General features: G+C 69.3%; 41 protein-coding genes, 2 tRNA genes and 1 riboswitch. Of the genes, 18 read left to right on the forward strand and 25 right to left on the reverse strand.

Annotated features, from left to right (window positions below):
- Positions 1–2090, reverse strand: a 2090-nt coding sequence (locus tag ON21_RS19070; RefSeq protein WP_039799583.1) for a pyruvate carboxylase, incomplete at its 3' end; no start/stop codon positions are given.
- Positions 2091–2628: 538 nt separating this feature from the next.
- Positions 2629–2858, forward strand: a riboswitch (cobalamin riboswitch).
- Positions 2859–3006: 148 nt separating this feature from the next.
- On the opposite strand from ON21_RS19070, the gene metE reads away from it, so the two are divergent.
- Positions 3007–5268 carry a 5-methyltetrahydropteroyltriglutamate--homocysteine S-methyltransferase gene (metE, locus tag ON21_RS19075; protein ID WP_039799618.1) on the forward strand — a complete coding sequence of 754 codons (2262 nt, stop codon included), beginning with the start codon at positions 3007–3009 and terminating at the stop codon, positions 5266–5268.
- A gap of 410 nt (positions 5269–5678) precedes the next feature.
- On the opposite strand, the gene ON21_RS19080 is transcribed toward metE, so the two are convergent.
- Positions 5679–6050, reverse strand: a complete 372-nt coding sequence (locus ON21_RS19080; protein ID WP_039799584.1) for a nuclear transport factor 2 family protein — start codon at positions 6048–6050, stop codon at positions 5679–5681.
- Positions 6051–6450: 400 nt separating this feature from the next.
- Here ON21_RS19080 and ON21_RS19085 point away from each other — a divergent pair, with 400 nt between their 5' ends.
- Positions 6451–7896 (forward strand): short-chain fatty acyl-CoA regulator family protein, encoded by a 1446-nt coding sequence (locus ON21_RS19085; protein WP_039799585.1) that lies wholly within the window; start codon positions 6451–6453, stop codon positions 7894–7896.
- 235 nt (positions 7897–8131) lie between these two features.
- Here ON21_RS19085 and recG read toward each other — a convergent pair whose 3' ends face one another.
- Both recG and fakA read right to left on the reverse strand, forming a co-directional pair.
- The gene (recG, locus tag ON21_RS19090) at positions 8132–10414 is read right to left on the reverse strand and encodes an ATP-dependent DNA helicase RecG (RefSeq protein ID WP_039799586.1); all 2283 of its coding nucleotides are present in this window, start codon (positions 10412–10414) and stop codon (positions 8132–8134) included.
- 3 nt (positions 10415–10417) lie between these two features.
- Entirely contained in the window at positions 10418–12175 is a 1758-nt protein-coding gene (gene fakA, locus ON21_RS19095; RefSeq protein WP_039799619.1) for a DAK2 domain-containing protein, read from the reverse strand.
- A gap of 328 nt (positions 12176–12503) precedes the next feature.
- Here fakA and rpmB point away from each other — a divergent pair, with 328 nt between their 5' ends.
- The 3 genes from rpmB to ON21_RS19110 all read left to right on the forward strand — a co-directional run bounded on the left by rpmB (position 12504) and on the right by ON21_RS19110 (position 14167).
- Positions 12504–12695 carry a 50S ribosomal protein L28 gene (rpmB, locus tag ON21_RS19100; protein ID WP_039799620.1) on the forward strand — a complete coding sequence of 64 codons (192 nt, stop codon included), beginning with the start codon at positions 12504–12506 and terminating at the stop codon, positions 12693–12695.
- A 97-nt stretch (positions 12696–12792) separates the two neighbouring features.
- Positions 12793–13326, forward strand: a complete 534-nt coding sequence (locus tag ON21_RS19105) for a GNAT family N-acetyltransferase (RefSeq protein WP_051020991.1) — start codon at positions 12793–12795, stop codon at positions 13324–13326.
- Positions 13327–13378: 52 nt separating this feature from the next.
- Entirely contained in the window at positions 13379–14167 is a 789-nt protein-coding gene (locus tag ON21_RS19110) for an enoyl-CoA hydratase/isomerase family protein (protein WP_039799623.1), read from the forward strand.
- Here the strand turns inward: ON21_RS19110 and ON21_RS19115 are convergent, their stop codons facing one another.
- From ON21_RS19115 to thiL, 4 genes are read right to left on the reverse strand one after another with little or no spacing between them, the layout of a single operon-like run.
- A complete protein-coding gene (locus ON21_RS19115; protein ID WP_039799587.1) occupies positions 14168–15031 on the reverse strand; it encodes an alpha/beta fold hydrolase in 864 nt (287 codons plus the stop codon). It lies immediately after the preceding gene.
- A gap of 60 nt (positions 15032–15091) precedes the next feature.
- On the reverse strand, positions 15092–15331 hold the full coding sequence (locus ON21_RS19120) for a hypothetical protein (RefSeq protein WP_039799589.1): 240 nt from the start codon (positions 15329–15331) through the stop codon (positions 15092–15094).
- Positions 15332–15381: 50 nt separating this feature from the next.
- On the reverse strand, positions 15382–16065 hold the full coding sequence (locus ON21_RS19125) for a uracil-DNA glycosylase (protein ID WP_039799591.1): 684 nt from the start codon (positions 16063–16065) through the stop codon (positions 15382–15384).
- Positions 16066–16076: 11 nt separating this feature from the next.
- Positions 16077–17150, reverse strand: a complete 1074-nt coding sequence (gene thiL, locus ON21_RS19130) for a thiamine-phosphate kinase (RefSeq protein WP_245562653.1) — start codon at positions 17148–17150, stop codon at positions 16077–16079.
- A 166-nt stretch (positions 17151–17316) separates the two neighbouring features.
- Between thiL and ON21_RS19135 the strand changes: the two genes are divergently transcribed.
- The gene (locus tag ON21_RS19135; protein WP_039799592.1) at positions 17317–18033 is read left to right on the forward strand and encodes a DUF3515 domain-containing protein; all 717 of its coding nucleotides are present in this window, start codon (positions 17317–17319) and stop codon (positions 18031–18033) included.
- Positions 18034–18046: 13 nt separating this feature from the next.
- Here ON21_RS19135 and ON21_RS19140 read toward each other — a convergent pair whose 3' ends face one another.
- Together ON21_RS19140 and ON21_RS19145 are read right to left on the reverse strand one after the other, a co-directional pair.
- A complete protein-coding gene (locus tag ON21_RS19140) occupies positions 18047–19150 on the reverse strand; it encodes a D-alanine--D-alanine ligase family protein (protein WP_039799593.1) in 1104 nt (367 codons plus the stop codon).
- A gap of 76 nt (positions 19151–19226) precedes the next feature.
- The gene (locus ON21_RS19145; protein WP_039799594.1) at positions 19227–20222 is read right to left on the reverse strand and encodes an NAD(P)H-dependent glycerol-3-phosphate dehydrogenase; all 996 of its coding nucleotides are present in this window, start codon (positions 20220–20222) and stop codon (positions 19227–19229) included.
- Positions 20223–20253: 31 nt separating this feature from the next.
- Here ON21_RS19145 and cofC point away from each other — a divergent pair, with 31 nt between their 5' ends.
- The 3 genes from cofC to ON21_RS19160 all read left to right on the forward strand — a co-directional run bounded on the left by cofC (position 20254) and on the right by ON21_RS19160 (position 24142).
- Entirely contained in the window at positions 20254–20937 is a 684-nt protein-coding gene (gene cofC / locus ON21_RS19150; RefSeq protein ID WP_039799595.1) for a 2-phospho-L-lactate guanylyltransferase, read from the forward strand.
- Between the two features lie 71 nt (positions 20938–21008).
- On the forward strand, positions 21009–23180 hold the full coding sequence (locus tag ON21_RS19155) for an RNA degradosome polyphosphate kinase (RefSeq protein ID WP_039799596.1): 2172 nt from the start codon (positions 21009–21011) through the stop codon (positions 23178–23180).
- Positions 23177–24142 carry an NUDIX hydrolase gene (locus tag ON21_RS19160; protein WP_051020983.1) on the forward strand — a complete coding sequence of 322 codons (966 nt, stop codon included), beginning with the start codon at positions 23177–23179 and terminating at the stop codon, positions 24140–24142. Before ON21_RS19155 ends, ON21_RS19160 begins: the two co-directional genes overlap by 4 nt.
- Before the next feature lie 183 nt (positions 24143–24325).
- On the opposite strand, the gene ON21_RS19165 is transcribed toward ON21_RS19160, so the two are convergent.
- The 3 genes from ON21_RS19165 to leuC all read right to left on the reverse strand — a co-directional run bounded on the left by ON21_RS19165 (position 24326) and on the right by leuC (position 27205).
- Entirely contained in the window at positions 24326–24979 is a 654-nt protein-coding gene (locus ON21_RS19165; RefSeq protein ID WP_039799597.1) for an HU family DNA-binding protein, read from the reverse strand.
- Between the two features lie 156 nt (positions 24980–25135).
- Positions 25136–25744, reverse strand: a complete 609-nt coding sequence (leuD, locus tag ON21_RS19170) for a 3-isopropylmalate dehydratase small subunit (RefSeq protein WP_039799598.1) — start codon at positions 25742–25744, stop codon at positions 25136–25138.
- A gap of 39 nt (positions 25745–25783) precedes the next feature.
- On the reverse strand, positions 25784–27205 hold the full coding sequence (gene leuC, locus ON21_RS19175; RefSeq protein WP_039799599.1) for a 3-isopropylmalate dehydratase large subunit: 1422 nt from the start codon (positions 27203–27205) through the stop codon (positions 25784–25786).
- 155 nt (positions 27206–27360) lie between these two features.
- On the opposite strand from leuC, the gene ON21_RS19180 reads away from it, so the two are divergent.
- The 3 genes from ON21_RS19180 (at position 27361) to ON21_RS19190 (ending at position 28923) form a co-directional block, all read left to right on the forward strand.
- Positions 27361–28062 (forward strand): IclR family transcriptional regulator, encoded by a 702-nt coding sequence (locus ON21_RS19180; RefSeq protein ID WP_039799600.1) that lies wholly within the window; start codon positions 27361–27363, stop codon positions 28060–28062.
- A gap of 33 nt (positions 28063–28095) precedes the next feature.
- A complete protein-coding gene (locus ON21_RS19185) occupies positions 28096–28596 on the forward strand; it encodes a pyridoxamine 5'-phosphate oxidase family protein (RefSeq protein ID WP_039799601.1) in 501 nt (166 codons plus the stop codon).
- Between the two features lie 147 nt (positions 28597–28743).
- Positions 28744–28923 (forward strand): DUF5302 domain-containing protein, encoded by a 180-nt coding sequence (locus tag ON21_RS19190; protein ID WP_039799602.1) that lies wholly within the window; start codon positions 28744–28746, stop codon positions 28921–28923.
- 1036 nt (positions 28924–29959) lie between these two features.
- On the opposite strand, the gene ON21_RS19195 is transcribed toward ON21_RS19190, so the two are convergent.
- From ON21_RS19195 to ON21_RS19210, 4 genes are all read right to left on the reverse strand, one after another.
- A tRNA-Glu gene (locus ON21_RS19195) sits at positions 29960–30032 on the reverse strand.
- Positions 30033–30178: 146 nt separating this feature from the next.
- Positions 30179–30250 (reverse strand) — tRNA-Gln (locus tag ON21_RS19200).
- 115 nt (positions 30251–30365) lie between these two features.
- Positions 30366–31853, reverse strand: a complete 1488-nt coding sequence (gene gltX, locus ON21_RS19205) for a glutamate--tRNA ligase (RefSeq protein WP_039799603.1) — start codon at positions 31851–31853, stop codon at positions 30366–30368.
- A gap of 13 nt (positions 31854–31866) precedes the next feature.
- Positions 31867–32640 (reverse strand): fumarylacetoacetate hydrolase family protein, encoded by a 774-nt coding sequence (locus ON21_RS19210; RefSeq protein WP_039799604.1) that lies wholly within the window; start codon positions 32638–32640, stop codon positions 31867–31869.
- 205 nt (positions 32641–32845) lie between these two features.
- On the opposite strand from ON21_RS19210, the gene ON21_RS19215 reads away from it, so the two are divergent.
- On the forward strand, positions 32846–34027 hold the full coding sequence (locus tag ON21_RS19215) for an MFS transporter (RefSeq protein ID WP_039799605.1): 1182 nt from the start codon (positions 32846–32848) through the stop codon (positions 34025–34027).
- Positions 34028–34255: 228 nt separating this feature from the next.
- Here ON21_RS19215 and ON21_RS19220 read toward each other — a convergent pair whose 3' ends face one another.
- Both ON21_RS19220 and serA read right to left on the reverse strand, forming a co-directional pair.
- Entirely contained in the window at positions 34256–35263 is a 1008-nt protein-coding gene (locus ON21_RS19220) for a 3-isopropylmalate dehydrogenase (protein ID WP_039799606.1), read from the reverse strand.
- Positions 35264–35485: 222 nt separating this feature from the next.
- Positions 35486–37084, reverse strand: a complete 1599-nt coding sequence (gene serA / locus ON21_RS19225; RefSeq protein WP_039799607.1) for a phosphoglycerate dehydrogenase — start codon at positions 37082–37084, stop codon at positions 35486–35488.
- A gap of 143 nt (positions 37085–37227) precedes the next feature.
- On the opposite strand from serA, the gene ON21_RS19230 reads away from it, so the two are divergent.
- Both ON21_RS19230 and ON21_RS19235 read left to right on the forward strand, forming a co-directional pair.
- Positions 37228–37782, forward strand: a complete 555-nt coding sequence (locus tag ON21_RS19230; protein ID WP_039799608.1) for a TetR/AcrR family transcriptional regulator — start codon at positions 37228–37230, stop codon at positions 37780–37782.
- A gap of 73 nt (positions 37783–37855) precedes the next feature.
- Positions 37856–39565 carry an alpha/beta fold hydrolase gene (locus tag ON21_RS19235; RefSeq protein WP_039799609.1) on the forward strand — a complete coding sequence of 570 codons (1710 nt, stop codon included), beginning with the start codon at positions 37856–37858 and terminating at the stop codon, positions 39563–39565.
- Positions 39566–40284: 719 nt separating this feature from the next.
- Here ON21_RS19235 and ON21_RS19240 read toward each other — a convergent pair.
- Positions 40285–41226 carry a LysR family transcriptional regulator gene (locus ON21_RS19240; RefSeq protein ID WP_245562654.1) on the reverse strand — a complete coding sequence of 314 codons (942 nt, stop codon included), beginning with the start codon at positions 41224–41226 and terminating at the stop codon, positions 40285–40287.
- Between the two features lie 76 nt (positions 41227–41302).
- On the opposite strand from ON21_RS19240, the gene ON21_RS19245 reads away from it, so the two are divergent.
- The gene (locus ON21_RS19245; protein WP_039799610.1) at positions 41303–42490 is read left to right on the forward strand and encodes an MFS transporter; all 1188 of its coding nucleotides are present in this window, start codon (positions 41303–41305) and stop codon (positions 42488–42490) included.
- 52 nt (positions 42491–42542) lie between these two features.
- On the forward strand, positions 42543–43349 hold the full coding sequence (locus ON21_RS19250; protein ID WP_051020989.1) for a nucleotidyltransferase domain-containing protein: 807 nt from the start codon (positions 42543–42545) through the stop codon (positions 43347–43349).
- A gap of 3 nt (positions 43350–43352) precedes the next feature.
- Here the strand turns inward: ON21_RS19250 and ON21_RS19255 are convergent, their stop codons facing one another.
- Entirely contained in the window at positions 43353–43865 is a 513-nt protein-coding gene (locus ON21_RS19255; RefSeq protein WP_039799611.1) for a winged helix-turn-helix transcriptional regulator, read from the reverse strand.
- A 109-nt stretch (positions 43866–43974) separates the two neighbouring features.
- On the opposite strand from ON21_RS19255, the gene ON21_RS19260 reads away from it, so the two are divergent.
- Entirely contained in the window at positions 43975–44613 is a 639-nt protein-coding gene (locus ON21_RS19260) for a dihydrofolate reductase family protein (protein WP_039799612.1), read from the forward strand.
- 68 nt (positions 44614–44681) lie between these two features.
- On the opposite strand, the gene ON21_RS19265 is transcribed toward ON21_RS19260, so the two are convergent.
- The 4 genes from ON21_RS19265 to ON21_RS19280 all read right to left on the reverse strand — a co-directional run bounded on the left by ON21_RS19265 (position 44682) and on the right by ON21_RS19280 (position 49037).
- A complete protein-coding gene (locus tag ON21_RS19265) occupies positions 44682–44885 on the reverse strand; it encodes a cold-shock protein (protein WP_014987157.1) in 204 nt (67 codons plus the stop codon).
- 475 nt (positions 44886–45360) lie between these two features.
- Positions 45361–47202 carry a 3D-(3,5/4)-trihydroxycyclohexane-1,2-dione acylhydrolase (decyclizing) gene (gene iolD / locus ON21_RS19270; RefSeq protein WP_174372186.1) on the reverse strand — a complete coding sequence of 614 codons (1842 nt, stop codon included), beginning with the start codon at positions 47200–47202 and terminating at the stop codon, positions 45361–45363.
- Positions 47199–48089, reverse strand: coding sequence for a 5-deoxy-glucuronate isomerase (gene iolB / locus ON21_RS19275; protein WP_039799614.1), 891 nt, complete (start codon positions 48087–48089; stop codon positions 47199–47201). Before iolB ends, iolD begins: the two co-directional genes overlap by 4 nt.
- Before the next feature lie 54 nt (positions 48090–48143).
- Positions 48144–49037 carry a Cgl0159 family (beta/alpha)8-fold protein gene (locus ON21_RS19280; protein ID WP_039799616.1) on the reverse strand — a complete coding sequence of 298 codons (894 nt, stop codon included), beginning with the start codon at positions 49035–49037 and terminating at the stop codon, positions 48144–48146.
- Positions 49038–49044 lie beyond the last annotated feature (7 nt).

Here is a 49044-nt window from a genome sequence, read left to right on the forward strand (position 1 = left end):
GCGCCCGCGTCGACGATCTGCTCGGCCAGCTTCAGGTAGTAGTCCAGGGTGTAGAGCGACTCGTCCGGATTCGACAGGTCCCCGGTGTAGCTGATCGCGACCTCCGCGATCGCGGTACCGGTCTCGCGGACCGCGTCGATGGCCGGGCGCATCTGGTCGACGTTGTTGAGCGCGTCGAAGATACGGAAGATGTCGATCCCCGTGGCGGTCGCCTCGGAGACGAACGCGCGGGTCACCGCCTCCGGGTACGGGGTGTAGCCGACGGTGTTGCGGCCGCGCAGCAGCATCTGCAGGCAGATGTTCGGAATCGCCTCCCGCAACGCCGCCAACCGCTCCCACGGGTCCTCGTACAAGAACCGCAACCCCACGTCGTAGGTCGCTCCGCCCCAGCACTCCACCGACAGCAACTCCGGGGTCAACCGCGCCACATGCCCGGCCACCCCCAGCAGGCCGTTGGTGCGCACCCGGGTGGCCAGCAGCGACTGGTGCGCGTCGCGGAAGGTGGTGTCGGTGACGCCGACCGCCTTCTGCTCACGCAACGCCCGCGCGAAACCCTCCGGCCCCAGCCGCAGCAGCCGCTGCCGCGAGCCGTCCGGCGGCGGCGCGCTCAGATCGATCGCGGGCAGTTTGTCGTGCGGATACACCGTGGTGGGCCGCTCACCGTGCGGCTTGTTCACGGTGACATCGGCCAGGTAGTCGAGGATCTTGGTCCCGCGGTCGGCGGACCGGCGCAGGGTCAGCAGCTGCGGACGCTCATCGATGAACGAGGTGGTGACCCGCCCCGCTTTGAAGTCCGGATCGTCCAGCACCGCGAGCAGGAACGGAATGTTCGTCGCCACGCCGCGAATCCGGAACTCCGCCAGCGCCCGGCTCGCCCGCGCCACCGCCGCACCGAAGTCGCGGCCCCGGCAGGTGAGCTTGACCAGCATGGAGTCGAAGTAGGCGCCGATCTCGGCACCCAGGTTCGCGCCGCCGTCCAGGCGGATGCCCGCGCCGCCGGGTGTGCGGTAGGCGGTGATCCGGCCAGTGTCGGGACGGAACCCGTTGGCCGGATCCTCGGTGGTGATCCGGCATTGCAGGGCCGCGCCGCGGATCGTCACGGCGTCCTGGCTCAGACCCAGTTGCTCGAGCGTCTCCCCCGCCGCGATGCGCAGCTGCGACTGCACCAGGTCCACGTCGGTGATCTCCTCGGTCACCGTGTGCTCCACCTGGATGCGCGGGTTCATCTCGATGAAGACGTGGTTGCCCCGCTCGTCCAGCAGGAACTCCACGGTGCCCGCGCACGAGTAGCCGATCTGCCGGGCGAAGGCCACCGCGTCGGCGCAGATCCGTTCCCGCAGTGCGGGGTCGAGATTCGGTGCGGGCGCAAGTTCGATCACCTTCTGATGCCTGCGCTGCACCGAACAGTCCCGCTCGAACAGGTGCATCACATTCCCGTGCTGATCAGCCAGGATCTGCACCTCGATATGGCGGGGGTTCACCACCGCCTGTTCCAGGAACACCGTCGGGTCGCCGAACGCCGACTCCGCCTCCCGGGAGGCCGCCTCGATCGATTCGCGCAGCTGTTCGGGCGCGGCGACCCTGCGCATCCCGCGCCCGCCGCCACCGGCCACCGCCTTGACGAAGATGGGGTATTCCAGCTCCCGCGCCGCGGCGAGCAACTCCTCCACGTCCGACGACGGTGCGCTCGAACGCAACACCGGCAGCCCGGCCGCCTTCGCCGCCTCGATCGCCCGCGCCTTGTTACCCGCCAGTTCGAGCACCTCGGCCGACGGGCCGATGAAGGTGATGCCCTCCCGCGCGCACGCCGCCGCCAGATCCGGGTTCTCCGAGAGGAACCCGTACCCCGGATAGATCGCGTCCGCGCCCGCCGACTTGGCCGCCTCGATGATCGCCTCGATCGACAGGTAGGCCCGCACCGGATGGCCGGGCTCGCCGATCTGGTACGACTCCGCCGCCTTCAGCCGATGGACCGAATTCCGGTCCTCGTAGGGAAACACGGCGACCGTCCCGATGCCGAGTTCGTAGGCCGCGCGGAAGGCGCGGATGGCGATCTCGCCACGGTTGGCAACCAAGACTTTCGAGAACATTGACCTAAGGTACCCGGCCGCGTGAACCGCACCGACACGGAATCCCCCTTCGCAAACCTTTTCACAAGACCGACTAGCACCGTTGCGAAGTTGCGTTCACCGGGCCGACACATGTGCGGTGCGGCAGCAACCGGTGTGCTGCCCGGAGGCCGGGTTCGGTCGAGAAGTCCGGTGGCGGCGACCGCCGAGCAGCTGCCGATGGCCGAGCCCGGCATCGAGCCGTGCTCCGCCGGCGTGGGTCCGCGGCCTCGGACCAGGAGAACCGGCCCATACGACCAGATCGGAAGGCTGATGCGGGGCGGCTCGGTGCCCGATTGCCGGTCGAGAGCCGATCGGAGTCCACCCGAGCGACCCGGCCGATAGCCGGAACGGAAAGCGGGCGCGGGATCGACACGCGACGAGCGCTTCGGGCAAACGCCGGTGTGACATCCCTCGCGGTGTGCTCGCTTCGCCGCGTCCTATGCTGAGTACGCAGCTGGTTCACCGCAGCACGACGAGATGGAGCCCCGACGTCGTGCGGCGGAGTCGAACCCGACCGGGCGGCGACGTCACGGCGGGTGAGAGGGAACCCGGTGGGAATCCGGGACTGTCCCGCAGCGGTATGCAGGAACGACCGCCGTCACCAGGCACTGGGTCCAGCGAGCCGGAAGGCTCCGCGACTTGGGAAGCGACGGCCAGTAGGTCGGCCATCGGGAGCACTCCGGCGTTCGCCGGCCCGCACGGCCGGTGCCCGCGAGTCCGAAGACCTGCCAGCCGTGCCGGGTACGCCGTACCCGGCGGCCACCGCCTCGTGGATTGGGCGCGCGGATCACAAGCTGACGTGTCGGGGCTCCTCGGCCGGGAACATCTCCGGCATGTCACCGGGTTCTCCGCCTGCCCGTATGGCGATGGCTTTCGTCCTCAGCAATGGAGAAACATCGTGACTGTTGCACAGCAAAAGCCGTTCACCGCGACGGTTCTCGGGCTTCCGCGAGTGGGGCCACGGCGCGAACTGAAGCGGGCCACCGAAGCCTATTGGGCGGGCAAGATCGACGCCGACCAGTTGCACGCGGTGGCGCGCGACCTTCGGCAAGCCCAGCTCGCCGAATTACGAGCCGCCGGTCTGGACTCCATCCCGGTCGGCACGTTCTCCTACTACGACCAGATGCTCGACACCGCCGAGTTGCTGGGCGCCCTGCCGCCCCGGGTCGCCGGGATCGCGGATCCGCTGGAACGGTATTTCGCCGCCGCCCGCGGCACCGACACGGTCGAACCCTTGGAGATGACCAAGTGGTTCGACACGAACTACCACTACCTGGTGCCGGAAATCGAGCCGGGGACCGCCTTCTCGCTGCACCCGGAGAAGTTGCTGGCGGAACTGCGGGAAGCGCTCGAGCTGGGGGTGCCCGCGCGACCGGTGGTGATCGGGCCGATCACCTTCCTGAAGCTGGCGAAGGCGACCGGGGGCTCGGCCCTCGCACGGCTGATCGAGCTGCTGCCGCTGTATCGGGAGCTGCTGCGCAGGCTCGCCGTCGCCGGTGCCGAGTGGGTGCAGATCGACGAGCCGGTGCTGGTCACCGACCTCACTGCGGAGGAGATCGACCTGGTGCAGGTCACCTACGAGGAACTCGCCGACGCCGCCGAACGGCCTGCGATTCTCGTCGCGACCTACTTCGGGCAGCCGGATGCCGCTCTGGCGGCGCTGGCGAGCACCGGAATAGAAGGTGTCGCCCTCGACTTCACCGCGGGCGCCGACGTCTCCGCGGTGGCCGCGCTGGCAGGCAAAGTACTCGTCGCGGGGGTCGTGGACGGCCGCAATGTGTGGCGGACCGACCTCGACCGCGCCTTGACCACCCTTGGGACGCTGCTGGAATCCGCTGCGCACGTTGCTGTTTCGACTTCATGCTCGTTGCTACACGTGCCGTACACATTGGCCGCGGAAACCGGGTTGGACGAGCGGCTGCGGTCCTGGCTGGCGTTCGGCGCGGAGAAAGTCGCCGAGGTTCGCCTGCTCGCGACCGGGCTGAGCCAGGGCACGGACGCGATCGCCGCCGAGCTGGCCGAGGTGCGCGCGGCGCTCGCGTCGCGCAGGTCGGATCCGCGGCTGAACAATCCGCGGGTGCGCGCCGCGCTGGCCGCGCTGGGGCCGGAGGCCACCCGTCGGGCGCCTGCCGAACAGCGCCGGGAACTGCAACGGGACAGATTGCGGCTGCCCACGCTGCCGACCACGACGATCGGTTCCTATCCGCAGACCTCGGCCATCCGGTTGGCGCGCGCCGCGTTGCGCAAGGGCGAGATCGATCGAGCGGAGTACGTGCGCCGGATGCGCGCCGAGATCGCGGACGTCATCGCGCTCCAGGAGGAACTGGGGTTGGACGTGCTGGTGCACGGCGAGCCGGAACGCAACGACATGGTGCAGTACTTCGCCGAGCAACTCGACGGGTTCGCGGCGACCGAGCAAGGCTGGGTCCAGTCCTACGGCACGCGCTGCGTGCGGCCGCCGATCCTGTTCGGCGACGTCGCGCGGCGCGAGCCGATGACCGTCGAGTGGATCGGCTACGCGCAGTCGCTCACCGACAAGCCGGTGAAGGGCATGCTGACCGGCCCGGTGACCATCCTGGCGTGGTCGTTCGTGCGCGACGACCAGCCGTTGGGCGAGTCCGCCCGCCAGGTGGCACTGGCGATCCGGGAGGAGACCGTCGACCTGGAATCGGCCGGTACCCGGATCATCCAGGTCGACGAGCCCGCCTTGCGGGAATTGCTTCCGCTGCGCGCGGCCGATCAGCCCGGGTATCTGGAATGGTCGGTGCGGTCGTTCCGGCTCGCCACCTCCGGGGTGTCCGATGCGACGCAGATCCACACACACCTGTGCTACTCGGAGTTCGGCGAGGTGATCGACGCGATCGCCGGGCTGGACGCCGATGTGACGTCCATCGAGGCGGCGCGCTCACGCATGGAGGTGCTCGACGATCTCAACGCGGCGGGATTCGACCTCGGCGTCGGCCCCGGCGTGTACGACATCCACTCGCCGCGGGTGCCGAGCATCGACGAGATCACCACATCGCTGCGTGCGGCGTTGAAAGCCGTTCCGGCCGAACGTCTCTGGGTGAATCCCGACTGCGGGTTGAAGACCAGGGGCCGCGCCGAGGTGGAAGCCTCGCTCCGCAACATGGTCGCCGCGGCGGCAGCCGTGCGGTGACACCGCCCGCCGATAGATGATTCGGTGCCCCCTCGCCCTGCCGAGGGGGCACCGACTCGATCGAGGCCTCAATCGGATTCCGGCTCCGGCCGGGGCGGCTGCCGCCGTCGTAGTGTGTACCGATCACACGGTTCTTCCCGCCGCGTCACCGGCAACTCCCGCGCCCGCGCACGCATCCCCCGCCGCCACGCCGTATGACACCCGGAACAACGCTCCATCGGCTACCCCTCCTCACAAGTCGACTACGACACCGTCTTTCCCCTCTTGCCTACTTTCGACGTGCCCACCCCCGATTCGGTTCCACTCAATTCGACATCACCGAGTGCACCGATCTCGACCGGCTCGAGTCCTGGACGCGCAAGGCCGCTACGGCCGAGTCCGAGAACGATCTGTTCGGCTGAGTCTCGCCCCTACAGTCCGAAGGCGCGGTTGATGGCGGCCATGTCGAAGTAGTCGCGCCAGGTGGCGATCAGGCCGTCGGCGACTTCGAAGAAGCCCATGACCGGGAGCGGAGTCTCGCGTCCTGCGGAGCGGAGGGTGTCGGTGCGCTCGTTCATCACCACGTTGCCGGATGCGATCTGGTGGTGGATGTCGAAATCGATGGCGTCGAAGGTGGTCAGGAAACCCGCGACGAAGTCGCGGATGGCGGTGCGGCCGACGATGGGCTCCATCGGGATGTTGTGATAGACGGCGTTCTCCGCGAAGTACGCGCTGATCCGATCCGGATCGGGGTCGGACCAGCTTCGGCACATCGCACGCACGAGCTCGTCGGAATCAGGCATTCGTCTGCTCACTTCCTGGCGCCGGGGCTGGGGTACCGGAACCCCTCGATTCAACCAAGCAGTTGCTCGGTAGGGAAGGGTGTCACCGGCTTCCGTGTCGCCTTCTCTCCGCCCAGCGGTCGACGGCGAGGTCGCACCGGCGCCCACCGGCTGTTCCGACAACCGATTTCGCTCTCGCACAGAACGATTCCGCGAGCCATGTCGATTCGGATCTCGTAGTCGGTGGCAGGCCCACGGATCGGACTGCGGCCGAAATGTCCGGTGACGGCGGATTCGACGCATTCCCCACAACGCGGCGGCAAACCCCTCTTCGCACGCTACGCAGATCGAATACATTGCTGGACACCTCACAAAAGCATATTCTCGCGAGTAATAACGCGAGTTATTGCGATGATTGCGAATGATCGCAGCTACCATCGTGCACGTGCGCAAGATGTATGCGGGCGCCCGGCTTCGGCGATTGCGTGAAGAGCGGAGGATGACTCAGGCGGCTCTGGCGAAATCGCTGGATCTGTCGCCGAGCTACCTCAATCAGCTCGAGCGAGACCAGCGCCCACTCACCATTCCCGTACTGCTCAAACTGAATTCGACCTTCGACCTGGACGTCCAGTTCTTCGCCGCCGACTCCGACGCGCGGCTCGTATCGGACCTGCACGAAGTGCTGGTCGACGCCGCGGGCGGGCACACCGCGCCGCTGACGGAAGTCGAGGAACTGGCGACCCGCCAACCGGAGGTCGCCAGAATCGTCGTCGCGATGCATCGCCGACTGCGCGCCGCCACCGATCAGCTCGACCTGCTGTCCGCCCGGGTGTCCGCGCCCGCGGGCGCACCCGGGGTACCCATGCCCTACGAGGACGTGCGCGACTTCTTCTACGACCACCACAACCACATTCCGCAACTCGACATCGCCGCCGAGCAGTTGTTCGAGAATTCCGGGCTGACCATCGGCTCGCTGGATCGCCAGCTCGCCCGCATCGCCGAGGAGCGCGCCGGGGTGACCGTTCTGGTGCGCGGCGACGGCGCCGACCCCACCGTCCCCAAACGCCACTACGACCCGGAGACCCGCACGCTCACGCTCGCTCGCCGGTTGCGACCAGGCCAGCGCGCCTTCCAGATCGCGACCACGCTCGGCCTCCTGCTGTACGGGGCCGAACTGGATGCCGTGCTGGCCGAGAGCCCTTCGCTCAGCGGCGAATCCCGCACGCTGGCGCGAATCGGGCTGGCCAATTACTTCGCAGGCGCGCTGGTGCTGCCCTATGGCCGATTCCTGCGCTCGGCCGAGGAGCTGCGCTACGACATCGACCTGCTCGGCCTGCGTTTCGAGGTCGGGTTCGAGACCGTCTGCCATCGGCTCAGCACCCTGCAACGGCAGGGCCAGCGTGGTGTTCCGTTCTTCTTCGTCCGCACCGACCGGGCCGGCAACATCTCCAAACGTCAGTCCGCCACCGCGTTCCACTTCTCCCGGGTCGGCGGCAGTTGCCCGCTGTGGGTGGTGCACGAAGCCTTCTCGAATCCCGGCCGGATCCTGACCCAGGTGGCCGAGATGCCCGACGGCCGCCGGTATCTGTGGATCGCGCGCACCGCCGCGATCGCCCCGCACGGGTTCGGCACCGCGGCGAAGAACTTCGCCATCGGTCTGGGTTGCGATATCGAATACGCCGACCGCTTGGTGTACTCGGCCGGGTTGCAGCTGGACGACCCGGCGACCTCGGTCCCGATCGGCGCGGGCTGCAAAGTGTGCGAGCGCCCCGCGTGCCCGCAGCGGGCCTTCCCGCACATCGGCAGCCCATTGGCGGTCGCCGAACACACCAGCACCGATCTGCCCTACCCGCGGCTCGGGCGCTGACGGCTCCGGTTCCGGCGAGCCGGTCCGGGTCGGAGCGCCCGGTACGCACGGCGAGCGCGAACGGCGCGCCCGCCGAGAAGACCGGTGCGGACGGGAATTCGGGACACCACCGCGTGACCGGCGTCCGGTCACGCGCCGATCGAAGCAACGGACGGCGCATCCGCCACCGAAACAGCGACAATCCGGGGCGATGTGGTCGGGAGCCCGACCTCTCCCGGCCACATCGCCGGTGCGATCAGGACTTGGCCAGATACTCCAGCCGCTCGGCGTCCACCGCCGCGTGCATCATCCCCGCCAGCCCAGGGTGCATACGCAGCCCCGGGTCGGCCGCCACCACCGCTCGGGCGAATTCCTGCGCTGCGGTGATGACCTCGAGATCGTCCAGCAGTGACAGCAGGCGCAGCGATCGGGCCGTGCCGGACTGGGCGGCGCCGAGCACGTCGCCCTCGCGGCGGGTCCGCAGGTCCAGCACCGCGAGTTCGAAGCCGTCGGTAGTGGCGGCCACCGCGTCCAGCCGCGCCATGGCCGACCCGCCCGGCGCGGCGTCCGTGATCAGCAGGCACAACCCGGGGTGCTCGCCCCGGCCGATCCGGCCGCGCAGTTGATGCAATTGGCTGACGCCGAACCGGTCGGCGTCGACGATCACCATCACGGTCGCGTTGGGCACGTCCACGCCGACCTCGACCACCGTGGTGCACACCAGCACGTCCACCGATCCGTCGTTGAACGCCCGCATCACCTGGTCTTTCTCGTCGGCGGGCAGTCTGCCGTGCAGCAGGCCGACCCGCACGCCGGACAGCGGACCCGCGCGCAGCGTCTCGAACACGTCGAGCACGGCCTGGGTGGTCGGGCCGTCCTTCTCGCCGTCGCCGTTCTTCGCGCGCCCGCTGCGAGACTTGCCCGCGGTCTCCTCGTCCTCACCGATGCGCGAGCACACCACGTACGCCTGGCGTCCGGCGGCGACCTCCTCCACGATCCGCTCCCAGGCACGATCCACCCAGTTCGGATGCTGCCTGCGCGGCACCACCTTGGAGACGATCGGCGAGCGGCCTTTCGGCAGCTCGGTCAGTGTGGAGGTCTCCAGATCGCCGAGCGTGGTCATGGCGATGGTGCGCGGGATCGGGGTCGCGGTCATCACCAGCAGATGTGGACTGGTGCCCGCTTTCGCCTTCGCGCGCAGAGCGTCCCGCTGCTCGACGCCGAAGCGGTGCTGCTCGTCGACCACCACCATGCCGAGGTCGAAGAACTCGACGTTGTCCTGGATCAGCGCGTGCGTGCCGATCACGATGCCCGCCTCGCCGGTCACCGCTTCCAGCAGCGCCGCCTTCTTGGCCGCCGCCGACATCGACCCGGTCACCAGCACCACGCGGGTGGCGTGGTCGGCCGCGCCCAGCTCGCCCGCGGCGCCCAGCTCGCCGAGCATGCCGCGCAGCGACCGGTAGTGCTGCGCGGCGAGCACCTCCGTCGGGGCGAGCAGCGCGCACTGCAGTCCCGCGTCCACCACCTGGAGCATGGCGTGCAGAGCGACGATCGTCTTGCCGGAGCCGACCTCGCCTTGCAGCAACCGGTGCATCGGCTGCTCGCGGGCCAGGTCGGCGGAGATCTCGGCCACGACCCGCTGTTGCCCTGCGGTGAGTTCGAAGGGCAAGCGCTGGTCGAACGCCGCGGCGATACCGCCCGCCCGGGGTGCGCAGGCGCGTGCCCGGCGCCCGGACACCTCGTGCCTGCGTTCGGCCAGCACCAACTGCAAGGCCAGCGCCTCGTCGAAGCGTAGCCGGTCCTCGGCCCGATCGATGTCGTCCTTGCGCTCGGGCAGGTGGATCAGGCGCAGCGCGTCGGACAGGTTCGGCAACGCGCGTTCGGCGCGCACGTCTTCCGGCAGCGGATCGTCGAGCGGATCCAGCTGATCGAGCACCTGACGCACGCAGGCGAGCACGTCCCAGCTCTGCACCTTCGCGGTCGCCGGGTAGACCGGGATGAACTCGCGTTCCAGGAACGAGGCGTCCACTCCCCCGTCGCCTTTCGCGCTCTGCGCGAGGCCACGTAGGTCGCCGCCGCCGCGCACCTTGGTCAGCGCGCCGACCGAGTCGTCGTCGCCCTCGGTTTCCGGCAGGATCAAGTAGCCGGGGTGGCTGAGGTTCCACTGGCCGGGACGCCAGTAGTTCACCGTGCCCGACATCATCGCGCGCAGACCTTCGCGCACCACGTACTTCACCTTGTCGCCGTTGAAGAAGGTGACGTCGACGCCGCGACCGGAGCCGGTGTCGAGCACCACCTTCAGCAGCGACCCGCGGCGGTTGCGCATCGGCCGCAGTTCGGCCTTCGTGATCCGTCCGATGACGGTGATGTGCGAACCGTCCTCGGGCGCTTCCTCGGTGAGCGGTTGCCCCTGCGTCGCGTACCGCAGGGGGTAGTGCCGCAGCAGATCCTCGACGGTTTGCATGCCGAAGGCGTCCGCGAGCGAGGCCGCCGCCTTCGCGCCGAGGATGTGGTCGAGCCGATCGCTCAGTGTCGCCATGCCCTATTCCACTCCGATCTGCACCGAATCACCCTGCTGCCCACCGGAATACACGATCACCTCGACACCGGGGAAGTTCTGCGCGATATGAGCCGCCAGTTCGCCGCCGAGTCCGTCCGGCGCCGCCGCGCCCATCAGCAGGGTGACCAGCTCGCCGCCGAAGGCGAGCAGCCGGTCCAGCAACGTCCGCCCGGCGGCGCGCACGTCGCGCTCGATCACCACGACGTCGTGCCCGGCCAGGCCGAGCCCATCGCCCGGTTCACACGTGCCGACCATGGTGAGCGCGCGTCCGGTCGCCGCGCGCAGCGATCCCCAACGTGTGGTCGCGGCCGCCTCCGACATCGCGAAGGCGTCGTCCACCGCGATGCGTCCGCGGTCGTGCACGGCCAAGGCGGCCAGTCCCTGCACCATCGACGCGCTCGGCAACAGCAACACGTCCCGGTGGGCGTCACGGGCGGCGACACCGACGGCGAGGAGTTCGTGTGCCGGCAGCGCGCCGTTGGGCAGCACCAGCACCTCACGGTTCGGCATCCGCCGGATCGCGGCCAGCAACGTGGCCGCGGTCACCGACTCGTCCGCCAGCACCACGGCGCCCGCGTCCTCGAACAGCGTCGCCGCGCCCGCGCCCGCGACCACTGCCAGGATCCCGCGATCGGCCGGAGCTCCCGAGGCAGGCGCGCTGCGGCCGAGCGCGCCGACCACCACCTGAGTCGAATCGGCGGCCGGAAAGGATCCCGCGATGCCTTCGATTCCGGGACGTCCGCTGGGGGCAGCACCATCGAAGACTTCGCCCGGGTCCGCACGCGTGGCGCGATCGCCCGCGCCGGGGCCGTGCGACACGTCGGATACGTCCCGGTGCGACGTGAAGATGACGTTCTCGACGCGGATCCGGCTCAGCGTGCCCGCCGCGATGCCCGCCTCCACCGCCGCACCGGCATCGGCACAGTGGACGTGCGCCGACCAGGATCCGCCCCCGTCGCCGACGACGACGACCGAGTCGCCGAGTTCGCCGAGACGGGCGCGCAGCGCGGCCACTTTCCGCTCATCGGAGTCGGCCAGCAGATACATCACCTCGTACCGCGGTTCCGCCTCGCGGGCGGGCGCCGAATGCGCGGCCGCCGCGGGCCGCGGGTACTCCGGCCGCGTCGGCGCCTCCCCTCTGGTCACGGCGACCAAGCTGTCCAGCAGCACCACCAAACCGCGAGCTCCCGCGTCGACGACACCGGCACGACGCAGCACACCCAATTGGAACGGCGTGTCGCCGAGCGCCTTGGCCGCGCCGTCGGCCGCCGCCAGCGCCACGTCCGCCAGTTCGTGGTCCGGGCATCCCGCGGCCGCCGCGGTCGCGCAGTCCAGCACGGTGAGGATCGTCCCTTCGATCGGCACGCTCAGCGACTCGCGGACCAGTGCGGAAGCCCTGGCCAGCGCAGCGCGCAGGCTGTCGGCCGTGAACGGACCGCCGTGCACCGTGTCCGCGACGCCGCGCAGCACTTGGGACAGGATGATCCCGGAATTGCCGCGGGCGCCGACCGTCGCGCCGTGCGCCATCGCCACGGCGACGGCGCGAGCGGCGCTCGCATCCCTGTTCGCCCGCGCGGCCTCTTCCCCCGCTTCCACCGCGGCGCGCATGGTGGCCAGCAGATTCGTGCCGGTGTCCGCGTCCGGTACCGGAAAGACGTTGAGCGCGTTGATCTCCTCGCGCCGATGCTCCAGGCCGGCGAGACAGGTGTGGCCCCAGCGCAGCAGTGCCGCGCCGTCCATCACATCTCGCGCTCCGGACACCGTCACCTCGCTCCCTTCCGCCACCCGCGCCACCACCGCCCGCCAGGTTAGCGGGCGGTCCCGACAGGCGACCGGCAAGACCGCGCCATTAGGATGGGTATTGCCCGGCGACCGATCCGGCACTCGTTCGCGGGGACCGGTTTGGTGGATCGGAGGCAGCACAGCTACCCTTGCAGGGTTGCCTCGCGCGGCCGTCACCGGTCTGCGCTGGTCGGCTCTCCGCCGACCGGGCACTTGACATTGCACGAGGACGAGTCGCCCCGCGAAGGCGACGGTCCCCACCATTGACATGAAGGAGTTCGCGACTATGGCTGCCGTCTGCGACGTCTGCGCCAAGGGCCCCGGCTTCGGGAAGTCGGTCTCGCACTCGCACCGGCGCACCAACCGTCGTTGGAACCCGAACATCCAAACCGTTCGCGCGCAGGTCGCCCCGGGCAACACCCGCCGCATGAACGTGTGCACCTCCTGCCTGAAGGCGGGCAAGGTCGCCCGCGGCTGATCCGCCTTCCGGCTGACCGGCATCGTCGGCACACGCCCCGGCACCCGCAACGGGTGGTCCGGGGCGTCGTCATGAGTGCGGGCCGAGCATGGCTGCCGTGACCGAGCATCCGTGGCGGGTCCAGCCCCTGACCGCCGAGTATGTCCACAGCCTCGCCGAATGCCACATCGCCTGCTGGCGCGAGGCGTACCGGGGGCTGGTGCCTTCGCACGTGCTCGACGCCTTCGACATCGAGCGGCGAGCCGAGCAGTGGGAGCGTGACCGGGTGCGCTATCCGGGCCGCACGCACGTCGCGATCGTCGAGGACGTGGTGATCGGGTTCTCCAGCGCGGGGCCGCCCGGCGGCGCGGACGCGGTGACTCCGCTCGAGCTGCACGCCCTCTACGTCCGTTCTCCCTGGCACGGCAGCGGGGTCGCCGACGACCTGATCAGCGCCGCGCTCGATCCGGCCGCTCCGTGCTCGCTGTGGGTCTTCGAGCAGAACGCGCGCGCCCAGGCGTTCTACCGGCGGCATGGTTTCGTGCTCGACGGCACACGCAAGGTGGAGGCGTTCACCGCCGCGATGGAGGTGCGCATGGTGCGCACGCCGACGACGTACGCGGGTGAACCCCCCGCGCCCTCGCTCGGTTGATGCGCGGACTACCGGCGGATCGCGTGCGGCCGAGCCCGTTAAGGTGCAGATCATGACCACCAGCGAGCAAGCCGGGTACGTGACGACCGTCGACGGCGTCCTCCAGATCACCATCGCCACTTCCGCCCACGGCACGTCCATGGACTTCGCGGGCATCAACGCGGGCGCCGCCGCACTCGGTTCGCTCGGGTCCGAGGTGGGTGCGGTGCTGCTGCGCGGCACCGGCGCGAACTTCTGCGCGGGAGGCGACGTACGCGGCTTCGGCGCGGCGCAGGACCGCTCCGCGCACATCCACGGCCTGGCAACCGATCTGCACGAGTTCGTCCGCGCGCTGGACGCGACCACGGTGCCGGTGGTGGCCGCGGTGCAGGGCTGGGCGGCGGGCGCGGGCATGAGCCTGGTCTGCCTGGCCGATATCGCCCTCGGCGGCCCCGGCACCAAACTGCGCCCGGCCTACCCCGGCATCGGACTGAGCCCCGACGGGGGCATGTCCTGGACGCTGCCGCGCATCGTGGGGCGCGCGCGGGCGCGCGAGATCCTGCTCACCGACGCCGTCCTCGACGCCGACGAGGCGGTGCGCCTCGGCGTGCTGAGCAGGCTGGTTCCCGACGGCGAGATCGCCGAGGAGGCGCAGCGCCTCGCGCGCGCCCTCGCCACCGGACCGCGGTCGACCCACGCGAGCATCAAATCGCTGTTGCGGCAGTCGGAGTCCGCGACGCTGAGCGATCAGCTCGACAGCGAACGCGACGGGATCGCCGCGGCCGCGGGCTCCGCCGCGGGACGCGAGGGTGTCGACGCGTTCGTCGCGAAGCGCAAACCCGACTACGCCGGGCTCGCCTGATCACTCCCGGGTCGAGAGCACGAATTTCGCCACCGCGTCGGTGAACGAGTCGTTGTCGTCACCGGCCGCGGTGTGCGCGGCGCCACCGATCTCCACCAGCTGGGCGTGTGGCACCAGCCGCTGGAACGCTTCGGCTCCCTCGGCGCTCACCACGTCCGAGCGCATGCCGCGCACCAGCAGCACCGGGATGCGCAGCGCCCGCGCCGCGTCCTCCATCGGCTCGATCATCGCGGACGGATCCTCGACCCGATCGCTGAGCATGTCCGGATCCCAGTGCCAGTACCAGCGACCGTCGCGCTCGCGCAGATTGCGCAGCAGTCCCTCCGGGCTCTTCGGCCGCGGGCGGTGCGGCAGGTATTCGGCGACCGCGTCGGCCGCCTGTTCGAGGCTGTCGAAGCCGTCGCGATGCTTGCCGAGGAAGTCGATCACCCGGGCGACGCCTTCCGGCTCGGGCCGGGTCACGATGTCGACGAGCACCAAGGCGCTGATCGCCTCCCCGCCCGGCCGCGCGGTGGCGAGCAGGCCGGTGATTCCGCCCATGCTGGCCCCGACGACCACCGCGGGCTCGCCCAGCTGTTCGAGCACGAGCAGCAGGTCGTCGACCATGGTCTGGCGCCGATAGTCGCGATCCGGCGCCCACTCGCTGTCCCCGTGGCCGCGAGCGTCGACCGTGACCACTCGCATGCCCGACGCGCCGAGCCGAGCGCCGGTCTTCTTCCACGAGTGGCGGGTTTGCCCGCCACCGTGCAGGAAGACGACGAGCGGGCCGTCGACCGGGCCGAACTGATCGGCGGCCAGCTCGATTCCGCCCGAACCGCGCAGCCGGAGCCTGGACGGTTCGAGAAGATAGTTCGCATTACTCACGATCCGTAGGATCGCACAAACGCCGGGACGCGCTGGCGCGAACCCGGCGTTTCGAGGGTTTCAGCAGGCGAGGTTGCCCGCGAAGAACAGGCACGCGATCTTGGCGTTCACCGACGCGGAGATGGTCGAGGAACCGCTCGAGGTGTATTCCTCGGCGACCGGGGCCGTGGTGGTCTCCGTGGCCGGCTCGAGCCGCAGCGGAGCCGCGCTCGCGACGGCGGCGCCACTGCTGAGAGCGGCGCAGAAGGCCAGGGTCGCGGTGGTACCGCGCAGCGCGCCCCGGACGGTGTTGTTGTGCATGGAACAGCTCCTCACTCGTTAACTCGGTCGATCACACACAGACGCCCAACTCAGGGCAGGCGCCAGTCAACCGGTTCGGCCCCCAGTTCGTCGAGCAATTCGTTCACTCGCGAGAAGGGGCGGGAACCGAAGAACCCGCGGGACGCCGACAGCGGCGACGGATGCGCGGACTCGATGTAGGGCACCTCGGCTTCGGTCAGCAGCGGCTTGAGGGTCGCGGCGTCGCGGCCCCACAGGATAGCGACCAACGGCTCGTCCCTGGCGACCAAAGCGCGGATCGCCTGATCGGTGACCGCCTCCCAACCCTTGCCGCGGTGCGAGGCGGGCTTGCCGGGCGACACGGTGAGCACCCGGTTCAGCATCAGCACACCCCGGTCCGACCACGGGCTCAGATCGCCGCAGGACGGTGTCGGGTGGCCGAGATCCTTGCTGTATTCGGCGAAGATATTGGCCAGGCTGCGCGGGATCGGCGAAACATCGGGCGCCACAGAGAAACTCAGCCCCATCGGGTGGCCGGGCGTCGGGTACGGATCCTGGCCGACGACGAGTACGTGCACCGCGTCGAACGGACGCTGGAAGGCCCGCAAAACGTTCTCACCGGACGGTAGGTAGCCACGGCCCGCGGCGTTCTCGGCGCGAAGGAACTCGCCCATGGCGGTGATCCGATCCGCCACCGGCTCGAGTGCCTTCGCCCATCCCGGATCCATGATTTCCGACAGTGGTTTCGCGCCCATGACCGCACAACTTAGCGTGGCCGGCCGTCGGCTGACGAGTCCGCCCCACGGAACGATTCCCACCCGCCCTCGCCGGTCTGCGCCACGCCGTCGACGGTGACCCCGCGACCGGCGACGACCCGCCCGATCGCGACCCATCCGGGGGGAAGCGCGCGGCCCGGCGCCCAGGCGCCCGCGAAGGCGTGGTCCTCGCCGCCGGTCAGAACCCATTGCGCGGCATCGGCATTCAGCCGGGCGGCAATGGGCTCCAGCGCCGGATCGCGCAGGGCGGCCGAATCCAGGTCGATGGCCACACCCGAGGCCGACGCGATGTGTCCCAGATCGGCGAGCAACCCGTCGGACACATCGGTCAGTGCGTGCAGGCCGTGGTCGCGCACACCGATTGCGTCATCCGCGTCCCCGGCGGCCGTCTCGGATGTGACCGCGGCTCGCGTCGAAATGGGCTGCGCATCCGACGCATCCGAGCCTTCACGGCGCAGCACGTCCAGCACCAGCGCATACGGCGGCTGCGGAACACGATGCGCGGCAAGCGCTTCCGCGACCTCCGGCCCGGTCGCTCCGGCGGTGAAGGCGGCCAGTCCCGCGGCCGACCAGCCGAGGCGGCCCGCCACCGCGACGACATCGCCCACGCGCGCGCCCGCTCGGGTGACCGGCGCTCCGCGGCCGGGGTCGCCGAAGGCGGTGACGGAGACGACCAGTTCGCGGCTGCGGACCAGGTCGCCGCCCGCGATCGACGCGCCTGCCCTGGCGGCCTCGGCCCACATACCGTCCGCGAGTCCGTCGATCACCTCGAGCGGGGTGTCGGCCGGGCAGCCGAGCGCGACGACGAACGCGGTGGGCGTCGCTCCCATGGCGACCACGTCGGCGGCGTTCTGCGCGATCGCCTTGCGGCCGACGTCCTCGGGGGTGGACCAGTCCAGCCGGAAGTGCCGGTCCTGCACGAGCATGTCGGTGGTCACCACGAACCGGCCGTCCGGCGCCGCGACCAGCGCCGCGTCGTCACCGGGACCGAGCAGCACACCCGGCGCCTGCACGCGGCCCGCGTTGATGCGCTCGATCAGCGCGAACTCGCCCAGTTCACGCACTGTCCTCGGGGCACTGCTCGCGCTGATGACCGATCCTTTCCGGCGCGCTGCTTGCTGGAATGAGCCCGACGGTACCCTTTCGGGGGCACTCGAGTAGCAACCGGCCCTGTGCCCTGCGGCGCGGTCGACCAGCGCCGGAGGCGCGACGAAGAAAGGATCGGTGAACATGGCGGCGGATTCGTCGGACCGCGATTCGGCGCAGCCCGAGCGCGAAAGCACCGATGCCACGGACGGCGGGAGCGCCCTGAAGGAGCCCGCGCAGCCCACTCCCTCCTTGGCGAAAAGCGAGGACAGCGCGAAAACGAAATCGGCCGCGGATGTCGACGAGCCGGACAGCCGGGCGTCGGCGCACCAGTACCCGCCCGCGCTCATCGCCACCGCCGTGGCGCTTCCGGTCGTGCTGGTCGTCGCGGTGCTCGTCGCCGCCATACTCGCGCGCCGCGCGCCCGTCGAGCGCGAACCACTGGTACTCGGCCCTGTCCCCGCTCCGGCGGCGGAGGGCCCGGCCTGCTCCGCCCTGCTTCCCGCCCTACCCGCGAACCTGGGTGAGTTCACGAAATCGACCCTGGTCGAGCCCGCTCCGCCCGCCACTCGCGCATGGCAGCGCGCCGAGGGCGGCGACGCGATCGTGCTGCGCTGCGGACTGGATCGCCCGCTGGAATTCAACCGCGCCTCGCCGCTGCAGATCGTCAACGGCGTGCAGTGGTTCGAGATCCGCGACCAGGCCGCCGCGGTGAGTACTTGGTTCGCCGTCGACCGGGCAACCTACATCGCCCTCACCGTCCCCGACGGCTCGGGTCCGACGCCGCTGCAAGAAGTCTCCGACACGATCACCGCCGACCTCCCGGCCCAGCCGATCGACCCGGGACCGCTGCCCAACTGACGCGGGCAGCGCGCTAACGCAGACCGGTGCCGCGGACGAGCGCGGTTTCGATGAGCGTGGAGACCAGCGCCGCATAGTCGATGCCGGTGGCCTCCCACATGCGCGGGTACATGGAGATGGCGGTGAATCCCGGCATCGTGTTGATCTCGTTGATCACCGGCCCCTGCTCGGTGACGAAGAAATCGACCCGCGCCAGACCCTGGCAGTCGAGGGCTCGGAAGGCGCGCACGGCCAGTTCCCGGATCCGGTCGGACACCTCGTCGTCCAGCTTCGCGGGAACGTCGAATTCGCAGACGTCGTCGAGGTACTTCGTATCGAAGTCGTAGAACGCGGGCCCGTCCGCGGTCACATCGGTCTCCGGCATGCGGATCTCCGCGACCACGCTCGCCGCGACCCGGCCGTCCGGGAATTCCAGCACCCCGCACTCCACCTCGCGCCCGACGATGCCCGCTTCGACGATCACCTTCGGGTCGTGCGCGCGCGCCGCGGCGATCGCGGCGTCCAACTCGTTCCAGTCGGTGACCCGGGTGATGCCGATCGACGACCCGCCGCGGGCCGGCTTGACGAACACGGGCAGGCCGAGGCGCAACCGGTCCTCCTCGGTGACCGTCTCGGTGCCGGGCCGCAACACCACCTGGGTGCCGACCGGCAGCCCCTCCGCCGCGAGCAGTTTCTTGGTGAACTCCTTGTCCATGCCGGCCGCGCTGGCCAGCACGCCGGGGCCGACGTAGGGAATTCCGGCGAGTTCCAGCATCCCCTGCAAGGTGCCGTCCTCACCGAACGGTCCGTGCAGGATCGGGAAGACCACGTCGACGGAACCGAGCGCGGCGCCGGGATCGTCCAGCGCGATCAACTCCCCGGAGCGGCTGGGGTCCGCGGCCAGGGTGAGTGCCGTGCCGGCGGCGTCCACCGACGGCAGCGCGCGATCGTGGATGCCGAGCGCGGCCACGTCCGAACCGCCGAGCACCCAGCGGCCCTCCGCGGTGATGCCGATCGGCACGACTTCGTACTTCTCCTGATCCAGGTGACGCAGCACGCTCCCGGCCGATACACAGGACACGGCGTGCTCGTTGCTGCGCCCGCCGAACACGACAGCCACCCTGATCCGGTTCGTCATGCCCCGAACCGTACCCGTTTCGATACGCACTCCCACCGGTGACCGTCCCGGACACCTTCGCCCGGGTGGGCCGGGATCACTCCGGCTTCATCCGCCGCCCGAGCAGGTTGCCGACGGCTTCGCGCACGGAGAGCCGTTCGTGACAGACCTGGTGCACCGCCGTGGTCAGCGGCATCTCGACACCGTGCCGCTCGGCCAGCGCGCGCACCGATGTGCACGACTTCACACCCTCGGCGACTTGGCCATGGGTGGCCGACTGGGCGGCCTCCATGGAACCGCCCGCGCCGAGCACGTGACCGAACGACCGGTTGCGCGACAGCGGAGAGGTGCAGGTGGCGACCAGGTCTCCGACTCCGGCCAGGCCCGCCAGCGTCACCGGCTCCGCGCCGAGCGCCACCCCGAGCCGGATGATCTCGGCGAGACCGCGGGTGATCAGGCTGGCGATCGAGTTGTCGCCGAGACCCATTCCCGACGCGATGCCGCAGGCGAGCGCGATGACGTTCTTGCACGCGCCGCCGATCTCGCAGCCGACCACGTCGGTGTTGGTGTAGGGCCGGAAGTATCCGGTCGCGCAGGCGTGCTGCACCGCGACCGCGCGATCGTTGTCCGAGCAGGCGACCACGGTCGCGGCCGGCTGGCCCACCGCGATCTCCCGCGCCAGGTTCGGCCCGGACAGCACCGCGATCTGGCTCGGATCAGCCCCCGTGACCTCCTCGATCACCTGGCTCATCCGCAGCAGCGACCCCGTCTCGATGCCTTTCGCCAGGCTCAGCAGCGTGGCATCGTCCGGGATCAACCCCTTCCAGTCCGCGAGGTTGGATCGCAGCGACTGCGACGGCACCGCCAGCACGACGATGTCCGCCCCGTCCAGGGCCACCGCCGGATCGTGGGTGGCCGCGATCGGCGGCAGCGGAATATCCGACAGGTAATCGGGATTGCGATGTTCGGAGGCCAGCGCCGCGGCGACCTCGGGCCGCCGGGCCCAGATCGTGACCTCGGTTCCCGCTTCCGCCAACACCTTCGCGAACGCGGTGCCCCACGATCCCGCGCCCAGCACTGCCGCCCTCGTCATCTGCCCAATATGCCATGGAAGGATTGCTCGCATGCGCCCGCACGCCGTGCATGCCGTGATCGCGGTCAAGAGCCTCGATCGGGCCAAGAGCCGACTTGCCGACCGGCTGCGCCCGGAATACCGGGCGCGCCTGGTGCTGGCCATGCTCGCCGACACCGTGACCGCCACCGCGGCGGTCACCGAGGTCGTGTCGGTCACCGTGGTCACGCCCGACCCCGCCGTGGCCGATCTGGCCCGCACACTGGGCGCCGAAGTGCATCCGGAACCGCCGCAGCCGCACGCCGACGGGCTGAACAACGCGCTCGCCGCCACCGCGGCCGCCCTGCGCGCCGCACACGGACCGATCGATCTGCTCGCGCTGCAAGCCGATCTGCCCGCCCTGCGCCCGGAAGAGCTGTCGGACATGCTCGCCGCCGCCCCGCGCGGGCTGCGTTCGATCGTGATCGATCACGAGGGCAGCGGCACCGCCGCGCTCGTGGTCCGCGACCCGGTCGCCGCGCTCGATCCCCGCTTCGGCCCCGGGTCGGCACGCAGTCATATCGACGCGGGCGCGGTCGACCTCGCCGGGGACTGGCCGGGCTTGCGGCTGGACGTCGACACCCCCGCCGATCTGGACCGCGCGGTGGCCCTCGGGGCGGGGAACGCGACCCGTGCTGTCCTGCACGACATCGGCTGGCCGGGCGGCGTTCACGAACCTGTTCCACACGTGTGCTAGCCGGTCGCCATGGTGGCGTGAGACACAGCCGGATCCCGTTCGCGGGATGCACACGGGCTGTCCGGTAGGGGATGATCGTTGGCGTGAGCGATACGGAAACCGTCAAGCAGCAGCCGTTGCTTCCCACGCCGCCCCCGGCTGCGACACCCGTGTCGGCCGACTCGTCGGCGACCCGGTTGCCACGCGATCGCTACCTCAATCGTGAGTTGAGCTGGCTGGATTTCAACGCCCGCGTGCTCGCCCTCGCCGAGGACGCGTCGCTGCCGTTGCTGGAGCGTGCGAAGTTCCTGGCGATCTTCGCGTCGAATCTCGACGAGTTCTACATGGTGCGGGTGGCCGGACTGAAACGCCGCGCCGAGACCGGCCTGCTGGTGCGCTCGGCCGACGGCCGCTCCCCCGGTGAGCAGCTGGAGTTGATCGCCGCGCGCACGCAGGAGATCGCGGTGCGGCATGCCCGCGTCTTCCTCGACAGCGTGCTGCCCGCGCTCACCGCCGAGGGCATCGCGATCATCGACTGGAGCGACCTGGACGAGGACGAACGCCTGCGCCTCTCCGGCTACTTCCAGGATCAGGTCTTCCCGGTCCTCACCCCGCTCGCGGTCGACCCGGCGCACCCGTTCCCCTACATCAGCGGACTGAGTCTCAACCTCGCGGTGACGGTGAAGGATTCCGCGACCGGCGGCGAGCACTTCGCCCGCGTCAAGGTTCCTGACAACGTCGACCGGTTCGTCCGCGTGCGTCGCACCGATTCCGGCTCCCCGATCGCCGCGTTCCTGCCGATGGAAGCGCTGATCGCCGCGCACCTGGATCTGCTGTTCCCCGGTATGGACGTGGTCGAGCACCACTCGTTCCGGATCACCCGCAACGCGGATTTCGAGGTGGACGAGGATCGCGACGAGGACCTGCTCCAGGCGCTGGAGCGGGAGCTGGCCCGGCGGCGGTTCGGTTCGCCGGTGCGACTAGAGGTGTCCGACGACATGACCGAGCACATGCTCGATCTGCTGCTGCGCGAGCTGGACGTCGACCCCGGCGACGTCATCCAGGTGCCCGGCCTGCTCGACCTGTCCTGCCTCTGGCAGGTGTACGGCGTCGACCGGCCGAATCTGAAGGACACTCCGTACGTCCCCGCGACCCCGCCCGCGTTCGGCGAGCGCGAGACGCCGCGCAATGTCTTCGCCGCGCTGCGTGAGGGCGACGTGCTGGTGCACCATCCGTACGACTCGTTCTCCACCAGCGTGCAGCGGTTCATCGAACAGGCCGCCGCCGACCCGCAGGTGCTCGCCATCAAGCAGACGCTCTACCGCACCTCCGGTGACTCCCCGATCGTCAACGCGCTCATCGACGCCGCCGAGGCGGGCAAGCAGGTGGTCGCCCTGGTCGAGATCAAGGCGCGCTTCGACGAGCAGGCCAACATCAAGTGGGCCCGCGCGCTGGAACAGGCCGGCGTGCACGTGGTGTACGGCCTCATCGGCCTGAAGACCCACTGCAAGACCTGCCTGGTGGTGCGCCGCGAGGGCGCGACCATCCGGCGCTACTGCCACATCGGCACCGGCAATTACAACCCGAAGACCGCACGCCTCTACGAGGACGTCGGATTGCTCACCGCCGCACCGGATATCGGCGCCGACCTGACCGACCTGTTCAATTCGCTGACCGGTTACTCGCGCAAAGAGAACTACCGCAATCTGCTCGTGGCCCCGCACAGCGTGCGCTCCGGCATCATCGAGCGGATCCAGCGCGAGACAGAGCTGGCGGCGCAGGGGAAGGACGCCCGAATCCGGCTGAAGGCCAATGCGATCGTCGACGAGGAGGTCATCGACGCGCTGTACCGGGCCTCCCAGGCAGGCGTGCCGGTGAACATCGTGGTGCGCGGCATCTGCGGTCTGCGCCCCGGCGTGCCGGGTATGAGCGAGAACATCGAGGTCCGCTCCATCCTCGGCCGGTTCCTGGAGCATTCCCGCCTCCTGCACTTCCAGGCACAGGACGAGTACTGGATCGGCAGCGCCGACATGATGCACCGCAACCTCGATCGCCGGGTCGAGGTGATGGCGCAGGTGAAGGATCCGCGGTTGACCGAACAACTCGGCGGGGTCTTCGACTCGGCCCTGTCGCCGACCACGCGCTGCTGGGTGCTGCAACCGGACGGCACGTGGCGGGCGTCGCCGGGCATCTCCGGCGACGGGGACAAGATCAGAGATCATCAGGAGTTCTTGATGCGGCTGCGGAGGCCAGATCAGCAGTGAACGCCAAAACGGGGTTCGAACAGGCGGGGGGCCCGTTCTGGGATCCCCGCGTCACCGCCAATATCCACGCCGCCGGAGCGGTGCTGTGGCGTGAGTCGTCCGCGGGTGCGATCGAGATCGCACTCGTTCACCGCCCCAAGTACGAAGACTGGTCGCTGCCGAAGGGCAAACTCGACCCGGGTGAGACGCCGGTGCTGGCCGCGGTGCGCGAGGTCCGCGAGGAAACCGGGCTGGAGAGCAGGCTCGGCCGCTACCTCGGCCACGTGACCTATCCGATCCCCGGTCATCGCAAGCTGAAGCGGGTCGACTATTGGGCCGCCGAACTGGTGGGCGGGGAGTTCACCGTCAACTCCGAGGTGGACGTGCTCAGCTGGCATCCGCTGGATCGGGTGATGGACCAGTTGTCGTATCCGATGGATCGGCAGGTGGTGCGCGCCTTCACCCGACTGCCCGCGCGCACCGACACCCTGCTGTTGGTCCGGCATGCCAGAGCGGGCCGCAGGGACCGCTTCAACGGTCCCGACGAGCAGCGTCCGCTCGACCGCCAAGGCGAGGCACAGGCACAGGCACTCACGCCGAATCTCTTGGCGTTCGGCGCATCTGAGGTCTATTCGGCTCCCCCGGTGCGTTGCGTGCAGTCCGTGGCGCCGCTGGCGGAGAAGCTCGGCGTCGAAATCGCCGAGGAGCCATTGCTTTCCGAAACCGGGTACGCCGAAAACCCGGACCAGGCCCGGGAACGTTTTCGAGCCCTGGTGTCGGACAACGCCGTTCGCGTCGTCTGCAGTCAGGGCAAGGTGATCCCCGATCTGCTGGGATGGCTGGCCGAACACGACGGAATCGCGCTGCCGTCGGCGCGCAATCGCAAGGGCAGTGTGTGGGTGCTGTCGTTCGTCGGCCATCGCCTGGTGGCCGCCGACCATCTGGATCGATCGCTGTCAGCCTACGTGGTGCCGTCCGATTAGTCCGGCAGCTTCCGCGTCACCGCGCGGGTCGGCGGGCGCCGATGGGCGGCCACGGCCGTGAAGTCTCGATAGGCGGACAGCCGAAAACGGCCCCGGGTGTCTCCCGGGGCCGTCTCGACGTTGAGGCGAAGGGGCCCAGTCGTGGGGCCGCGCATTCAGCGCCGATCCGGCGGTGGCTCGAGATCAGCGGGTTCCGCGAGTCGAGGCCTTCTTGGCCGCGGTCTTCTTCGCGGTGGTCTTCTTGGCGGCGGCAGTGGTGGTCTTCTTGGCCGCCGTGGCCTTGGTGGCCGTCTTCTTGGCCGGAGCCTTCTTCGCGACCGCGGTCTTCTTCGCGGGCGCCTTCTTCGCAGCGGTCTTCGTAGCGGTCGTCTTGCGCGCCGTCGTCTTCGCCGGGGCCTTGGCGGCGGCCTTGCGGGCCGTGGTCTTGGCGGGCGCCTTGGTCGGCGTCGACTTCTTGGCGGCGGTCTTCTTCGCCGCCGTCTTCTTCGCCGCCGCCTTCTTCGCCGATACCGGCGCATTCACCCCGCGCTTGACGGCGGGCCCGGTCGCGGCCAGTTTCTGCTTACCCGCGATCACCGCCTTGAACTGAGCGCCGGGACGGAACGCGGGCACCGAAGTCGGCTTGACCTTCACCGTTTCGCCGGTACGCGGGTTCCGTGCGACGCGAGCCGCACGCTTACGCTGTTCGAACACACCGAAACCGGTGATTGTGACGCTCTGACCCTTGTGCACCGCGCGCACGATGGTGTCGACCACATGCTCGACTGCCGCGGTGGCCGTGCGCCTGTCCGTACCCAACTTTTCGGTCAGAACGTCGATCAGTTCCGCCTTGTTCATTGAATCCTCCGCAGACTAATGGCCCGTCGTCGGACCGACTAGGTACCACGGTAAACCCACTTTGGGCAAGAGTCTATGTGCCACGCCAAAATTCATGTGGTTTAGCACACGTCCAGCTACCGCAACTCCGGCTGTCCAGCTAACCCGCGGGGGTGATTACGTCTGCGAAATATGTGCTGGCAGGGTAGTGGGTTTCCATGCCGGCCTTGCCTTTTCGAACCGGGCGATCGCGTCCTCCCGGCGCAGCGTCAGCCCGATGTCATCCAATCCCTCCAGCAGACGCCACCTGGTGTAGTCATCAATATCGAACGGCAACACGACGGTTGCGGCCGTCACCGTGCGCGCCTCGAGATCCACAACCAATTCCAAGCCGGGCTGTTCCTCGAGCAACTTCCAGAGCATTTCGACATCGTTCTGTGACATCTGAGCGGCGAGCACACCGCCCTTGCCCGCATTGCCGCGGAAGATGTCGGCGAACCGGGATGAGATGACCACCCGAAAGCCGTAGTCCGACAGCGCCCAAACCGCGTGCTCACGCGACGATCCGGTACCGAAATCCGGACCCGCCACCAAGACACTACCCCTGTTGTAAGGCGCGATGTTCAGAATGAAGTCGGGATCGGTCCGCCATGCGGCGAACAACCCGTCCTCGAATCCGGTCCGCGTCACGCGCTTGAGGTAGACCGCCGGGATGATCTGATCGGTATCGACATTGGAGCGGCGCAGCGGCACCCCGATGCCCTTGTGCACAGTGAAGGCTTCCATAACGAATCTCCTGGGTTTGATTGAGGGAATCGGGGGCGGTCAGTCCAGATCCGCAGGCGACGACAGTGTTCCGCGGACCGCCGTCGCGGCCGCTACGAGGGGAGAAACGAGGTGCGTACGGCCGCCTTTGCCCTGCCTGCCCTCGAAGTTGCGGTTGGAGGTGGACGCACAACGCTGGCCGGGTTCGAGCTGGTCTGGATTCATTCCCAGGCACATTGAGCAGCCCGCCTGCCGCCATTCGGCGCCCGCCGCGGTGAAAATCTCCCCGAGTCCTTCTTTTTCCGCCTGTGCGCGAACCCGCATCGAGCCCGGTACAACCAGCATTCGCACCCCGTCGGCGACATGGCGCCCCTTCAAAATCCCGGCCACCGCACGCAAATCTTCAATGCGTCCGTTGGTGCACGAGCCGACGAATACGGTGTCGATCGGCACTTGTCGAAGCGGAGTACCCGGCTCCAAGTCCATGTAACGCAGAGCTTTCTCCGCGGACTCCCTGGCCACCTCGTCGGCGATGGCGGCCGGATCGGGCACCGCCTCGCCCAGCGGGGCGCCCTGCCCCGGGTTGGTGCCCCAGGTGACGAACGGGGTCAGCTCGGAGGCGTCGATGTGCACCTCGGCGTCGAAAACAGCGCCCTCGTCGGTCTTCAGCGCCTCCCAGGCGGCCACCGCGGCGTCCCAGTCGGCCCCCTGCGGCGCGTGCGGCCGCCCTTTGAGGAATTCGTAGGTCGTCTCGTCCGGGGCGATCATGCCGGCCCGTGCGCCCGCTTCGATGGACATGTTGCAGATCGTCATTCGAGCCTCCATCGACATGGCCCGAATGGCCTCGCCGCGGTACTCCAGGACGTAGCCCTGGCCGCCGCCGGTGCCGATCTTCGCGATGACGGCCAGGATCAGGTCCTTGCTCGTCACGCCGGGGGGCAAGACGCCGTCCACCGTGATCGCCATCGTCTTGAACGGGCGCAGCGAGAGCGTCTGGGTGGCAAGCACATGTTCGACCTCGGAGGTGCCGATGCCCATCGCCAGCGCGCCGAACGCGCCGTGCGTCGAGGTGTGGCTGTCACCGCAGACCACGGTCATGCCCGGCTGGGTCAGGCCCAGCTGCGGCCCGACGACGTGCACGATGCCCTGATCCAGGTCGCCCATCGGGTGCAGCCGCACACCGAATTCCGCGCAGTTGCGCCGCAGCGTCTCCACCTGGGTGCGCGAAACGGGGTCGGCGATCGGCTTGTCGATATCGATCGTCGGGACGTTGTGATCCTCGGTCGCGATCGTGAGATCGGGCCGTCGCACCGGCCTGCCCGCGGCGCGCAACCCGTCGAAGGCCTGCGGGCTGGTCACCTCGTGGACGAGATGCAGGTCGATGTAGATCAGGTCCGGTTCGCGCGAGGCACCCTCGCCCTCCCCGCGAGCGACGACATGCTGGTCCCATACCTTCTCGGCCAGCGTGCGCGGTTCGGCCATTGTCGATCACCTTTCGGACGAAGCAGCCGTTCCGCGATCTGGACTCCGATGCGGCGACGGTTGCACAAGTTGGGATAGCTGCGCCTGGTCCGAACGTCGAGAGAGGGAATCCGCGAAGGTGGATTTCTCAACATCCGAGACGCTAGTATCGTTCTATGAGACAGCATAGCGGCATCGGCGTCCTCGACAAAGCAGTGGCGGTCCTGTACGCCGTAGCCGAGCATCCCTCGGGTCTCAACGAGCTGTGCGCGCGCACCGGTCTACCCCGCGCCACCGCACACCGTCTCGCCGTCGGCTTGGAAGTGCATCGCCTGCTCGCGCGCGACAGCAACGGCACCTGGCGGCCGGGCCCGGCCCTCGCCGAGCTCGCGACCAGCGCCAACGACCCACTGCTCGAGGCCGCGTCGGCCATTCTTCCCCGGTTGCGCGAGATCACCGGCGAGAGCGTTCAGCTGTACTGCCGCGACGGCAACGCCCGCGTCTGCGTCGCGGCGCTGGAACCTCCCGTCGGACTGCGCGACACCGTGCCGATCGGGGCGCGGCTGCCGCTCACCGCGGGTTCGGCGGCCAAAGTACTGCTGGCGTGGGCCGACCCGGAGCTGCAGCGGACCATCCTGGCCGACGCCGTGTTCGGCGAGCGCGCGCTGGCCGAGGTGCGCAAGCGCGGGTGGGCGCAGAGCGCGGCCGAGCGCGCCGCCGGCGTGGCCAGCGTCTCCGCGCCGGTGCGCGACGCCGGCGGCACTGTGGTCGCGGCCGTATCGGTGTCGGGACCGATCGATCGGATGGGCCGCAGGCCGGGCGCCCGGTGGGCGGCGGATCTGGTCGCGGCGGCCGAGGCCCTGCACAAGCGCCTGTAACCCGTTTCAGTCCGCACTCTCTACAGTTGGCCCATGGGAGTGAACCAACGGGCACAGATCGTGATGTCCGACACCGAGATCACCGAGTTCCTGGAGCGCAGCCGGATCGCGGCGCTGGCGACCATCGGCCCGAAGGGCACGCCGCACCTGACCGCGATGTGGTACGCGCTCATCGACGGCGAGATCTGGTTCGAGACCAAGGCCAAATCGCAGAAGGCGGTGAACCTGCGCCGCGACCCCCGGGTCACCTGCATGATCGAGGCGGGCGACACCTACGACCAGCTCAGGGGCGTGTCGATCGAGGGCCGCGCCGAGATCGTCGAGGACGCCGAGAAACTCTTCGCCGTCGGCGTGAGCGTGTGGGAGCGCTACACCGGCCCCTACAGCGAGGAATTGCGGCCGATGGTGGAGGCCATGCTGCACAAGCGGGTGGCCGTGCGTGTGGTGCCCGAGCGCACGCGCAGCTGGGATCACCGCAAACTCGGCCTTCCGGCGATGCCGCTCGGCGGCACCACGGCGCAGGCGCCGGCCTGACCCGAGCGCGATCGGATCGCGCGACGCGACCGAAATCCAACTGACACAACCACCCCGCACGGGTTAGCGTCGGGTGTTCGACAGCAATCGGCCGGGCAGCGCCGCCCGTGAGGACGCGCCGCGCGGCCGCGACGACGAGGAGCAGCGATGGCGGATTCGGGTAAGTCCAATGGCGCCGACGAGGTGAAGCGCAAGTTCCGGGAGGCACTGGAGCGCAAGAACCAGAACAACGCCCGCGCGGCCGACCACCTCGACGGACGGTCGAAGGCGTCCACGGCGCACGCCGCGGTCGGCCACAAGCGGGAATTCCGGCGCAAGAGCGGGTAGTCCGCGCAGTCGGCGAAGGCCCTCCAGCAAGATCGCTGGAGGGCCTTCGTTTTGCCGCTGTCACCCCCGACCAGAGCGGCCCGGCGGCTGTTTCGCGCCGTCGCCCGCGGATCGGCTGCGGAACTCGGTGGAACGCTCGAACCGCCCTGCCGCGGCGCGATCGGCTCGGGTCCGACCACGCCGCGGCGCTACCGCGACTCGTTCGGTATGGGATTCCCGGCTGTCTGGTCGGGTGATTCAGGTGTGCCTTCGCCATATGAGCTGAGGCGCCGCCTGATCAAAGTCCGGTGGTCGCCCCAGGCCGTGAAGAGGGCCACTCCAGCACGTCATGTGGAGACCACACAGTTCGCCCTGAGCGCCTCAGCGGCCTTCGCGGGGCCGGTCATCGATCCTCTCGGATGGTCGTGCACAGCGGTCCAGGCGCGTCTGCACGGGCACCCATGAGCCGGGCCGTCGGCGCTGCCTCGCCCGGACGAAGGCGCGGAGGCATGCCGCCCGCAAGCGACTCCGGCCGCTGCCACACGGCGGAGCGGTTCGTCGGCCGCTCTCTGCCGCGAATCAACCGGGAAACGAGTCCCGTATGGGTTCGCGCAGGGGTGTCCCCCGCCGAAGCACTGGTCGTCCGGCGTGGCCGGCGCACCCGGAACGAGTCCGAGGGTCCCCCGGGAAGGTTGGCGGGGCACGAGTCCGATTACTTGGCCGTGCCACGGAAGCGGAGTCGCAGGGACCAGTCGCCGGAACATGAGCTGCAGGGCAAGGACACCGGAAGGTGGCGGGGCAGGCACCGGGAGCTCGAAGGTGCGATACGACACAACCGTCAGTACAGCCTGATACCGAGGCTCAGCCGACACACTGACCGCCCCGGCAAGGCCCGCGGTCCACCGCTGACCACCCCACCGGACCACCACCGTCCAGGCGGGGCGAAGCCCTCCCCGGGGGTCCGGGGCGAAGCCCTCCGGGCGGGGGGTTGCACCCCCACAAAACACCGCAAAACGAGAAAGGCCCATGCTCGATGAGCATGGGCCTTCCACTCGTGTAGCCCCGACGGGATTCGAACCCGCGCTACCGCCTTGAGAGGGCGGCGTCCTAGGCCGCTAGACGACGGGGCCAGGACTGCTTCTCGCTTTCGCGAGGAGCGCCGTGGTTGATCTTTCGATCAGGAGGCTCGGCTAGCTTATCTGGCCGAGGCCCGGCGACCAAATCGCCAGGTGCTGAGTGCTTTCGGCCGCGAACCGAAGTCTTACAACACTCTCCGCTGGGGTACCAGGACTCGAACCTAGAATGGCTGAACCAGAATCAGCTGTGTTGCCAATTACACCATACCCCAATGACCAGGTCGTTCAGCCTCGCGTCTGGGTGACTCGAGACCGTGTTCCGGGCTGAGAAGAAGAGTACCAAACGGCTACGGGTTAACTACAAATCGCCTGGTCAAAGCCATATTTTCAGCCTTGGGAGCCGGTCTGGGCCGCCTTCCAGTCCAGCGCGGAGCGCATCCGATCCAGGGTGACCTCGCGGCCGAGCAGTGCCAAGGATTCGTACAGCGGCGGGCTGATATGCGATCCGGTGACCGCGACCCGCACCGGGGCGAAGGCTTTGCGCGGTTTCAGCCCGAGATCATCGATCAGTGCCTTTTTCAGCGCGGCCTCGATCGATTCCGTCGTCCACTCGGTCAACGGCTCCACCGCGGTAATAGCGGCCTGCAATACCTCGGCCGCGTCGGCACCGAGATTCTTGGCCCCCGCCGCGGGGTCGATCGCGAACTCCTCCGCGGGCGCGAACAAGAAACGCAGAAGGTCCCAGGCGTCGGACAACACGACAATCCTGGTCTGCACGAGTTCCGCCGCCGCGGCGAACACCTTCTCGTCGATTTCGGCGCCGATATGGCCGTGTCCGGTGAGATACTCCCGCAGTCGGTGGGCAAAATCACCCGGCGTCAGCAATCGGATGTGCTCGGCGTTGAGGGCGTCCGCCTTCTTCTGGTCGAATCGAGCCGGATTCGAATTTACTTTCGAAATGTCGAAGGCTTCGACCATCTCCGCCATGGAGAACACGTCGCGGTCCTCGGACAGGCCCCAGCCGAGTAGCGCGAGATAATTCAGCAAACCCTCGGGGATGAACCCGCGGTCGCGGTGGGCGAACAGATTCGACTCCGGATCACGCTTGGACAACTTCTTGTTGCCCTGACCCATGACGAACGGCAGGTGACCGAACTCGGGAGTGAAATCGGCGACCCCGATCCGGCGCAGCGCGCCGTACAGCGCGAGCTGGCGGGGGGTGGAGGAGAGCAGGTCCTCGCCGCGCAGCACGTGGGTGATCCGCATCAGCGCGTCGTCGACGGGGTTGACCAGCGTGTACAGCGGCTGGCCGTTGCCGCGGGTGAGCGCGAAGTCCGGGACGCTGCCCGCCTTGAAGGTGGTCTCCCCGCGCACCAGATCGTTCCAGGACAGGTCTTCCTCGGGCATCCGCAGCCGGACCACGGCGGGGCGGCCCTCGGCCCGGTACGCCTCGATCCGCTCCGGCGTCAGGTCGCGATCGTAGTTGTCGTAACCCAGCTTGGGATCGCGCCCCGCGGCACGATGGCGGGCCTCGACTTCCTCCGGAGTGGAGAACGATTCGTATGCCTCGCCAGCCTCCAGCAAACGCCGAACGACGTCCTGGTGCAAATCTTTTCGCTCCGACTGGCGATATGGTCCGTACGGCCCACCGACCTCCGGCCCCTCGTCCCAGGTGAGGCCGAGCCAGCGCAGCGCATCGATAATCGCCCGGTAGGATTCCTCGGAATCCCGTGCGGCATCAGTGTCTTCGATCCGAAAGACGAATACGCCACCGTGGTGGCGGGCGTAGGCCCAGTTGAACAGCGCCGTGCGGATCAGGCCGACGTGCGGTGTTCCGGTCGGTGACGGGCAGAATCGGACCCGTACTTCAGTCATGGCTCTCTTTCGATCAGCGTTTGGCGGCAACGGGATTGGTGAGGGTTCCGATGCCCTCGACGGTCACCGAGACCTGCTGGCCCTCGCGCATCGGGCCGACCCCCTCGGGGGTGCCGGTGAGGATGACGTCACCGGGCAGCAGCGTCATCACGGTGGTGATCCACTCGATGAGTTTCGGAATGTCGTGCAGCAGAAGCGAAGTGCGGCTGCGCTGGCGCACTTCGCCGTCGAGCTCGGTGACGATCTCCAGATCCGAAGGGTCCAAGGACGTTTCGATCCACGGACCGAGCGGGCAGAACGTGTCGTAGCCCTTGCCCCTGGTCCACTGGCCGTCGTGGCGCTGCTGGTCGCGTGCGGTCACGTCGTTGGCGGCGGTGTAACCGAGCACCACGTCCAGCGCGCGGGCGGCCGGCACGTCCTTGCAGGGGCGGCCGATGACGATCGCCAGCTCCCCTTCGTAGTCGACCTGAGCGGAACTGGGCGGCAGGATGATCGGGGCGTTCGGCCCCACGATCGCGGTGTTCGGCTTGAGGAAGATCACCGGGTCGGCGGGTGCGGGACCGCCCATCTCGGCGGCGTGGGCGGCGTAGTTCTTGCCGATGCAGACCACCTTGCTGGCCAGGATCGGCGCGAGCAGCCGCACGTCGGCCAGCGGCCAGCTCCGCCCGGTGAACGTCGGTGTGCCGAACGGGTGTTCCGCGATCTCCTTGGCCACGCTGTCGCTTCCGTCGCCTTCGATGCTGACGAAGGCGACTCCATCGGGACTGGCAACTCGACCTAGACGCATGCCCGGAGTCTATCGACCCGCCGCCACCTGCTCGAACGCGCCCGACCGGGTGGTACGGAATCCGCCGGGATCCGGCGGCGACGCGCGCTGTGAGCAGTCCGACAGCGGCGACCGTCGAATCGAGCCGCCGCCGGGTGTACCGTGAGCAACGAAGTTCACAAAGTGGGAATTTTATCCCAAATAATGAGATTTCGAGGTGAAGCCGATGGCGACCGTCACGCAGATCGACGAGGTTCGGCGCTGGTCCATGCTCGGTCTCGGCGTGTTCGCCCAGGCCTCGAGCGCGGTTTTCATCCACGGCGTCCCGTTCCTGCTACCCGCGCTGACCGACCGCGGCATGCCGCTGGCGACGGCAGGCCTGCTGGTGGCCATGCCCACGGTGGGACTGGTGTGCACCCTGATCGCGTGGGGATATCTGGTCGACCGGATCGGCGAACGCAAGGTGCTGGTCGGCGGTCCGCTACTGATGCTGGCGGCCGGCTGTGCCGCGGCGACCACGACGAACGACATCGCCCTTGGCGCACTGCTGTTCCTCGGCGGCGTCGGGGCGGCCAGCACCAACGGCGCGAGCGGCCGGGTGATCGTGGGCTGGTTCCCGCCGCAGCGGCGAGGGCTGGCGATGGGCATCAGGCAGACCGCGCAGCCGCTCGGCGTCGGCGTCGGCGCGCTGGCCATTCCGGCCGTGGCCGCCGCGCACGGTGTGCCCGCGGCCATTCTGGTTCCCGCGCTCATGGCGGGGGCGGCGGCCATGGGTTGCCTGGCGGGCATCGTCGACCCGCCGCGTCCCGACCGGTCCGCCGCCGATCCGGCGTTGCGCGCCAATCCCTATCGCGACAACGCCACGCTGTGGCGCATCCATCTGGTCTCGGTGCTGCTGGTCGTCCCGCAGGGCACCGTGTGGACGTTCGCGCTGCTGTGGCTGCACCGCGACGTCGGCTGGTCGCTGGCCGCAGCGGGTGCGCTGGTGACCGTCACGCAGATCCTCGGCGCGCTTGGCCGCATCGGCGCGGGCGCGTGGTCGGATCGCGTCGGCAGCCGGATGGGCCCGCTGCGTACGGTGGCCGTCGCCGCCGTACTGTCGATGGCCGCGCTGGCGCTGACCGCGTCGACCCACTGGTGGTGGGCCGCCATTCCATTGCTGATCGCCGCGTCCGTGATCACCGTCTCCGACAACGGCTTGGCCTTCACCGCGGTCGCCGAGATCGCGGGCCCGTACTGGAGCGGCCGGGGTCTCGGCATCCAGAACACCGGGCAGAACCTGGCCATGGCCGCGGTCCCGCCGGTGTTCGGCGCCCTGATCACCGCGAGCGGCTTCCCCGCGGCCTTCCTTCTGGCCGCGGTCTCGGCCGTCGCGGCGGTCCCGCTGGTTCCCCGCGATCCCGACTAGGTTCGCGCGTCGAACGATTGCGCTACCTGTCCGCCCGGCAACGCCGTAGACGTGACACGCGAAGGTGCCGTCGAACAGGTCCTCGCGGGTCGCGACGACTTCGGGAACGATGCCGATCTGTAGCGCGGCCAAAGGACGCATCATCCAGGACGAGCGCGATCAGGTGCCGGCCCGGACGCAGGAAGGTCCCGTTGCCGAGTGGCAGCGGGACCTTCCGGTGCGACGGAGTCAGAGGGTGGCCGCGATACGGTCGCCGATCTCCACGGTCGACGCCGCGCCGGAGCGCGACTCGAGATCCTTCGCGACCGCCGACTCGATGCGCGCGGCCGCCTCGGCATCGCCCAGGTGGTTGAGCAGCAGGGCGACCGAGAGGATCGCCGCGGTCGGGTCGGCCTTGGACTGGCCCGCGATGTCGGGGGCGCTGCCGTGCACCGGCTCGAACATGCTCGGGTTGGCGCCGGAGGCATCGATGTTGCCGCTGGCGGCGAGGCCGATGCCACCGCTCACGGCGGCGGCCAGGTCGGTGATGATGTCGCCGAAGAGGTTGTCGGTGACGATCACGTCGAAGCGGCCCGGGTCGTTGACCATGTGGATGGTCGCGGCGTCGATGTGCTGGTAAGCCGTTGTGACTTCGGGGAACTCGGTCGCGACCTCGTCCACCGTGCGCTGCCAGAGCGAGCCGGCGAAGGTGAGCACGTTGTTCTTGTGCACCAGCGTCAGGTGCTTGCGCCGGGCCTGCGCCTTGGCGAAGGCGTAGCGCACCACGCGCTCGATGCCGAAGCGGGTGTTGGTGCTGACCTCGGTGGCCACCTCGTGCGGGGTGCCGACGCGGATCGCGCCGCCGGTGCCGGTGTACGGGCCCTCGGTGCCCTCGCGCACGACGACGAAGTCGATGTCGGGGTTACCCGCCAGCGGGCTGGTGACGCCCGGGAACAGTTTGGACGGCCGCAGGTTCACGTGGTGGTCCAGTGCGAACCGGGTGCGCAGCAACAGGCCGCGTTCGAGCACACCGCTGGGTACCGACGGGTCGCCGATCGCGCCGAGCAGGATCGCGTCGTGCTGCTTCAACTCGGGCAGCACCGAATCCGGGAGGATCTCGCCGGTCGCGTGGTAACGGCGCGCACCGAGGTCGTACTCGGTCTTCTCGACGCCGGGCACGACCGCGTCGAGCACCTTCAGCGCCTCGGCGATGACCTCGGGCCCGATCCCGTCGCCCGGGATGACAGCAAGCTTCATGACAAATGCTCCGTTCGATATTGCCGGTCGCGCCCGCCGCAACGTGCGGCCCGGAGGCGACCGTCGGCGTGCGCACGACATTCCGGCCGGGTGACCGCAGCACCGTCACGGTACTCGGCGCGGCCGGATCGCCGAGCACCGGGCGCAGAGCGGCGCCGCGCACGAGTGCTTCGTGCGCGGCGCCGGTTCCGCGTTCACCGGGGTTCCGCGCCCCGGATCGGATCAGGACAGGTCGACCTGGACGACCTTGGCCGCGCCGACCGACTCGGCGATCGCAGCCTGCACGTCGGCGGGCACCTCGCGGGCCACGCGCAGCACCACGGTGGCGCCCTCCTTGTCGACGTCCTGGGTCAGCTGCGCGGCCAGGATGTCGACCTCGGCCTCGCCGAGCTTGGTGCCGATCCGGCCCAGCGCGCCCGGCCGGTCCTCGTAGTTGAGGATGGCCAGGTTGAGGCCCTCGGCGCGCATGTCGTAGTTGCGGCCGTTGATGTTGACGATCTTCTCCACCAGCTGCGGCTCGGTCAGCGTGCCCGCCACGTTCAGGGTGCTGCCATCGCCGAACACGGCGCGCAGGTCGACGACGCTGCGGTGGCTCGGGCTCTCCGTGGCGGTGGTGACCTCGGCGGTGATGCCCCGCTCCTTGGCCAGCGCGGGCGCGTTGACGAAGGTGACCTGGTCCTCGACCAGCGCCGAGAAGATACCGCGCAGCGCGGACAGTTCCAGCACGCCGACCTCCTGCGCCGCCAGCTCGCCGCGCACCTGCACCTCCACGCTGACCGGCAGCTCGTTGGACAGCGCGCCGAGCAGGGCGCCCTGCTTGCGGACGATGTCCAGCCAGGGGGCGACCTCTTCGCCGACGGCGCCACCGGTGACGTTCACCGCGCCCGGCACGAACTCACCGGCCAGCGCCAGCAGCACCGACTTGGCGACGTCGGTGCCCGCGCGGTCCTGGGCCTCGGCGGTGGAGGCGCCCAGGTGCGGGGTCACCACGACCTGCGGCAGGTCGAACAGCGGGCTGTCGGTGCACGGCTCGGTCTCGAACACGTCCAAGCCCGCGGCGCGCACGTGACCGGACTTGATGGCCTCGGCCAGGGCGGCCTCGTCGACCAAGCCACCGCGGGCGGCGTTGACGATGATCACGCCGGGCTTGGTCTTGGCGATGGCCTCCTTGCCGATGATGCCCTTGGTCTCCGGGGTCTTCGGCAGGTGGATCGAGATCAGATCGGCACGCTCGAGCAGTTCGTCCAGGCTGAGCAGTTCGATGCCCAGCTGCGCGGCGCGCGCGGGCGACACGTAGGGGTCGTAGGCGACGATCTTGGTCTCGAAGGCGGCCAGACGCGCGGCGAACAGCTGACCGATGCGGCCGAGGCCGACGACGCCGACGGTCTTGTCGAAGATCTCGACGCCGTTGAACTTGCTGCGCTGCCAAGTGTGTTCCCGGAGCGTGGCGTCCGCGGCGGGGATCTGACGGGCGGCCGCGAGCAGCAGGGTGACGGCGTGCTCGGCGGCGGTGTGGATGTTCGAGGTGGGCGCGTTCACGACCATGACGCCGCGCTCGGTGGCGGCGGGCACGTCGACGTTGTCCAGGCCGACGCCGGCGCGGGCGACGATCTTCAGGTTCTTTCCGGCTTCCAGGACTTCGGCGTCGACCGTGGTCGCCGACCGCACCAGCAGCGCGTCGGCCTCGGGCACGGCGGCCAGCAGGGCCGGGCGGTCGGGTCCGTCGACCCACCGGACCTCGACACCGTCACCGAGCGCGTCGACGGTCGACTGGGCGAGCTTGTCGGCGATCAGAACTACAGGACGGCCTGCTTGGCTCACGTGGAGTACTCCTGGGGATGTGGTCGGCAATTACCGCCGACCAGCTTAGTGCGCCCGATTTCCGTCTCGGCTACCACCTGGTAGGCGGCCGTCCTCAGTCCCGGCGCTGGTAAAAATATGCAGACCGGTCTACAGTCGGGCGCATGGGCGTCAAAGGCACCGAGACTCGCGGCAAACTCGTCGACGCGGCGCGCACGCTGGTGGAGCGGCACGGCTACTACGGTGCCGGGCTCAACCAGATCCTCGCGGCCAGCGGGGCGCCGCGCGGATCGCTGTACTTCCACTTCCCCGGCGGCAAGGACGAATTGGTCGCGGCGGCGATCGCCCAGGCGGGTAAGGAGATCACGACGCTGATCGACACGATCGAGCCGGGCGACGCCGCGGCGGCCGCGAGCAGGCTGCTCCGAGCGTTCGGCGACCGGCTGGAAGCATCCGGCTGGCAACAAGGCTGTCCGGTCGCCACCGTCGCCCTGGACGTCGCCGCGGGGAACGACCCGATCCAGACCGAGTGCGCCGCCGCGTACGCCGCATGGGAGCAGGCGCTGCGGATCCGGCTGCGAGCCGATGGCCGCGACGACGCGGACGATCTCGCGGCCGCGGTGCTCGCGATGGTCGAGGGCGCACTGTTGCTGGCGCGTGCGCAGCGCAGCCGTGAACCTTTGGAGCGGGTCGAACGCACGCTGCGCGCCATGATCTGAGCCCCGAATTCCGATCACGGAGCACTTTCACATGTCCACGAAATATGTAGACCGGTCTAGTAAGGAGATTTCCATGTCCGACAGCATCGTCTTCGGAGCCGCCGGGTTCCTCGGCCGCAACGCGGTCGCCCGCCTGCTCCAGCAAGGTCATTCCGTCGCCGCCGCGTTGCGGGCCGGCAGCGAGGAGCGGCTCACCAGTTGGTTGCGCAGGCAGAGCGTGGACGACAGTCGGCTGGAGATCGTGGCCTGCGACGTGACCGCGCCGGATCTCGGCTTGCCCGCCGAGTTCGATCCGTCCGGCGTTCGCGACGTGTACAACTGCGCGGCCCGCTTCGCTTTCGGGCTCGCCGCCGAGGACGCGTACGCGGTGAACGTCACCGGGGCGCTGCGAGTGCTGGAGTGGGCCGCCGCCCTCCCCGAGTTGCGACGCGTCGTGCACATCACCGGATATCGGATCACCGTCGAGGAATCCGAGGAGCAGCACTACGAGAACGGCGCGTACGGCGCGTCGAAGTTCGAATCGGATCCGCTGCTGCGCCGCCGGGCGGCCGAACTGGGCGTCGCGCTGACCGTCGCGAACCCGAGCAGCGTGATCGGCCCCGGCCAGTACATCGGGCTGGCGAGCGTGGTCGAGGACCTGTGGAACGGGCGGCTCCCGGCCCTCCCCGGCGGGCCCGAGACCTTCGTGCCGATCGTCGATCTGGACTACTTCACGGATTTCTTGATCAGCTTGCCAACGCTGCCCGATACCGCGGGCCGGTCCTACACGGTTCTCGATGATCGAACTCCGGTGCTGCCGAAGCTGATTCGGCTGCTGGCGGATCACCTCGGCGTCCGCGCGCCCCGGTTCTCCATTCCGGTCGGCGTGATCTCGAAGCTCCCGCCCGCGCTGACCGGCGCCGATCCGGAGACGCTGAGCTTCATCGCCGACGACCGCTACGACACGTCGGCGGCGCGGGAGGTGGCGCGCCGGGCCGGGCTCACCATGCCGCCGACGGAGGCGACCGTGCTGGGATGGGCGGACCATCTGGTGGCCAGCCGGTTCGGCGCGGTAGCCGATGACCCGACCGCCGGTTTCGTCGACGGCGTCTGGGTGAGCGGCGACCGTTTCCGCCCCGCTTACGTTCTGGTACACGGCCTTCCGCTGGACGGTGAATCCTGGAACGCGGTGCGCGCGGAACTGGACGGGCCCAGTTTGGTCGTGGACCTGCCCGGCCTCGGACGTTCGGCGCCGGGGGATCGCGACGCCGTACTGCCGAGATTGCTGGCTTCGGTGCGCACGCGCCCCGTGCTGGTCGGACACTCGCTCGGCTGCGGTCCGGTGCTGCGGTACGCGGCGGAGCATCCCGACCGGGTTTCGGGTGTGGTGCTGGTCGCCCCCGCCTTCTTGCAGCCGCGGTCGAGCCGGTTGCTGCGCTCGCCCCTCGCGACGGCGGCGATGCGCCGGATCTCGGCGGCGGAGCTGGCGAAACGGCTGGGCGTGCCCGAGAGTGACGCGATCGGCAGCGCGGCGGCGAACCTGCGCAGGCCCGGCGTCGCGGGCCGAACGGTCGCCGCGCTGCGCTGGGCGAGTGCTCCCGCGCGGCGCGAAGAGTTGCGGACTTTGCTCCACAGAGTTGCGGTGCCCGTCCGAGTCATCGCTGGTTCCGCCGACCCCGTCACCGTCTCGACCGCACGGGAGTGGGTTCCGATCGAGGGCGCGGGCCACTATCCGCAACTGACCCACCCGGCCCAGGTGGCGGCGGAACTCACCCGGATCTCCGCCGTCGCGGCGCAGGGCTGATCTCGCACTCCGACATCGCGGCGCAAGGCCGATCTCCAACTCCGGCGTCGGGGGCACGCGACCGCACACAGCGGCGGGCCCCCACACCACCAAGGTGCGGGGGCCCGCTCGGTCACGCCATCGGTCGGCGTGCGACCCGGTCGACCCTGCTCGACCGTTACGCCGGTCAGCGGCCGCCGAAGGAACCCGTCCACAAGGTGTCGACAAGACCGTGCAGCGCGGCGCCGAGGGTGTCGAAAAGACCGTTCAAAGCGGCGCTACCGGTGTCGATGATAACGGGGATCATGGAAATACCTCTTCCTCGAAACATTATCCAGTCGAACTGGCTGACACGGGGGTTGTCGGTGCCCGATCGGCGACAGTTACAGAATTCGACTGTTTGATGATATAGACCACATACCGAATATATTGTGACCGGCATCACCACACTCGCCCGCGACGAGCTGGGAATCTAGTCATTCGTCCAGGTCAGGCCGTCTGAATGACCCGCCGATTTCCCTACCGACAGAACGCGAAGGACGATATTCGCGATGAATTCAGACAAATCTCGCGCCACCAGGAAATCGGGCCGAACAGTGTAACTCGATCCACGACGGAGAAGCCTATTCGATAGGAACTCCAAATAACTTTCCGATACCCTTCGTGGCAGCTCCCGAAGTCCTCGCCACCACGTCGGCGCGCCTATTCGGCGGTGCGTATGGCGCCGCGGCGGCGGAACGTCAGGACGCCCCCACGGTGACCGATCGCACATCTTCGGCCGGCTTGGTAGCGGCGACGGCGCGGGAGAACGCACGCACCCGCGGGGTCTCGCGGTACCGGTGCCACACCAGCCCGAGGCGGGACTCGGCGATCCCGGTGACCGGCACGAAGCTCACCGGCCGTCTGCGGTGCGAATCCGCGGTGGGATGACACAGCAACATCGCTCCGCGGCCGGCCGCCACCGCGGCGAGACCTTCTTCCAACGTGCCGACCTCCGGCCCGCAGCACACCCTTCGCCCGCCCGGCGTGACGTCGAGCGCCTGGGCCCTGCGCCAGTACTCCGGCGCGGGCGCGCGCACTCCGATCAGCGCGAAGGCGGCGAGTTCCTCCACCGACAGTTCGGCCCGGCCCGCGAGCGGATGGGAACTGGCCAGCGCGAGTGTCTGCCGCTGTCCCGCGAACACCGAGCCGAGGACGAGATCACCCTCGCCCATCGGCAGCAGCACGACGGCGGCGTCGACCTCGTTGCGCCGCACCGCACCGAACGGATCGGCCAGCGGTATCTCGACCAGCTCGGCCGAGCAGTCCGGATGCCACTGCTGGAACAACTCGACCGCGGCCATCAGATGGTCGTTGCCCGCGCCTTGGAACCCGATGCGCAAGATCCCGTCCACCCCTCGGGCGGCGGCGCGAGCATCGTCGACCGTCGCGCGCAACGCGGCGTACGCGGGCCGCAGTTCGGCGAGGAAGGCCGCGCCGAGCGGAGTCAACCGGACGGTGCGGCTGGTCCGTTCCACCAGTTGCCCGCCGATGCGCCGCTCCAGGGAACGCAGCAGTTGGCTCACCCGGCTCTGTGACACATACAGCCGAGCGCCGGCCCGTCCGAAATGCAGTTCCTCCGCGAGCGCGAGGAACGCTTCCAATTCGCGGACCTCCAGCCCACCCATCAGCTTCCCTTCCACGGTCGATGAGTCCAGCTCATAGAACTATGAGACCTTCGCCGTTGTTTCCTCTTGCCCCGAGCCGTTGTCTGAAGACATGACACGAGTTGGAGAAGTCGTTGCGCCGCCGCCGGTTTCGGCGCTGCGCGGTTGGCTCGGCGTTGGCGCGGTGACAGCGGGCACGTTCACGGTGGTCACCGCCGAGATGTTGCCGGTCGGCCTGCTCACGCCGATCGGCTCGGCGCTGCGGGTGAGTGAAGGCCGCGCCGGTCTCGCGTTGACGGTGACGGGCCTGGTCGCCGCGCTGTCCGCGCCCTTGGTCACCGCGACGCTGCGCCGAGTCGAGCGCAAGGTGGTGCTGTGCGGATTGCTGGCGCTGCTCGCGCTGGGCAATCTCGGCGCGGCCGCCGCCCCCACCTTCGGCGTGCTCATCGGGGCGCGGGTGCTGGTCGGCGTCGGCATGGGCGGGGTGTGGGCGATCGCGGCGAGCCTGGCCGCGCGGCTGGTGCCCGCGCGATCGGTCACCGCCGCGACCTCGCTGGTCTTCTCCGGCGTCGCGGTCGCCTCGGTGCTCGGCATTCCCGCGGGAACATTTCTGGGCGCGTTCGCCGGGTGGCGGATCGCGTTCGTGGCCGCCGCCTGCCTCGCAGTCGTGGTGCTCGCGGCTCTGGCGGTCCTGCTGCCGCGTCTGCCCGCGACGGAAGCCTTGGCGCTGCGCGGTGTGTTGCGGCTGACGCGGCAGCCGGGCTTGCGGATCGCCCTGCTCGTTGTCGCGTTCCTGGTCACCGGCCACTTCGCCGCGTACACCTACGTGCGGCCCGTGCTCGAGGAAGCGACCGGGGTCGATGCGGAAACGATCGGCGCGCTGCTGCTGATCTATGGGATCGCGGGCGTGGCAGGCAATTTCGGCGCGGGAGCCGCGGCGGCGCGGACACCGCGCAAGACCCTGATCGCGATCGGCTCGGTTCTCGCCGCGGCCGCGATCGCCCTACCCGTGCTGGGCGTCTCGCTCCCGTGGGCCGTCGCGCTGATCATCGTGTGGGGTGTGTCCTACGGCGGCGTCTCGGTGAGCACGCAGAGCTGGGTCTTCGCCGCGTCTCCGCACGCGCAGGAAGGCGCGTCCGCCCTCTTCGCGGGTGTTTTCAACGCCGCCATCGCGCTGGGGTCGCTGAGCGGCGGCCTGGCGGCCGACGCACTGGGCGTGGCCGCCGCCACGTGGCTGGGCGGGGCGCTCGCGCTCATGGCCGTATTCGTCGCCGCGCTCGGGAGCGCGCGCCGACCCTGAACGACGAAAATGCAGCTGCGACAACCTTGCTCCGGCACCTACCATCGCGTCCATGTCTCTGCGCGCGATACCGGATTCGATGGACCCGGCGGTGGTCGGGTCCATCGATCGTGAGCTGGACCGGGTCGAGCTGGAGCACGGGGTGTCGATCCGGTTGGCGATCGAAAGCGGCAGCCGCGCCTGGGGATTCCCGTCTCCCGATTCGGATTACGACTGCCGGTTCGTCTATGTCGCCGCCCTGGAGACCTACCTGTCCCCGTGGCGCACCCGCGACGTGGTGGAGACGCCGCTCGCGGGCCTGCTCGACGTGAACGGCTGGGATCTGGCCAAGGCGCTGCGGTTGCTGGTGCAGGGCAACGCCGTGCTCATCGAATGGCTGATGTCGCCGATCGTGTACCGCGGCGACCCGCGATTCCGCGACCGATTGCGCGCACTGGCCGATGAGGTCGCCGACCGCGACCGGATCGCTCGCCACTATCTGCACCTGGGCGCCAGGCAGTGGGCGCTGTTCGAGCGCACGGGATCGCTGAAGAAGGTGTTCTACGCGCTGCGTCCGGCGATGGCGCTGCGCTGGCTGCGGGAGCATCCCGCGGCGGCGGTGGCGCCGATGCATCTGCCCACGCTGTTGCGGCAGTGCGAGCTGCCCGCGGAGCTGTCGGCGGCGGTGACCGAGCTGACCGATCTGAAATCGCGGACCCGCGAGCTGGGCAGCGGGTCGGCGCCCGCGCCGATCACCGCGTTCATCGCCGCCGAATTCGCGCGCGCCGAGGAGGCTTTCGTCAAATCTCGTGGACGTGACCTCACCCGGGCCAGGGCGATCACCGCGGAGTTCTTCCGCTCCGAGGCACTGGCGGGCTGACGCCTAGGAGGCGGCTTTCCGATCGTCCTCGGCGACAGCGTCCGCGTATGCCTGGGCGAGTCGCTGCGTGGCGGTCGGGCGGTCCGGATCCGGGCGCGGGATGCCGAGGTGGCCCTCGCGCAATTCGTCCATGAAATCCGCCCATAGCCGCGGACCGCCCGCCTCGAGCAATTCGGCGCGAACCCGGAGACGCTTGGTGGTCGGGCGGTGCCGCAGACCCCACGCGCCGAGCTGCGCCATGATCGGCACCAACTGGATGGCCGCTTCGGTGAGCCGGTATTCGGCCTTCTGGCCGGGCCTGGTGTCTGCGCGGCTGAGCAGTCCCGCCGCCACCAGGCGCTTGAGCCGGTCGGACAGGATGTTGGAGGCGATGCCCTCCTCCGATCCGGCGAGCAGCTCGCGGAAGTGGCGCCGGTCGCCGAACATCACGTCACGCAGCACCAGCAGCGTCCACCGATCGCCGATCACCTCGATCGTCGCGTTGATCGGGCATCCCGAACGTCCCTCCTCGCGCATGCGGCACTCCTGTCGGTCGTCGACTACTGCTTGCAATATACAACCAGTTGGACGTACGCTGCCTCACAACCGATTGCGAATTGCAATCACTTAGTGGAATGAGCGGATCATGCCCAAGCTGCGCGTACACAACCTGGCGATCTCCCTGGACGGCTACGTCGCCGGTCCGAACCAAGGGCCGGACAACCCGCTGGGCGAAGGCGGCACGCGTCTGCACGAGTGGGTCTTCGCGACCCCCTACGCCAACCCGGAGGCCACGAACGACCCGGGCGTCGACGACGAGTATCTGGCGGCGGGCGATCGCGGTATCGGCGCGACCATCATGGGTCGCAATATGTTCGGCCCGATTCGCGGCGCATGGCAGGACCACGAATGGAAGGGTTGGTGGGGCGACAACCCGCCGTACCACCACGACGTCTTCGTTCTGACGCACCACCCACGCCCGTCGTTCGGGATGGACGGCGGCACGACCTTCCACTTCGTGGACGAAACCCCCGAGGCGGTGCTGCGTCGCGCGTTCGATGCGGCCGACGGCCAGGACGTGCGCTTGGGCGGCGGCTGCGCCACGGTGCGCGGATTCCTGCGGGCCGGGCTGGTGGACGAGCTGCACTTGGCCGTCGTCCCGATCCTGCTCGGCGCGGGCGAGCGCCTCTACGACGATCTGGGCGCGCTGCCGGGCTACCAGGTCGCCTCGGTGACCCACTCCCCCGCGGTCACCCACGTCACCTTCACCCGCTCCGAGGCGTGAAGTCCTCCGGACAAGCGGAAAGGCCCCGCACCGTCCCGGTACGGGGCCTTTCGAAAGTCAAGTCGCGATCAGAGAACGCGGACGTCCTGGGCCTGCGGACCCTTCTGTCCCTGGCCGATCTCGAACTCCACGCGCTGCCCCTCATCGAGGGACCGGAAACCCGAGCCGCTCACAGCCGAGTAGTGCACGAAGACGTCGGGCCCCCCACCGTCTTGTGCGATGAAGCCGAAGCCCTTCTCGCTGTTGAACCACTTCACAATGCCTTGAGCCATTTCATACTTTCTGTAGACGAGCCAGGTGGTGTTATCGAGATGCCCTGGTCTCGTAGATCAACGATGCCATGATCCGACGAATTACTCACGTTTCCCGCCACCAACTGTGAGCTAACGCTCATGTGGGCGCTCGGCACCGTGGTGCGCGAGTACGCCCGCAACGCTCGCTCAGGGGCGGGCTGGTCTGTCACCTCCCACGTTCGGTCGGGTCCCGATCACGCGACATTGCCGGGCCCGCCCGTCGGGTACCCGTATTTTCGCCGGATAACGCCCGCCGCCCTCCTCGACGAGCTTGCCTCCACCGACTTGGGCGACCGCGCCGGTCAGCAGGAGGCGTCGTTGGCGGCACGGCTCTACACCGATACGGTTTTGCTACCAGTTAGCATGTGCCGCAACGTATTTCAGCGTACCACGCGCAGACTCCGGCTTCAGCCCAGGTCGTGGACCGTCGGGCGCACTGTTCATTTATTTCTGTTCACGACCGGAGGTAGCGCACCTGACCCGGTTTGGCCTCGTCGTAGGCGGCGCGGCCCAGCAGTTGCTCCGGCACGCCGACCTCCCACCAGGCGCCCGCGTCGGTCCACGTCGACGGCCGCGTCCGCACGACCAGCACGGCGGGCCGCCGCTCGGCCGTCGCCGTCGCCCGCGCCCGCGAGTACGCGTCGCGAAATTCGTTCAGGTCGGCGGCGGTGAAAGCGGCACACCCCAGCGCCGCGGCATGGGCAGCGAAATCGACGCGCGGCGGTTGTTCGCGCGTGGTGCGGCAATCGGCGTAGAAGTTGTTGAACGGTTCGCCACCCTGCCCTTCTTGCAGCCGCGCGATCACGGCATAGCCGTCGTTGTCGCAGACCACCGCGACGAACGGATGCCCGGCGAAGGCCGCCGAGAACAATTCCGAGTTCAGCATCAGATACGAGCCGTCGCCGAGCAGCGTGGTCACCAGGCCGTCGGTGCGCGCCATGGCCGCACCCCACGCGCCCGCCAGCTCGTAGCCCATGCAGGAGAAGCCGTACTCCACGTCCATGGTCGGCGCGCCGCCGGTCGCGCGCCAGCCGCCGACGAGTTCACCGGGCAGGCCGCCGGAGGCCGTCAGCACGTAGTCGTCCGGCCCGCTCTGGTCGTTCACGGCGCCCACGACTTGTGCGTAACTCGGTGTGCCCGGGGTCGGCGCACGTAGTTCGTCGATGTGCGCGTCCCAGGTGCCCCGCAACTCGGCGGCTCGCGCGGTCCACCCGGCGTCGACTCGCCACTCCCCCGTCTGCCCGGCCAGCTCGCACACGGTGGCCTCGGCGTCGCCGACCACCGCGAGGGCGCCGTGCTTGACGGCGTCGAAGCGCGCCACGTTGATCATGACCAGGCGGACGTCCGGGGCGAACACCGTCCAGGACGCGGTGGTGAAGTCCTGCAATCGGGTGCCGACCGCGAGGACCAGGTCGGCTTCGGCCGCCAACGTGTTCGCCGACGCCGAGCCGGTGATGCCGAGCGGTCCCGCGTACAGCGGATGCTCGTGCGGCACGAGGGTGCGGCCCGCGGTGGTCTCCACGATCGGAATGCCGTAGCGCTCCGCGAGTTCGAGCACGGTGCGGCCCGCGCCCGAATACCGGACGCCGCCGCCGAGGATCAGCAGCGGACGGCGCGCGGCGCGCAGTGCGGCGACGGCGGCGGCAAGTGCCCGGTGATCGGGACGAGGCCGTGTCACGCGGTGCACCACCGGCTCGAAAAGCGCGTCAGGGAAGTCGTAGGTCTCGGCTTGGACGTCCTGCGGCAGCGCCAGGACGACCGGACCCGCGTCGGCCGGATCCGTGAGCACCCTGGCCGCCTGCGGCAAAGTGGCGATCAGCTGTTCCGGGCGGGTGATGCGATCGAAATAGCGGCTCACCGCGCGGAACGCGTCGTTCACCGTGACGGTCGGGTCGCCGAAGTGCTCGACCTGCTGCAAGACCGGGTCCGGGGCGCGTCCGGTGAAGGTGTCGCCCGGTAGAAGCAGCAGCGGTAGGCGATTCGCGTGCGCGACGCCCGCCGCCGTCACCATGTTGAGCGCGCCCGGACCGATCGACGAGGTGGCGACACCGACCTGCCGCCGATGTGCGGCCTTGGCATAGCCGACAGCGGCCAGCGCCATCCCCTCTTCGGTGTGCCCGCGCCAGACGGGGAGTTCGGCGCGCCGCTCGTGCAGCGCTGTGCCGAGGCCGAGCACGTTGCCGTGGCCGAAGATCGCGAAGACGGCGGGGAACAACGGCGCATCGCGACCGTCGAGCGTCTCGGAGCGCTGGGCGATCAGCCAGGCCACCAGTGCCTGTGCCGTGGTCAGTCTCATCCGATCCGTCCTTCGTGGGAGGTGACCGGGCAGCGCGGATCGAGCGGCTCGGCGTCCCAGCGCCCCCGCACCCAGCTGTGCGCGGGGTCGTCGCAGAACGCCATCGACCGCTCGGGCGCCGGGCCGGCCAGCACGTTCAGGTAGTACATGGGATAGCCGGGCGCCGCGATGCACGGGCCGTGATAGCCGCGCGGGATCAGGAAGACGTCGCCGTCGCGGACCACGACGTTCTCGTCCACCGTGCCGTCGGCGGTGTACGTGCGGTGCAGGCCGAATCCCTCGCGGGACGGAGTGATCCCGTCGCGTCCGGCGATGCGGAAGTAGTAGATCTCCTCGTTGACGACCTCGCAGTCGCTCGCCTCGTCGTGCTTGTGCGGCGGATACGACGACCAGTTGCCGTCCGGCGTGATCAACTCACAGGCGTTGAGCTTGTCCGCGTGCTCCCACACGCCGGGCACGCCGAAGTTGGTGACCTGGCGCGTCGCGCTTCCCGCGCCGCGGACTTCGACCGGCACCTCCTCGGCGGGGCCGTATCTCGGCTCGAGCCGCTTCCCGCAGCGGGCCATCGGCAGTGCCACCTCGAGGTCGCCGCCCTCGGCCACGAGCTCCAGCTCGGCGTCGCGCGGGACGTAGGCGAAATCCGTCACGCGGGTGAAGACCGATTCCCGGCCGGCCAGCGCGAAGGTCGCGCCGTCCACGCGCACCGTGCACGCTCCTGACAGCGGCAGGACGAACGCCTCGAACTCACCCGTCCGCACGATCCGCGACTCCTCCGCGGCGATCCGCAGCACCCGCAGTCCGGCGTAGGTCCATCCGGCGTCGCCGGGAGTCAGCAGGATCGGGTCACCGTCATGGCGCAACGTTCCTTCCGGACGATGCAGTGTCATCGCACCTCCTCCGTACGCGGTCCGGAAGCACCGGCACCCCGGTCACTTCGCTCCTCATCGGGCTTCTTTCAGCAAGCGGGCGGCGGTTTCGACCGCCCGGGCGACGTCGCCGTCCGGCGGGTACAACAGGGTCCGGCCGACGACGAGACCGCGCACAACGTCGTGGCCGAGCGCCCCGCCCCACAGCGCGCGATCCACCGCCGGGTCCCCGGACGGCGCGCCGCCCAGCACGAGAACCGGCAGTGTGGTGGCGTCCAGCACCGAGATATCCTGCGGCGCGGGTATTTTCAGCCAGGTGTAGGCCGAGGTGACGCCGAGACCGGAGGCCACCGTGATCGCCCGCGACAGCGAGACCGCGTCCTTGCTCATCACCAGCGCACCGGAGCCGTCCCGGTGATACGGCAGCGGTTCGACCATCGCCATCAGCTCGTGCGCCGCGAGCTCCGAGACCGCCTGCGCGCAGGCTTGCAGCGTCGGCACGGTGCCCGCGTCGGAATCGACCAGACGCAGCAGCATCTTGCCGCCGTCGAGCCGGAAGCGCGCGAGGGAGTCCGCGTCGTACCCGGTGAACCGGTCGTCGATCTCCCACTCCGCGCCCGCGAGCCCGCCGCGGTTCATCGAGCCGATCACGACTTTGTCGTCCAGCGCGTCCAGCAGCAACAGTTCCTCGACCACGTCCGGCGAGCCGAGCACGCCGTCGACGTCCGGGTTGGCCAGCGCGATCAGCAACCGCTCCAGCAGCGTGCGCCGATCCGCCATGGCGGTGCGGTCCGCGCCGACGCCCAGCGCGCCGCGAGCCGGGTGATCCGCGGCGACGAGAAACAAGGTCTGCTTGCCCGCCAGCAGGTCGGCGCGGCGCACCCGTTCGGCGTAGGCCCGTGCGACCGCGGCGGGGTCCGTGGCCCGCACGTGCAGTAACTCACGCCAGCGTTCGCCGGTCACATGCATGACAGTT

The sequence above is a fragment of the Nocardia araoensis NBRC 100135 genome, from assembly GCF_000308435.1.
Taxonomy (GTDB): domain Bacteria; phylum Actinomycetota; class Actinomycetes; order Mycobacteriales; family Mycobacteriaceae; genus Nocardia; species Nocardia araoensis.

What these genes read in the sequence shown, in the direction of transcription:
- ON21_RS19080 (WP_039799584.1), bottom strand. Translation starts at nt 6,050, where the DNA reads ATGCCTGATTCCGACGAGCTCGTGCGTGCGATGTGCCGAAGCTGGTCC.
- ON21_RS19085 (WP_039799585.1), top strand. Translation starts at nt 6,451, where the DNA reads ATGATCGCAGCTACCATCGTGCACGTGCGCAAGATGTATGCGGGCGCC.
- recG (WP_039799586.1), bottom strand. Translation starts at nt 10,414, where the DNA reads ATGGCGACACTGAGCGATCGGCTCGACCACATCCTCGGCGCGAAGGCG.
- fakA (WP_039799619.1), bottom strand. Translation starts at nt 12,175, where the DNA reads ATGGACGGCGCGGCACTGCTGCGCTGGGGCCACACCTGTCTCGCCGGC.
- rpmB (WP_039799620.1), top strand. Translation starts at nt 12,504, where the DNA reads ATGGCTGCCGTCTGCGACGTCTGCGCCAAGGGCCCCGGCTTCGGGAAG.
- ON21_RS19110 (WP_039799623.1), top strand. Translation starts at nt 13,379, where the DNA reads ATGACCACCAGCGAGCAAGCCGGGTACGTGACGACCGTCGACGGCGTC.
- ON21_RS19120 (WP_039799589.1), bottom strand. Translation starts at nt 15,331, where the DNA reads ATGCACAACAACACCGTCCGGGGCGCGCTGCGCGGTACCACCGCGACC.
- ON21_RS19125 (WP_039799591.1), bottom strand. Translation starts at nt 16,065, where the DNA reads ATGGGCGCGAAACCACTGTCGGAAATCATGGATCCGGGATGGGCGAAG.
- ON21_RS19135 (WP_039799592.1), top strand. Translation starts at nt 17,317, where the DNA reads ATGGCGGCGGATTCGTCGGACCGCGATTCGGCGCAGCCCGAGCGCGAA.
- ON21_RS19140 (WP_039799593.1), bottom strand. Translation starts at nt 19,150, where the DNA reads ATGACGAACCGGATCAGGGTGGCTGTCGTGTTCGGCGGGCGCAGCAAC.
- ON21_RS19145 (WP_039799594.1), bottom strand. Translation starts at nt 20,222, where the DNA reads ATGACGAGGGCGGCAGTGCTGGGCGCGGGATCGTGGGGCACCGCGTTC.
- cofC (WP_039799595.1), top strand. Translation starts at nt 20,254, where the DNA reads ATGCGCCCGCACGCCGTGCATGCCGTGATCGCGGTCAAGAGCCTCGAT.
- ON21_RS19155 (WP_039799596.1), top strand. Translation starts at nt 21,009, where the DNA reads ATGATCGTTGGCGTGAGCGATACGGAAACCGTCAAGCAGCAGCCGTTG.
- ON21_RS19165 (WP_039799597.1), bottom strand. Translation starts at nt 24,979, where the DNA reads ATGAACAAGGCGGAACTGATCGACGTTCTGACCGAAAAGTTGGGTACG.
- leuD (WP_039799598.1), bottom strand. Translation starts at nt 25,744, where the DNA reads ATGGAAGCCTTCACTGTGCACAAGGGCATCGGGGTGCCGCTGCGCCGC.
- leuC (WP_039799599.1), bottom strand. Translation starts at nt 27,205, where the DNA reads ATGGCCGAACCGCGCACGCTGGCCGAGAAGGTATGGGACCAGCATGTC.
- ON21_RS19180 (WP_039799600.1), top strand. Translation starts at nt 27,361, where the DNA reads ATGAGACAGCATAGCGGCATCGGCGTCCTCGACAAAGCAGTGGCGGTC.
- ON21_RS19185 (WP_039799601.1), top strand. Translation starts at nt 28,096, where the DNA reads ATGGGAGTGAACCAACGGGCACAGATCGTGATGTCCGACACCGAGATC.
- ON21_RS19190 (WP_039799602.1), top strand. Translation starts at nt 28,744, where the DNA reads ATGGCGGATTCGGGTAAGTCCAATGGCGCCGACGAGGTGAAGCGCAAG.
- gltX (WP_039799603.1), bottom strand. Translation starts at nt 31,853, where the DNA reads ATGACTGAAGTACGGGTCCGATTCTGCCCGTCACCGACCGGAACACCG.
- ON21_RS19210 (WP_039799604.1), bottom strand. Translation starts at nt 32,640, where the DNA reads ATGCGTCTAGGTCGAGTTGCCAGTCCCGATGGAGTCGCCTTCGTCAGC.
- ON21_RS19215 (WP_039799605.1), top strand. Translation starts at nt 32,846, where the DNA reads ATGGCGACCGTCACGCAGATCGACGAGGTTCGGCGCTGGTCCATGCTC.
- ON21_RS19220 (WP_039799606.1), bottom strand. Translation starts at nt 35,263, where the DNA reads ATGAAGCTTGCTGTCATCCCGGGCGACGGGATCGGGCCCGAGGTCATC.
- ON21_RS19230 (WP_039799608.1), top strand. Translation starts at nt 37,228, where the DNA reads ATGGGCGTCAAAGGCACCGAGACTCGCGGCAAACTCGTCGACGCGGCG.
- ON21_RS19235 (WP_039799609.1), top strand. Translation starts at nt 37,856, where the DNA reads ATGTCCGACAGCATCGTCTTCGGAGCCGCCGGGTTCCTCGGCCGCAAC.
- ON21_RS19245 (WP_039799610.1), top strand. Translation starts at nt 41,303, where the DNA reads ATGACACGAGTTGGAGAAGTCGTTGCGCCGCCGCCGGTTTCGGCGCTG.
- ON21_RS19250 (WP_051020989.1), top strand. Translation starts at nt 42,543, where the DNA reads ATGTCTCTGCGCGCGATACCGGATTCGATGGACCCGGCGGTGGTCGGG.
- ON21_RS19255 (WP_039799611.1), bottom strand. Translation starts at nt 43,865, where the DNA reads ATGCGCGAGGAGGGACGTTCGGGATGCCCGATCAACGCGACGATCGAG.
- ON21_RS19260 (WP_039799612.1), top strand. Translation starts at nt 43,975, where the DNA reads ATGCCCAAGCTGCGCGTACACAACCTGGCGATCTCCCTGGACGGCTAC.
- ON21_RS19265 (WP_014987157.1), bottom strand. Translation starts at nt 44,885, where the DNA reads ATGGCTCAAGGCATTGTGAAGTGGTTCAACAGCGAGAAGGGCTTCGGC.
- iolD (WP_174372186.1), bottom strand. Translation starts at nt 47,202, where the DNA reads ATGAGACTGACCACGGCACAGGCACTGGTGGCCTGGCTGATCGCCCAG.
- iolB (WP_039799614.1), bottom strand. Translation starts at nt 48,089, where the DNA reads ATGACACTGCATCGTCCGGAAGGAACGTTGCGCCATGACGGTGACCCG.
- ON21_RS19280 (WP_039799616.1), bottom strand. Translation starts at nt 49,037, where the DNA reads ATGCATGTGACCGGCGAACGCTGGCGTGAGTTACTGCACGTGCGGGCC.